We start from the raw sequence: 47,600 nt of genomic DNA on the forward strand, positions 1-47,600 counted from the left end.
AGCAGCGGCGGAAACAGGGGCGGAAACAGGGGCGGTGGACGTGGCACACCAGGCCAGCACGAGCAGGGTCGAAACAGCGACGGCCGCGGGTGCGGTGAGGTTGCGACGGATCCGGACGTTCATGGCTTCCCCCTGTCTCAGGTGACTGGTGTTGTATGCAACTATAACACCGGCACGCCTACGTGCAACCCCTTGCCGTCCCCAACTGATGGCAGGGGTGGTCAGATTGCTGAAACATCCCTTTAGTCGATTGATTTAAAAGGGAAATGAATCTTCTGCAGGGGGCTTTTCGGGGTGGCCTTCCATTCAGTGATGTCCATGCTATGTCATCACTGCGCCTTCGATGGCACCCGGGCAGCACATTCGCCACGCCGCGCAAAGCCCGGGGGGACCTGTGCCATCAGGGGCTCCAGAGCCCGGTGCTATAGTTCGGCCGATTCCCGGCCAGCACTGGCCGGGCCTTGTGAATGGCTACCGCGGACCGCCTCTGATGCCCCTGCCGACCGTTTCCCCGTGCCGCCTGCGCGGCCTGTCCCTGCTGGCCCTGATGGTGGCCGGCGCCGCCGGTTCCGCCAGTGCGCTGGCGGCCGACCTGCTCGATCTGGAATACCGGCCGTTGGCCAGCAAGCAGCAGGTGAATCTGCAGCAGCGCTATCACGGGCAGGTGCTGCTGGTGGTCAACACCGCCAGCAAGTGTGGCTACACGCCGCAGTACGAAGGGCTGGAGGCGCTGCAGAAGCGCTATGCAGGCCGCGGTTTTGCGGTGCTGGGCTTTCCTTCCAATGACTTCAAGGGCCAGGAACCGGGTGACGAGAAGCAGATCCAGGACTTCTGCACCCTGACCTACGGCGTCAAGTTCCCGATGTTCGAGAAGGTGCATGTGGTCGGCACGCAGGCCACGCCGCTGTACCAGCGGTTGACCGCAGCGACCGGCGTTGCGCCGGCCTGGAACTTCCACAAGTACCTCGTGGGCCGCGATGGCAAGGTCATTGCCCAGTTCGCCAGCAAGGTGACGCCGGACGATCCGCAGCTGACCGCGGCCATCGACAAGGCGCTGGCGGCAGCCGCCACGCATTGATATCCAGCACGCATGCCTCGACATCGACGGCATGCGTGCGACAATGTTTCTTTTCGCGCCGACGTCGGCGCCCAGACACTTCCAGGAATGCAGCGAATGAAGATGGGAATGCGCGGCGCCGCGGCGTCGGTTCTGATTCTGGCGATGGGCACTTCAGGTGTCGCTCTGTCGCAACAACCGGCTGCCCCCGCAGCCGCCAAGGAGACCGCAACCTTGAATTCCCCCAAGCAGAAGCTCGGCTACGCCATCGGCCTTGATGTCGCCAAGTCGTTCACCCCGATCGCCGATGAGATCGATGTGGCCGCCCTGCGCACCGCCGTTGAGCGTTCGTTCGAGGGCCTGCAGCCGCAGATCACCCAGGAACAGGCCAAGGCCACCGATGCCGCCCTGCGCCAGGTCGTGATGGCCCGCAGCGGCCAGCAGGTGCCGGGCGTGGCACCGGGCTCGCAGCCGCCGAAGGTCGACCGCGTCAAGGTGTCGCAGATGATCGGCTCCTACTCGGTGGGTCCGTCGCTGGCGCAGCTGAAGGACGATATCGATGTCGCCTCGTTGTTTGACGCAATCAGCACCGGCCTGACCAAGGGCCAGCCGAAGATGACGGAAGCTGACGCGACCGCCACCATCCAGGCCTTCATGGGTGCCAAGCAGGCTGAAATGCAGGCCAAGGCCGCCCAGGCTGCGCAGACCAACCGCACGGAAGGCAACGCATTCCTGGCCAAGAACAAGACCCAGCCGGGCGTGGTGACCACCTCGTCGGGCCTGCAGTACCAGGTGATCCGCCCGGGTAGCGGCGAGCGCCCGCTGCCGAGCAGCAAGGTGCGCGTGAACTACGAAGGCAAGCTGCTCAACGGCACCGTGTTCGACAGTTCCTACGGCCGCCAGCCGGCCGAGTTCGGTCTGGACCAGGTGATCAAGGGCTGGACCGAAGGCGTCGCGCTGATGCCGGTCGGTTCGAAGTACCGCTTCTGGATCCCGGGCGAACTCGCCTACGGTGAGAACGGCACCCCGGGCGGCCCGATCGGCCCGAACGCGACTCTGACGTTCGACGTCGAGCTGCTGGGCGTTCTGCCGTAAGTCATTCAGGAGCGAATACGGATATGCGCGTTGCGATTTTTGGTACCGGCTACGTTGGACTGGTGACCGGTACCTGCCTGGCCGATGTTGGTCATCAGGTGGTCTGTGTCGATATCGACCAGGCCAAGGTGGATGGCCTCAACCAGGGCATCATCCCGATCTATGAACCCGGCCTGGAGCCGATGGTGAAGGCCAACCATGCCGCAGCGCGGCTGGCGTTCACCACGGATGCCGCGGCCGCCATCGATCACGGCCAGGTGGTGTTCATCGCCGTTGGTACGCCACCGGACGAGGATGGCAGTGCCGATCTTCAATACGTGCTTGCCGTAGCCCGGACCATTGGTCGGCACATGAGTGTGCCGACCGTGGTGGTGAACAAGTCGACGGTGCCGGTCGGCACCGCCGACAAGGTGCGTGCCGCCATTGCCGAAGAGCTGGCCGCGCGTGGCGCGGACATCGCCTTCGACGTGGTGTCCAACCCGGAATTCCTGAAGGAAGGCGATGCGGTTGCGGACTGCATGCGCCCGGACCGCATCATCATCGGTGCGGCGAACGAAGAGTCGGTGGCGGTGATGCGTCGCCTGTACGCGCCGTTCAACCGCAACCACGACCGCGTGGTGGAAATGGACGTGCGTTCGGCCGAACTGACCAAGTACGCCGCCAATGCGATGCTGGCGACCAAGATTTCGTTCATGAATGAAATCGCCAACATTGCTGAACGCGTCGGTGCCGATGTCGAGCAGGTCCGCCAGGGCATTGGTTCGGATCCACGCATCGGCTGGCACTTCATCTATCCGGGTGCCGGTTACGGCGGCTCGTGCTTCCCCAAGGACGTGCAGGCATTGGCCCGTACCGCCCAGCAGTATGGCCTTGAGCCGAAGCTGCTCAATGCGGTTGAAGCGGTCAACGATGCGCAGAAGGGTCATCTGTTTGCCCTCATCCAGCGTCATTACGACAAGGGCGAGGACGAGGGCGTGCGTGGAAAGACCTTCGCCGTATGGGGTCTGGCCTTCAAGCCGAACACCGACGACATGCGTGAGGCCTCCAGCCGTCGACTGCTGGCGCAGCTGTGGGAAGGCGGTGCGACGGTGCGTGCCTACGATCCGGAGGCGATGCACGAGTCGCAGCGCATCTTCGGCGAACGCGATGACCTGGTGTTCTGCAACAGTGCCGATGAAGCGCTGCAGGGTGCCGACGCGCTGGTGGTGGTCACCGAGTGGAAGCAGTTCCGCAGCCCCGACTTCCAAAAGCTGCGCGAGCAGCTGAAGGATGCGGCGGTGTTCGACGGCCGCAACCTGTATGAGCCGGGCGAAGTGGAAGCCGCAGGTCTTGCGTACTACGGCATTGGCCGGGGGCGCTCGTTGCATGTCTGATCTGCCCACTGAACGCGAGCAGGCGCTGGAAGCGCGCCTGGTCGAGCTGGAAATGCGCGTGTCCTTCCAGGAGCAGGCGCTGGCCGAACTGAGCGATGCGCTGGCGGACGCCCGCATGCAGGGCATGCGCAACGCCGATGTGCTGCGCGTGCTGCTGGAAGACCTGGGCAAGGTCCGCAACGCACTCAATTCTTCCGATCCGGCGAGCGAACCGCCGCCGCCGCACTACTGATCCGAATCCTATGAGCGATACCCTCCGCGACCAGCTGATGGGCCTGGGCTTCAAGCCGGCGCCCAAGCCCGAGCGCAAGAATGATGGCCCCCGCCGCGATGGCCGCCCGCAGGGCAAGGGTGGCAATGGCAATGGAAAGCCGCAGGGCGCCGGCAAGGGCGAGCACAAGCCCGGCGAGCGCCGTGGGCAGGGCCATGGCGCGGGCAAGCCCGGCGGGCATGCGCGCGGTGGCCAGAGCCAGCAGGGCCCGCGCAAGCCGCGCAGCACCGAAGAGATGGATCTGGCCAAGGCCTATGCCATCCGGGCGCAGCGGGAGAAGGAAGAGCGCATCGAGACCGAGCGCCTGAAGCAGGAAGAAGCACGCGTGCGCCGCGAGGCGAAGGCCAAGCTGGAAGAACTGCTGAAGGACAAGAGCCTCAACGCCGAGGCAGCGGACATCGCCCGCCACTTCCCGTATGGCGGCAAGATCAAGCGCATCTATGTGACCGCCGAACAGCTGACCGCGCTCAATGCCGGTGAGCTGGGTGTGGTCCAGCTCAATGGCCGCTACCTGCTGGTAACGGCCGACGTGCTGGCACAGTCCGAGGCGGTGTTCGCCGCCTCGGTGGCGCTGAAGGTCGATCCGAATGCGCCGGCCGAGGAAGATCCGTACGCGGACCCGCAGTACCAGGTGCCGGACGACCTGGTCTGGTAAAGGCGCAACCACCGCGGACGGCACTGCCCCCGCGGTTGGGGGGAAGGGATGACCGCTGATCCAAGCCGTGGCTACGTGCCGCACATTGACGGCCTGCGCGCGATTGCCGTGCTGGCCGTCATCGTGTTCCACCTGGACCCGGCCTGGTTGCCGGGCGGGTTCACCGGCGTAGACGTGTTCTTCGTCATTTCCGGGTTCGTGGTCAGCGCGTCGGTGCACCGGCTGCCGCCGTTGTCGCTGTGGCAGTCGATGCTGCGCTTCTATTCGCGACGCATCCGCCGCATCGCACCTGCGCTGATCAGCTGCCTGCTGTTGACCGCCGTCGGCAGCGTGCTGTTCATTCCCGAGTCCTGGCTCAGCGAGGCCAGTGACAAGACCGGGCTGATGGCATTCTTCGGCTTCAGCAACTGGGTGCTGGCGCTGATCGGCAACGACTATTTCGCGCCCAAGGCCGAATTCAATCCCTATACCCATACCTGGTCGCTGGGCGTGGAGGAACAGTTCTACCTGCTGTTCCCGCTGCTGTTCCTGGCCTGGGCGCGCGGCGCGCGCGGGCGCTGGATCAGCCTTGGCCTGTTTGCCGTGGTCAGCGCGGCGTCGCTGCTGCATGCGGCGGTGCTGGGCCTGCGCGAGGCGCCGCCATCGTGGGCGTTCTACGCCACCACTACGCGGCTGTGGCAGCTGGGTGTTGGCGTACTGCTGTTCCAGTTGCTGCATGTTCGCCAGCCAGTGGATGCGGTGACGACGATTGCACTGAAGCGCGCTGCGCCCGTGTTCTCGCTGCTCGCGATGGTGGCGCTGGCCTTGCTGTGCTGGGCATTGTGGACCGCACGGGCCGGACGTTCGCCGTGGCCTGATGGCCTGCTGCCGACCTTTGCTGCGGCAGGCCTGCTGTGGGCGCTGCATCATCATCCCCGGTCCTGGGTGGCACGCCTGTTGGCCAGCAGGCCGATGCGCTCCATCGGCCTGCTGTCGTACTCGCTGTATCTGTGGCACTGGCCGGTATTCGTGCTGATGCGCTGGACCGTGGGCCTGCAGACACCCCTGCAGATGAGCGCTGCGATGGCGCTGGTGCTGCTGCTGTCGTGGTTGTCGTGGCGCTGGGTGGAGCAACCGTTCCGGGGCCCCTTGGCGCAGCGTCTGCGCCCGGGTCGCTGGGTGCTGGCAGGTTCGGTTGTGCTGCTGGTCGCGGCCGGCACCCAGACGCTGCTGTACCTGCAGGCACCGCGGATATCACTGAGCACGGTCAGTCGGCATCCCGGCGACTGGTATCCCAACGGCAAGAGCGTGGCAGGCGACTATCCCGACTGCAACCTGGTGACCACCAAGCGACGCTTCGAAGGTGGCAGCATGCGGACCTATGCGCGTGGTGACTGCGATCGGCCGGTGCCTGCCGGTGCGCCGAAGCAGGTGTTCGTTGCTGGCGATTCGCATGCAATGGCCTACATCGAGCTGCTGCAGCGGCTGGCGCTTGAGAGTGGCTCGGAGGTGATTCTCTACGGTCGTGGTGGATGCCCGCAGGTGAGCCTGCAGAAGTGGCGCGGCGCGGGTGCCGGTTGCAGTGATTTCGACGCAGCGATGCTCGCCGATGTCACGCAGCGTGCGCAGCCAGGTGATGCCGTGGTGCTGGTGTCGCTGCGGATACCGCGCTTGTCCGATCAGTTCGTATTGTTCGATGCGCAGGCGCAGCTGGCGGGCGAGGTGACCCCGGAAGCCACTGCAGGGCGCGAGGCCGAAGTGGCCGAGGCGATCACCCAGTGGAAACCGTTGGCCGAGCGCGGTGTGCGAATTGTGCTGGAGGCGCCCAAACCGGTGCTGCCGGCGCCGCCGTATCGCTGCTCTGACCGCTTCAATTCACGCAACGAGGTCTGCCGCAACGGCCTGGACAGCACGCGTGAGGCGATGGAAACGCTGCGTGCGCCGATGCTGGGCAGCCTGCAGCAGGTGGTCGATGGCCTGCCAGGAGGTGTGCTGTGGGATCCGATGCCGGTGCTGTGTGATGACGTGCTGTGCCCGGCGCAGCGCGATGGCCGGCCGTTGTTCTTCGATGGCGATCACCTCAGCGCGCATGGCAACCGTGTGCTGCTGCCGTCGCTGCAGCAGGTACTGCTGCAGCAGTAGGACCGCGCCGGCGTCAGGCCTTGAAGCGGCTCCGGCGTGCGCGGATCAGTGGCAGGCTCGGTGCGAAGAAGCACAGCAGTGCGCCGACCAGGGCAAACGACACCGGACGAGAAACCGTCAAAGCCCAGCGCAATGATGAAGCGAAAAGGGGACGGAGGGGATTAAGTCGTTTTTGGCACAAACGACTTAATCCCCTCCGTCCCCTTTTTGTGTCATTCGGGGTCGTAGTCGAGGTTGGAGGCCAGCCAGCGCTCGGCCTGGGCGCGGTCCACGCCCTTGCGGCGGGCGTAGTCGCTGACCTGCTCGCGGCTGAGGCGGCCGACCACGAAGTACTGGCTCTGCGGATGGCTGAAGTAATAGCCCGAAACGGCCGCCGTAGGCAGCATCGCGAAGCTCTCGGTTAGTTCCATGCTGGCGTTGGCTTCGGCCTGCAGCAGGTCGAACAGGCGTCGCTTTTCGCTGTGCTCCGGGCAGGCGGGGTAACCCGGTGCCGGGCGGATGCCGCTGTACTGCTCGTCGATCAGCGCCTCGTTGTCCAGTGTCTCGGCATGGTCGTAGCCCCAGAAATCGACGCGCACGCGCTGGTGCAGGCGCTCGGCCAGCGCTTCGGCGAAGCGATCGGCGAGGGCCTTCAGCAGAATCGCGTTGTAGTCATCGTGGTCGGCTTCGAAGCGCGCTACGTGCGCGTCGATGCCGATGCCGGCAGTGACGGCGAAGGCCCCGATCCAATCCTGCTTGCCGCTGTCGGCCGGGGCGATGAAATCGGCCAGGCAGAAATCCGGGCGCTCGGCCGGCTTGTCCACCTGCTGGCGCAGGAAGTGCAGGGTGGTCTCGCCCTGCGGGTGCTGCACGCGCACGTCGTCGCCGATGCTGTTCGCCGGCCACAGGCCGAACACGGCCTTGGCGGTCAGCCATTTCTCATTGACGATGCGCTCAAGCATCGCGCGGGCGTCCCTGTACAGATCGCTGGCCTGGGTGCCGACGATTTCGTCGGTGAGGATGGCCGGGAACTTGCCGGCCAGCTCCCAGGCCTGGAAGAACGGCGTCCAGTCGATGTAGTCGACCAGTTCGGCCAGCGGGTAGTCGTCAAATACGTGCAGGCCGGGCTGGTTCGGTGCCGGCGGCGTGTAGGTGTCCCAGCCGCCCTGGAATTTCTGCCCACGCGCGTGTTCCAGCGAAACCAGGCGCTTGGCATCGCCACGGTTGCGATGGCGCGCGCGGATCTCGGCATAGTCGGCCTCGTTGGCGGCTACGAAGGCCTCGCGCAGGTCACGCGAGATCAGCGACTGGGCCACGCCGACCGCGCGCGAGGCGTCCTTCACCCACACCGTGGGCGCCTTGTAATGTGGGTCGATCTTCAGCGCGGTGTGCGCGCGCGAGGTGGTCGCTCCACCGATCAGCAGCGGCAGGTCGAAGCCCTGGCGCTGCATCTCCCGGGCCACGTGGCTCATCTCTTCCAGTGATGGAGTGATCAGGCCGGACAGGCCGATCAGGTCGGCGTTGTGCTCGCGCGCGGCATCGAGGATCTTCTGCGCCGGCACCATCACGCCAAGGTCGACCACCTCGAAGTTGTTGCAGGCCAGGACTACGCCGACGATGTTCTTGCCGATGTCATGCACATCCCCCTTCACCGTGGCCATGATGATCTTGCCGTTGCTCTTGGCGGTGTCGCCACTGCGCGCCTTCTCGGCCTCGATGTAGGGCAGCAGGTAGGCCACGGCCTTCTTCATCACGCGCGCGGATTTCACCACCTGCGGCAGGAACATCTTGCCGGCGCCGAACAGGTCGCCGACCACGTTCATGCCATCCATCAACGGACCTTCGATCACGTCCAGCGGGCGGCTGGACGCCTGCCGGGCCAGTTCGGTGTCTTCTTCCACGAAGGCATCCAGGCCGTGCACCAGCGCGTGCGCCAGGCGCTGCGCCACCGGCTTCTCGCGCCAGGCGAGGTCTTCGGTCTTCGCCGCGCCCTTCTTGCCCTTGTAGCGCTCGGCGATTTCCAGCAGGCGCTCGGTGGCATCGCTGCGGCGGTTGAGGATCACATCCTCCACGCGCTCGCGCAGTTCCGGTTCCAGTTCGTCGTAGATCGGCATGGCGCCGGCGTTGACGATGCCCATGTCCATGCCGGCGGCAATGGCGTGGTACAGGAACACCGAGTGGATGGCCTGGCGCACCGTTTCGTTGCCGCGGAACGAGAACGAGACGTTGGAAACACCGCCGGACACATGGCAGTGCGGCAGCGTCTGCTTGATGATGCGGGTGGCTTCGATGAAGTCCACCGCATAGTTGTCGTGCTCTTCGATGCCGGTAGCGACGGCGAAGATGTTCGGGTCGAAGATGATGTCCTGCGGTGGGAATCCGATCTCGTCGACCAGGATGCGGTAGGCGCGGGTGCAGATCTCGACCTTGCGTGCGCAGGTGTCAGCCTGGCCGCTTTCGTCGAATGCCATCACCACCGCGGCAGCGCCATAGCGCAGGACCTTGCGTGCGTGCTCGCGGAACAGCGCCTCGCCTTCCTTCAGCGAGATCGAATTGACCACGCTCTTGCCCTGCAGGCACTTCAGGCCGGCCTCGATCACGCTCCACTTGGAGGAGTCGACCATCACCGGAATACGGGCGATGTCCGGCTCGGACATGATCAGGTTGAGGTAGCGGGTCATCGCCGCTTCCGAATCGATCAGGCCCTCGTCCATGTTGACGTCGAGGATCTGCGCACCGCTGGCCACCTGCTGGCGGGCCACGTCCACCGCTTCTTCGTAGCGGCCTTCCTTGACCAGCTTGCGGAACTGCGCGCTGCCGGTGACGTTGGTGCGTTCGCCGACGTTGATGAACAGCAGGTCCGGAGTGATGACCAGAGGTTCCAGGCCGGACAGGCGGGTAGGGCGGACAGGCGTCATGGCAGGCGTCAGCTCAACAGCAATAGGGCGGGAAGTGCGGAACGGTGGCGGCGACATTCATGCGGCCTGCTCCTGGACACCGGGCAGGGCGCGCGGTGGCAGCCCGACCACGGCCTCGGCGATTGCGCGGATGTGGTCAGGGGTGGAGCCACAGCAGCCACCGACCAGGTTCAACAGGCCATCCTCGGCGAAACCGCGCAGGGTGCTGGCCATGTCCTCGGGCGTCTCGTCGTACTCGCCGAAGGCATTGGGCAGGCCTGCGTTGGGGTGCGCGCTGACGTAGCAGTCGGCGACCTGCGAAAGGGTTTCCACGTGCGGGCGCATCGCATCGGCACCCAGTGCGCAGTTCAGGCCGATCGACAATGGGCGCGCATGCGCGAGCGACGCGTGGAAGGCCTCGGCGGTCTGCCCGGACAGCGTGCGTCCCGAGGCATCAGTGATGGTGCCGGAGATCATCACGGGCAACCTTGCGCCGCGTGCATCGAAGGCCTCCTCCAGTGCATACAGCGCGGCCTTGGCATTGAGCGTGTCGAAGATGGTCTCGACCATGATGGTGTCGGCGCCGCCGTCGATCAGGCCGTCAATGGCTTCGCGGTACGTGTCGCGAAGCTCGTCGAAGCTGGTGTTGCGAAAGCCCGGATCGTTGACATCGGGACTGATCGAGGCAGTGCGGCTGGTCGGGCCGATCACCCCGATCACGAAGCGTGGCTTGCCTGGTGTGGTTGCGGCTACCGTATCGCAGCAGGCGCGTGCCACCGCTGCGCCAGCCTTGTTCAACTCGTACACCAGGTGTTCGAGGTGGTAGTCGGCCTGGCTGACCGACGTGGCGTTGAAGGTGTTGGTCTCGACCAGATCCGCGCCCGCTTCCAGGTAGGCGGTATGGATGTCGGCGACGATCTGCGGCCGGGTCAGCAGCAGCAGATCGTTGTTGCCCTTCAGGTCATGCCCTTCCTGCACGGCGTGGTCGCAAGCGGGGCCATGCACATGATCGTAGCCACCGGCGAAGCGCTCGCCGCGGTAGTCGTCTTCCTGCAGGCCATGGCGCTGGATCATGGTGCCCATCGCGCCGTCGATGATCAGGATCCGCTCGCGCAGGGCGTCGAGCAGGGCGTTGGCACGATCAGGATGCAACCAGGGCAGGGCAGGCATGGCGATCTCGGGCTCAGGGCTTGTTGGCGATCAGTGAAATCACTTCGAAGTGCGGCGGACGCTTTTCGCGGGTGACCGTCTCCAGGCTGGATACCTGCAGGCCGGCCTTGTCGACGAACCTGCGCAGCTCCTTGTCGCTGAAGCCGAGGTTGACGTGGCCGTAGGCCTCCACCGCCGCCTTGTGCTCGTGGCGGGCCAGGCTGCACAGCAGCAGGCGGCCGCCGGAGCGCAGCACGCGCGCGGCTTCGGTCACCGCCTGCGCCGGTTTGCTGGCGTAGGTCAGCGCATGCATCAGCACCACCAGGTCGAAGCTGCCGTCCTTGAACGGCAGCGCATGCATGTCGCCCTCGCGCACTTCCACATTGGGCAGGCGGCGCAGGCGCTCGCTGGCAGCGGCAACCACGCGCGCGCTGGTATCGATGCAGATGTAGCGCTTGGCATGCGGGGCGACGAGTTCGGCCAGCACGCCGTCACCGGAGGCGATGTCCAGCACGTCGCCGGTCTCCAGCAGCGGCAACGCGGTACGCGCGAGGGCTTCCCAGGTGCGGCCGGGAGAATAGTGGCGCTCCATGTCGCCGGCCACGCTGTCGGCCCAGTTCTGGTCGGAGGCACGGTGGGCCAGCACGGCGGCGACACGTTCAGCGTCCTGCCGCAGCAACGGGTCGTCGCTTCCATTGCTCAAGGCATGCCACAATGCACGCTGCGCCGGGTCCAGCTGGACCTCGTCGAAGCGGTAATAGGCCGACACGCCCGCACGGCGGTCGCGGACCAGGCCGGCTTCCTTCAGGCGCGCCAGGTGGGTGGACACCCGCGGCTGTGCCAGCCGGGTGATCGCCGACAGTTCGGCCACGGTCAGTTCCTCCTGCTCCAGCAGCGCCAGCAAGCGCACGCGGGTGGCATCGGCGAACACCTTGAGGCGGGTCGACCAGTCTTCCAGATCCATAAATATCTACCTATCGCGATATATAGATATATTCGCTGAGAACGCCTGCCGCGGTCAAGTCGCTGGCGTACGGAAACTGGCGGGCCCCGGTACAATCGAGGCACCTGGGCGCGCGGTGCGCGGCCCATAACTTCATGTACCCGGGAGGGTGTTGTGGATTTCAGCTTTACTGAAGAGCAGTTGATGCTGCAGGACGTGGCGCGGCGCATCGCGCAGGAAAAGATCGCCCCCAGCGCGGAGCACCATGACCGCACCGGCGAGTTCCCGCTGGACAACATCCGCCTGCTGGGTGAAAACGGCCTGATGGGCATCGAAGTGCCGACCGAATACGGTGGCGCGGGCATGGACCCGGTGGCGTACGTGTTGGCGATGGTGGAGGTCGCCGCCGCCGACGCAGCCCATTCGACCATCATGTCGGTCAACAACTCGCTGTTCTGCAACGGCATCCTCACCCACGGTACCGAGGAACAGAAGCAGAAGTATGTGCGTGCCATCGCCGAAGGCGAGGCCATCGGCGCGTTCGCGCTGACCGAGCCGCAGTCCGGTTCGGACGCCACGGCCATGCGCTGCCGCGCGGTGAAGCAGGCCGATGGCACCTTCGTCATCAACGGCAAGAAGAGCTGGATCACCTCCGGCCCGGTGGCCAAGTACATCGTGCTGTTCGCAATGAGCGAGCCGGACAAGGGCGCGCGCGGCATCACCGCCTTCATCATCGATACCGACAAGGCGGGCTTCGGTCGTGGCAAGACCGAGCCCAAGCTCGGCATCCGTGCCTCGGCCACCTGCGAGATCGAGTTCAACGATTACGTGGCACAGGCCGAAGACGTGCTGGGCCAGGAAGGCGAGGGCTTCAAGATCGCGATGAGCGTGCTCGATGCCGGCCGCATCGGTATCGCCTCGCAGGCCATCGGCATCGCCCGTGCCGCCTATGAAGCGACCCTGGAGTACGTGAAGGAGCGCAAGGCGTTCGGCGCGGCCATTGGTACCTTCCAGATGACCCAGGCCAAGATCGCCGACATGAAGTGCAAGCTGGACGCAGCGCTGCTGCTGACCCTGCGCGCGGCGTGGGTGAAGGGCCAGGGCAAGCGCTTCAGCACCGAAGCGGCGGTGGCCAAGCTGACGGCCTCGGAAGCGGCGATGTGGATCACCCATCAGGCCGTGCAGATTCATGGCGGCATGGGATATTCGAAGGAAATGCCGCTGGAGCGCTACTTCCGTGATGCCAAGATCACCGAGATCTACGAGGGCACCTCGGAAATCCAGCGCCTGGTGATCGCCCGCAACGAGACCGGGCTGCGCTGATGGACCCGACGGGGCGGCGATTGCCGCCCCGTTTCTTTTGTACGATCAACGTGGCAATCGGCAAACAATATCCTTTCCATTCCATTCACAGACGATCTGAAGTGATTCCTGTGGCATTCCCGGATGCATGGTCACGCCATAGAGCCGGGCCGAGTCCACCCACCGTTCGAGCTCGTCGTGATCGTCGAAGCGATAGCTGCCGATGAAGTTCCGGGCCAAATCCGGATCGGTTGCCGCACCATCCGGAATCTTGTTGCCCTTGGCGTCAAGGCTTTCACCTTGCACATAGCGGGCTCTATCAACCGCAGAAGGCGTGATGACCAGCGTGGTTTTTGAACCATCGCGCCATGTGATCCGATAGATGGCGCTGTCAATGCCGATGGTCTTGCTGACGAAGCTCAGTCCGATCGACGAAAGGAACGTCGCCATGCTGTTCCAGGCGGCCGACGAAGTCGTTGCGCCTGTGAACGCCTTGCCAATATCGCCTTCCAGTCTTGATCGCTCAGTGGCCATCTGAACGACATCGTAGGCGTTGAGGCTCTTGTGCTCTTCCGGAAAGCTTATGCCGTTGGCGAATTGCGGATCATCTGGATGCACCTCGTACTGGATTCCTCTTCCGGCCCACTGCCGCGGCGCGAACTGTACGGTTGGCACGTTGTTGTCGAGCATGCCCATGATTCGATTGAAGGATGCGTTGATTGGCCCGGGAATCTGCGCCCTTGTTGCGCGGTAGCGACGTAGCTCGCGATCGTATTCCACATCGAAACCATGAATCCGGCGCTGCTGGAAGTCGGCGACGATGGTGGGCCCCGTGCCCGAGGAAAGTGCCAATGCGCGCGGGTCACGACAGTTGTCGCAGACGAGGACGCCCTTGGCGCGGGCTTCCTGGATACTGCCGGCTGCAAACAACGTGCTGAGCAGCAGAGCGGTGCGGCTGAAGAATCGTAGAGCTTTTCCATCCATGATTTGTCTCCTGGGACGGCATCGGATCGATTGCCGTAGAAACATCTGGATAGCAACGATCAGGACGTATCGGACCTCTGCGCGGCCAGAAATCCAACGTTGGGGTTGTCTGCGAACCCGGGAGACGCCTTGAGCGCGAGTGTGGCGTGCGATCCCATACGGTGCAGCGGTCCGGTGTTCGCAATGTGGGCTGGATGCGACCTGCCTCCGGCGCCACCATAGGCACCGTGGTTGCACTGCTGCGCTGACACGTGGCACTGCAAAGCGCCAACCAAGGTTGGCGACTACCGGCTTCATGGCACGAATGAAAAAGCCCCGGATCGCTCCGGGGCCTTTTCGTTTCAACTCACCGCCGGATCAACGATCCGGGCGGTGCGCGGCTTCCGCGTCGCGCTGGCGCTCCATGAATTCCTTGGAGGACTCATCCAGCTTGTCACCCAGCATGCGGCGCACGACCACGAAGAACACCGGGATCATCAGCAGGCCGAGCAGGGTGGCGAACAGCATGCCGCCGATCACGCCGGTACCGATGGCGTGGCGGGAATTGGCGCCGGCGCCGGTGGAGATCGCCATCGGGATCACGCCCATGATGAACGCGAACGAGGTCATCAGGATCGGTCGGAAACGCAGGCGTGCCGCCTCGATGGTGGCATCGCGCAGGGTCTTGCCTGCTGCGCGCTGCTCCACCGCGAACTCGACGATCAGGATCGCGTTCTTGGCGGCCAGGCCGATCACGGTGATCAGGCCGATCTTGAAGAACAGATCGTTCGGCAGGCCACGCAGCATCGACAGGCCGAGGGCGCCAAGCACGCCCAGCGGCACCACCAACAGAACTGCCACCGGGATCGACCAGCTTTCATACAACGCGGCCAGGCACAGGAACACCACCACGATCGACAGCACCAGCAGCAGCGTCGCCGCGTTGCCGGCCAGGATTTCCTGGTAGGACATGCCCGACCAGTCGTAGCCGAAGCCAGCCGGCAGATCGTCGTTGACGATGCCTTCCATGGTCTGCATCGCCTCACCCGAGCTGGTGCCCGGTGCCTGCGAGCCGACGATGTTGATCGCCGAGTAGCCGTTGTAGCGGCTCAGCGACGGCGGTGCCGACACCCATTCGGACTTGACCACCGTATTGAGCGGGATCATCGAACTGGTGCCATCGGCGTTCTTGGTCAGGCTGGAGGGGCTGTAGAAGCTCTTCAGCGATTCCTGGCCGGTGCGGTACGGACCATCGGCCTGCATGGTCACGCGCTTGATGCGGCCTTCGTAGAAGAAGTCGTTCACGTACACCGGGGCCAGCATCAGCTGGATGGTGCTGTACACGTCCGACACCGACATGCCCATCGACTGCGCCTGCACGCGGTCGACATGCAGCTGCAGCTGCGGGGCGTTTTCCAGGCCGTTCGGGCGTACGCCCACCAGATGGTCGGGCTTCTGCGCAGCCTGGCCAAGCAGGATGTTGCGCGCCTGGGTCAGCTGCTCGTAGCCGGCACCGCTGCGGTCCTGCAGCCACATGTCGAAGCCGCCGAACTGGCCGAGGCCCTGCACGGTGGGCAGGTTGACCACGAAGATCTGCGCTTCCTTGATGCCGTAGAACGCGCCGTTCATGTTCTGGATGAACTCGGGCGCGGTGAACTTGCGTTCCTCCCATGGCTTCAGGCGGATGAAGCCCATGCCCACGTTCTCGCCGGAACCGACGAAGCTGAAACCGGCCACCTGCAGCATGCCTTCATAGCCATCCTGCTTTTCCAGGATGCCACGCATCTGCGCGAACACTTCGTTGGTCTGGCCCTTGGTCGAGCCCGGCGGCAACTGCACGATCGCCAGCGCATAGCCCTGGTCTTCTTCCGGCAGGAAGCTGCCCGGCATGCGGGTGAACAGGAAGCCGCACAGTGCGGTCAGCACCACGAACAGGATCATCCAGCGCGGTGCATGGCGCACCGCCGAAGTGATGTGCCCCACATAGGTATGGCTGATCTTGTCGTAGTACTTGTTGAAGGTGCGGTAGATGATGTTCGGGTTGTCGTTGTGCGTCGGCTTGAGGAAGGTCGCGCACAGCGCCGGGGTGAAGCCCAGAGCCAGGAACGCCGAGAACGCCATCGAGATGGCGATGGTCAGCGCGAACTGCTTGTAGATCTCACCGGCGGCGCCGCCCTGCAGGGCGGACGGGATGAACACCGCGGCCAGTACGACGGTGATCGCCACCACCGCGCCGGTGATCTGGGTCATCGCCTTCTGCGTGGCCGGCTTCGGCGCCAGGCCTTCCTCGGTCATGATGCGTTCGACGTTCTCGATCACCACGATCGCGTCATCGACCACGATGCCGATCGCCAGCACCATCGCGAACAGGGTCAGCTGGTTGATCGTGAAGCCGATCATCCACATGCCCAGGAAGGTGCCGAGCAGGGCCACCGGGATGACCAGGGTCGGGATCAGCGTGGCGCGGAAGTTCTGCAGGAAGATCAGCATCACCAGGAACACCAGGAACACTGCTTCAAACAGTGTCTTGACCACTTCCTGGATGGAGATCTTGACGAAGGTGGTGCTGTCGTACGGCGAGAACCAGGTCACCCCGGACGGGAAGCTGGGCTGCAGCTCGTCCATCTTGGCGCGCACCGCATCGGCCACGTTCAGGGCGTTGGCGCCCGGCAGCAGCTGGATGGCGAAGGCACCGGTCGGCTTGCCGTTGTACTGGGTGTCGAAACCGTAGTTGTTGGCACCGAAGGCAACGCGGGCGATGTCCTTCATCAGCACCCGCGAACCGTCCGGATTTGCCCGCAGGATGATGTTCTCGAACTCCTGCGGCGAACTGAAGCGGCCTTCAGCCGAGACCGTGGCGGTGAAGTGCTGGCCTTCCGGCGACGGGTCCGAACCCAGCGCACCGGCGGCGAACTGCACGTTCTGCGCGCGCACCGCCGCCAGCACCTGGCTGGCCGACAGGCCATAACCCTGCATCTTCTCCGGGTTGAGCCAGATGTTCATGGCGTACTCGGAACCGAACTGCTGGGTGCTGCCGACGCCGGGAATACGCGAGACCTGGTCGAGCACGCGCGAGCCGACGATGTCGTTCAGGGCGTCACGGTTGATGGCCGGCGTATCGGACTGCAGCGCGATCACCATCAGGAAGCCAGCGTTGGCCTTGGCCACCACCACGCCCTGCTGGGTCACTTCCGAAGGCAGGCGTGGCGTGGCCAGCGAGACCTTGTTCTGCACCTGCACCTGGGCGATGTCCGGATCGGTACCGGTCTCGAAGGTCAGGGTGATCTGCGCACGGCCGTTGGAGGCGGACGATGAGCTGAAGTACAGCAGGTGATCGATACCGGTCAGCTGCTGCTCGATCACCTGGGTGACCGACTTCTCCGTGGTGTCCGCACTGGCACCCGGGTAGGTCGCCGAGACGGTGACCTGCGGCGGGGCGATGTTGGGATAGGACTCCACACCCAGGTTGAGGATCGCGATCACGCCGCTGAGCGAGATCAGGATCGCAACCACCCAGGCGAAGACTGGATGTTCGATGAAAAATTTAGGCATGACGGAAGGTTCCCGTTACTGCTTGTTCGAATCGGTGGCGGCCGGCTTGGCCGCATCGGCCTGCTCGGGCTTGGCCGCGTCGGCCGGTGCCTTGCCTGCGGCCGGTGCTGCGCCCGCCGGAGCGGCGCCGCCTGCGGCAGGCTTGCCGTTGGCGTCCTGCCCCGGGGTCCACGGCTTGGCCACCGCCGGCGCACCTTCCTTGACCTTCTGCACGCCGGCCACGATCACCTTGTCACCGGCGGCCAGGCCGTCGCTGACCAGCCAGTTGCCGTTCTGCGCGCCATCGGTCTTCACGTTCTTGCGCACCACCTTGCCGTCGGCACCGACCACCATCACGTAGCCGCCGGTGGTGTCGCGCAGCAGCGCCTGCTGCGGCACCAGGTAGGCGTTGTTGCGCTCGCCGAGGTTGGCCTGGAAGCTGACGAAGGCGCCGGGCAGCAGGATCTGCTGCGGGTTCGGCAGCAGCGCACGCAGCGACACCGCGCCGGTGGCCGGGTCGACCGTGGTCGAGGAGAAGTCCAGCGTGCCCGGTTCGCTGTAGGTACTGCCGTCTGCCAGCTTGACGTTGACCGTAGCCTTGCCGTCACCAGACAGCGCCAGCGCACCCTTGGCCTGCTGCGCGCGCAGCTGGGTCAACTCGTCCACGCTCAGCGAGAAGTTGACGTACAGCGGGTCGAGCTGGTCGACGGTGGTCAGCAGGGTCACATCGCCCTGGCCGACCAGCGCGCCTTCGGTGACCTGCTGCTTGTTGGCCACACCGCTGATCGGCGCGGTCACTTCGGTATAGCCCAGGCTGATGCGCGAAGAGGTCACCGCCGCTTCGGCCTGCTTGACCGCGGCCAGCGCGGTGCGCTCGGCCGATTCGGCGTTGTCCAGGTCGGACTTGGAGACGAACTGCTGCGGCGCCAGCGAACGCGCGCGGTCCGCGGCCACCTTGGCATTGGCGTAGGTGGCGCGGGCCGAGGCCAGCTGGGCCTCGGAGGCATTGAGCGAAGCACGCAGCGGCGCCGGGTCGATCAGGAACAGGGGCTGGCCCTGCTTGACCTGCGAGCCTTCCTGGTAGACGCGCTTGAGCAGTACGCCCGGCACGCGCGCACGCACGTCGGCGCTGCGGAACGGCGACAGGCGGCCGACCAGCTCACGCTGCAGCGGCAGGGTCTGCGGCTTGGCGTCGATCACGCCCACCTCCGGCGGCGGGGGCGTCTGCTGTTCCGGCTTCTTGCAGGCAGCCAGCGCGACAGCAACGGCGCACGTCAAGGCAAGGGTGCGGAGTGGGGCGGTCATCAGGAGGAACTCCGGGGTTGGTTTGAAGACGGGGCCGCCGACGGCTGAGGCGCGAACGCGCGCAGGAAGCTGTCGACGGAGAACTCTGCCCAGCGCCGACGCAGCTGCGCGTCATCACGATGGGGGGTATGGAAACGCTGTTTGTCGAAATCCTGACCGGCGATCATGCTCAGCAGCAGTTCGGCCATGAAGTGCGGGTCGTCATGCCGGAGCTGGCCACGCATGCAAACGGTTTCAATCCATTCAGCAAGATGAAGCGTCAGCGCGCCGGCGCCATGCCGGTACAGCGTACGCGCCTCTTCGGGAAACTGGGCCGCGTCGGCGGCGATCAGCCGACAGGCCTGCCCTACGTGCGGTTGGTTGAAATGCTCCAGGAAGTCGGTGGCGAACTGGAGCAGGCTGGCACGCAGGTCGTCAGTGCGGAGTGCACGAACCATGGCTCCGGTAGCGTGGCCGACATGGCGCTGCATCACCCGGCGCAGCAGTTCCTGCTTGTTGCCGTAGCGCGAGTACAGGGTCTGCTTGGAGCAGCCGGCATGCTGAGCCACCGCGTCCATGCTCATCTGCATGCCCTGCTGGGCCAACAGCTCGCGCACGGCATCGAACACGCGCTCATCGCGTGCGTCGAGGGCAACGGGGAGGTAGGCCGGGTTCACGCGGTGGACTATACCGTCCAGTTCAGGATTGTGGAATCGAATCGGCGTCGCCGCATGTGTCTTCCGGTAACACGCTTTGCCGATCCTGTCGGCAGTGCTGAAGCGGGCGCCCGCACCATACCGGTGCGAACTGAATAGGCGTCTAAACCGCAGCAAACCCGAATCTGGTTATTCCGTCCTGCAGCAAGGCCTTTTCGTGCGGTAGGGCTACAATTTCATTTTCCCAACTGAGCAAGCGCATCGCTCTGCCATGAAACCGCAAAAAACCGCAGCCAAGACCGTGAAAAACAAGACCAAACCAGCAGAGTCGGAGGTCGCAGTGACCGCTGGTTTCTCCCTGGAGCCGGTGTACACGGCATTGCGCAAGCGTTACCCCGCGGCCGCACAGGCCGAAGCGGTGGCCTTCGCCACTGACTTCTACAAGCGCATGGAGTCGGACGAGTTCCCGCACCACAGCGCTGAAGAGTGGGCCGCTCTCGCGGCTGAGACGCTGGAATTCGCCCGTGCCCGCAAGGCCGGCAAGGCCAACGTCCGCGTGTTCAATCCGACCGCGAAGGCCAACGGTTGGGAATCGCCGCACACCGTGCTGCAGATCGTCAACGACGACATGCCGTTCCTGGTCGACACCGTCACCATGTCGCTGGCCGAACAGGGCGTGGGCGTCCACGTGCTGGGCCACCCGGTGCTGCGCTTCACCCGCGACAAGGCCGGCAAGCTGGTCAAGGTCGGCGAGGGTGATGCCGAGTCGGTGATGCTGCTGGAGATCGACCGCCAGCCGGCCGAAGCCATGGCGGCCATCGAGCAGGCCATCAGCAAGGCGCTGGACGAAGTGCGTGCGATCGTGCGCGACTGGCAGCCGATGAAGGACAAGGCACTGGCGCTGGCCGACGACCTGGGCAGCCGCCAGCTGCCGGTCGACGACGCGTCGCGCAAGGAAGCACAGGAATTCCTGCGCTGGGCCGCCGACAACCACTTCACCTTCTTCGGCTACCGCGAGTACCGCGTCGAGAAGCAGGGCAAGGAAGAGGTGCTGGCGCCGCTGAACGACACCGGCCTGGGCCTGATGCGCGGCAAGGACAAGTCCGCCGCCCGTCCGGTCAAGACCCTGGCCGCGCAGGGCCTGAACGCCACGTCCGGGCTGAAGGACGCGCTGATCCTGACCAAGACCAATGCCCGTTCGCGCGTGCACCGCGCCGGCTACATGGACTACATCGGCGTGCTGGAATTCGACGCCAAGGGCAAGATCATCGGCGAGCAGCGCTTCCTCGGCCTGTTCACCTCCAGCGCCTACAACCGTCGCCCGTGGGAAATCCCGCTGGTGCGCCAGCGCCACGAGCACGTGATGAAGCAGTCGGGCCTGGCCTCGGCCAGCCACAGCGGCAAGGCCCTGCGCCACATCCTGGAAACCCTGCCGCGCGAAGAACTGTTCCAGTCCAGCGAGGACGAACTGTTCCGCACTGCCATGGGCGTGCTGGGCCTGCAGGAGCGCGTGCGCAGCCGCCTGTTCCTGCGCCGTGACAAGTACAGCCGTTTCATCTCCGCGCTGGTCTACCTGCCGCGTGAGCGCTTCAACACCGACGTGCGCCTGCGCATCGAAGCGATGCTGAAGGAAGCGCTGCACGGCGAGTACGTCGACAGCTCGGTGGTGCTGGGCGAATCGCCGCTGGCCCAGGTGCACCTGATCGTGCGCCCGAAGCCGGGCGAAATGCTGGACGTCGATACCGCCGAACTGGAGCAGAAGCTGGCCCAGGTGCTGCGCAACTGGCAGGACGACCTGCGCGAAGCGCTGGTGACCCGCCATGGCGAAACCGAAGGCCTGCGCATCGCTGCCCGTATCGGCAAGGCACTGCCGGCCGGCTACATTGAAGACAACAGCACCGCCGTTGCCGCCAACGATGTCAGCCAGCTCGATGCCCTGACCGGCCCGGACGACCTGCGCCTGAGCCTGCAGGCCGTGCCGCGCGAAAGCGGCGATGGCCTGCGCCTGAAGCTGTATCGCCAGCTGGACGACATTCCGCTGTCGGACGCGCTGCCGATGATGGAAAACATGGGCCTGCGCGTGATCGCCGAGCGTCCGTACCGCCTGTCGGTCGACAACGCGCCGGTGTACGTGCAGGACTTCGAGGTCGAGTCGACCGCCGGCGCGATCGATGCCGCCAGCGTCGATGAAGCCTTCGGCGAGACCTTCGCCCGCGTCTGGCACGGCGATGCCGAGAACGACGGCTTCAACCGCCTGGTGCTGGCCGCTGGCCTGCACTGGCGCCAGGTCGCCATGCTGCGTGGCTACTGCAAGTACCTGCTGCAGACCGGCGTGCCGTTCTCGCAGGCCTACGTGGAAGGCACCTTCGCGCGCTACCCGCTGCTGGCCCGCCTGCTGGTCGAGCTGTTCGAAGCCCGCTTCGATCCGGCTACCGGCCATGAGAGCAAGGACGATATCGCCGCCGGCCAGGCCCAGCTGAAGGCCCACTTCGATGTGCTGGCTGCTGGCGACGACGCCACCCTGAAGGTGCTCAAGACCGTGGTCGACGCCCGCAAGGGTGACCGCGACGCGCAGATGCAGGCCGCGCGCGATGCGCTGCTGAAGCTGATGGACCGCGTGTCCAGCCTGGACGAGGACCGCATCCTGCGCTCGTTCATGGGCGTGATCGACGCGACCCTGCGTACCAGCTACTACCAGACCGATGCCAACGGCCAGCACGGCCATGTCATCAGCTTCAAGTTCGATTCGGCGCTGGTGCCGGACCTGCCGAAGCCGCGCCCGTACCGCGAAATCTTCGTCTACGGCCCGCGCGTGGAAGGTACCCACCTGCGCTTCGGCGCGGTCGCCCGTGGTGGCCTGCGCTGGTCGGACCGTCGCGAAGACTTCCGTACCGAAGTGCTGGGCCTGGTCAAGGCGCAGATGGTCAAGAACACCGTCATCGTGCCGGTTGGCGCGAAGGGCGGCTTCTTCGCCAAGACCCCGCCGGTGAACGGCGACCGCGACGCGATCTTCGCCAACGGCGTGGCCTGCTACAAGCTGTTCATCCAGGGCCTGCTGGACATCACCGACAACATCGTCAACAACAAGATCGTGCCGCCGGTGGATGTCGTGCGCCACGACATGGACGATCCGTACCTGGTGGTGGCTGCCGACAAGGGCACCGCGACCTTCTCCGACATTGCCAACGGCCTGGCCATCGCGCACGGCTTCTGGATGGGCGATGCCTTCGCCTCCGGTGGTTCGGTCGGTTACGACCACAAGGGCATGGGCATCACCGCACGCGGTGCGTGGGAGTCGGTCAAGCGTCACTTCCGTGCGCTGGGCCGTGACAGCCAGAGCCAGGACTTCACCGCGGTCGGCGTCGGCGACATGTCCGGCGACGTGTTCGGCAACGGCATGCTGCTGTCGCGCCACATCCGCCTGGTCGCTGCGTTCGATCACCGCCACATCTTCCTGGACCCGAACCCGGATGCAGCCACCACGTTCGTCGAACGTGAGCGCCTGTTCACCGTGCCGCGTTCGAGCTGGGCGGACTACGATGCCAAGCTGATCAGCAAGGGCGGCGGCGTGTACCCGCGCAGCCTGAAGTCGATCGAGATCACCCCTCAGGTGCGTGAAGTGCTGGGCCTGGACGAGAACGTCAAGGCGCTGTCGCCGAACGACCTGATGAGCGCGATCCTGAAGGCACCGGTCGACCTGCTGTGGAACGGCGGCATTGGTACCTACGTCAAGGCCGCCAGCGAGCAGCACAGCGATGTCGGCGACCGCGCCAACAACGCGCTGCGCGTGAACGGTGGCGAGCTGCGCTGCAAGGTGGTGGGCGAGGGCGGCAACCTGGGCATGACCCAGCTGGGCCGCATCGAAGCCGCCCAGGCCGGCGTGCTGCTCAACACCGACTTCATCGACAACTCGGCCGGTGTCGACACCTCCGACCATGAAGTCAACATCAAGATCCTGCTCAACGATGTGGTGCGGGCCAAGAAGCTGACCGTCGAGCAGCGCAACAAGCTGCTGGCCTCGATGACCGATGAAGTCGCCGAGCTGGTTCTCAACGACAACTACCGCCAGAACCAGGCGCTGAGCCTGATGGAGCGGATGGCGGTCAAGCGCCTGGGTTCCAAGCAGCACTTCATCCGTACGCTTGAACAGCAGGGCCTGCTCGATCGCCAGATCGAATTCCTGCCGTCCGATGCCGAGCTGTCGCAGCGCAAGGCACGCGGCCAGGGCCTGACCCGTCCGGAGCTGTCGGTGCTGCTGTCCTACTCCAAGCTGGTGGCGTTCGCCCAGCTGCTGGATTCGGACATCCCGGAAGATCCGTACCTGTCCAAGGAGCTGCAGCGCTACTTCCCGACCCCGCTGCAGAAGAAGTACGCCGACGCGATGGAGCGTCACCGCCTGAAGCGCGAAATCATCGCCACGGCCGTGACCAACCAGACCATCAACCGCATGGGCGCCACCTTCCTGATGCGCATGCAGGAAGACACCGGCCGTTCCATCGCCGAGGTCGCCAAGGCCTACACCATCAGCCGTGAAACGCTGGATGCGCGCGCGCTGTGGGCACAGATCGATGCCCTCGACGGCAAGGTGCCGGAGTCGGTGCAGATCGATGCACTGGAAGTGATCTGGAAGCTGCAGCGCTCGTTCGTGCGCTGGCTGCTGTCGCGCCCGGGCGCGATGCCGGGCATCACCGAAGCGGTCAACCGCTACCAGGGTCCGTTCAACGACATCCGCGTTGCTTCGGGTGTGCTGCCGGATTCGCAGCGTCCGACCTACGAAGCCCTGGTGGCCGAGTGGAAGGAAAAGGGCCTGCCGTCCGCGCTGGCGCAGCAGCTGGCCGAACTGCACTTCCTGGAGCCGGCGTTCGACATCATCGAACTGGCCCGCACCCGCAAGCTGAAGCCGGTGGACGTGTCCAAGGTTCACTTCCGCCTGGGCGACGCCCTGCAGCTGCCGTGGCTGTTCGAGCAGGTCGACGCGCTGGAGGTCAATGGCCGTTGGCACGCCGTGGCACGTGGCGTGCTGCGTGACGAGCTGGCCGCCAACCACCGCAACCTGGCGGGCCAGGTGCTGGGCACCAAGGGCAGCAGTGCTGAAGCGAAGGTGGCGGCCTGGATGGGTCGCGACGACAACAGCCTGCGCTTCACCCTGGCGATGCTGGCCGAACTGGCCGAGCAGAAGACCCTGGACTACCCGACCGTCTCGGTCGCGGTACAGCGCCTGGGCCAGCTGGCTGCACATGGTGCGTAAGTGATGTACCGCCGGGTTATGCCCGGCGTGTGTTGAACAGAACGGCCCCGCGAAAGCGGGGCCGTCTTGTTTTGCGGCGCATGCCTGGGACGGGTAGTGCCGGCCAGCGGCCGGCACTACCGCTTGGATCAGTGCCGGGTATTGGAGTTACGGCCTGAGGCTGTCGCTGTATCGGGCAACGTCTGCGGCGACACCATTCATGTACAGCACCTCGTCGCGCTGCCCGTGGTTGATGGCACGGCTGCCGTCTTCCAGGATGCGGGTGCTGGTTGGATACATGGGCAGTGCGTTGCCCGAGCCGATGACCGGTACCGGTTGCTTGGCGTTGATCTTCATGCCCAGGGCCTTGCCAACTTCCTCGCGCAGGACGTCGGTTGAGCACAGCACATTGGTCGCGATCACGAAGCGCATGGCCTCTGCAGAATGATGGGAGCCACTGCAGCCGTCGGCGAAACCACCGTAGTACAGGCCATCTGAGCGGAGCAGGCCGACCACGTACTCGAAGTCGGGCTGCTGTGCCAGCCATTCCGGAATGGCCTGGGTGGGCATTCCGGCAGGTACCCTGTAATTCATTGCGACTGCTTCACGCAGGCGGAACGTTGCGCCGGAGTTCTGCAAGGCCTCGTTGGTCTTCCTGAGGTTCTCGCGCATCAATACAAGGATGTCTTCGTCCGGCCGGCCTGGACCCGGAGGGCCCACCAGAGTGACGTCGATGGTGTCGGTTTCGCGGACCCAGTCGAGCCGGCCGTTGACCCTCGTCAAGCGGAAAGACGCCTGCTCGCGGCGCTTGAGAGTGTCGACCCTGTTGCCCGTGACCTTGATGCTTGCATTGGGGTCGGTGTTTACCACTTCGATACGCGCATGCTCCGTCATCCAGGCTGAAACGTGGGGCAAGCTCACGTTCCTGCCCTTGCTCGTAATCCAGGTGAGCATCGTCTGGGCCTTGTCGAGGCGCCCACCCGGCAGCGTATCAGCATCGAAGTGCTGGATCGGATAGCGCAGCGGGTGCCATTGGCCGCTGCCCACGCCGCCATCATCGATATAGACCAGCTCCATCGACTGGCCAGGCGCAAGCATCCAGTAGGTGGTGGCGTGATCGAAGATGTTCCGGGCGATCAGTGCAATGGAACGATCGAGCGCCGGATGCACGGAGACGGTGCGACGATCCCGATCGCTGGCCACGTCAGGGAGACGCAGTGACCTGTGCGAATCTTCCGGTGTAACCTCAACTACCGTTCGGGGCGCATCGGGCTTGTCCATATGCCTGGCGATGCTGACCGGAACAAGGGTCGCGTAATCAAGCTTCCATTTGCGATGGTTCGGGTCGAACACGAAGTGATGCACATCACCGGTCCCCAGCTTCATCTGCGCATCGGGGAACAGCGTGTTGTTGCCCATTATCCGGGTAGGCCACGTCGCATGGTTGGTGACGGTAATCGTGTCATAGGGAAGATTGGGCTGGCTGGGCAACCCGATCTCGCCGGCCCACTGGCCGTCGTACAGCGAGACTTTGGTGATGAATTTGCGGCCCATGGCGGGCACCCACCAGCGCTCGGTATTGTGAGGAATCAACTCCCGTACGTCGCCGATGACTTCCCATCCCTGTTCGCGCTTGTCCAGGTCCACCCATTTCGAGGCAGGGATGATCATGCGGTTGGCATCCGGTGGCAGATGCGAGAACTTTCCGATGAGTTCGAAGTTCTGGTCTTTGCCAGCGGCGTTGGAGATCAAGAAGGACATTTCCCCTGGCTGGGACTGATGTGAAGGCAGCCGTGCCCGCTCCATCCAGTCCTTGGCGCTTACTGTGAAATCCACATGGGAGTACCTGTCAGGTAGTTGCTCCTGGTAGTTGATCCTGCTGGGTGTCAGGTGGGCGCTACCGGACTGCGCGAGGCTGTTGCCTGCTGGCAGCAACGCCGCCAGGGCGATTGCGAGGTGGTGGATTCTCATGGGCTCTCTCTTGGATAGACGGCCGATCCGCGACGTGCCCTGCGGGCCTGCGCCAACGCTGGGTGTGCCAGGCGAACCTGATCGGCACATCAATGGTCATGAGAGTGGTATGAGAAGCCTATCGGACGATATCGAGATGTCGTTGCTGTCGCCGGGAAGGGCTCGATCCTGCTGCACCGCTGAAACCTTCATTGAGTTGGATGAGGGTGCCCCATCCGGCCTGCGGTTGCGCTGTCCGGGGGGCGAGGTATGCTTTGCCCAGCCCTTCCGGATCTGCCGCGCTGATGAGCGACACCCCCCGCATCGCTTTCCTGGCCAGCACCACCGAGCCCGCGCAGATGGCCCGCGCCGCGATGGTCTCGCGCTATGGCGATCATGCGCCGGAGCAGGCCGACGTGCTGTGTCCGCTGGGGGGCGACGGCTTCATGCTGCAGACCCTGCATCGGCATGGTCACCTGGGCAAGCCGGTGTTCGGCATGAAGCTGGGCACCGTTGGTTTCCTGATGAACCAGTACCGTGGCGACGACGACGTGCAGGCGCGCATTGCCCGTGCCGAACCGGCCAACCTGCGCCCGCTGGAAATGGTGGCGCTGACCGAGTCGGGCACCAGTACCGGTTCGCTGGCCTACAACGATGTGTCGCTGCTGCGCCAGACCCGGCAGGCGGCGCATATCGGCATCGACCTCAACGGCCAGGAACGTGTGGCCGAACTGATCGGAGACGGCGTGCTGGTGGCCACCCCGGCAGGCAGTACCGCCTACAACTATTCCGCGCACGGACCGGTGCTGCCGCTGGGCTCGCATACCATCGCGCTGACGCCGCTGGCCCCTTACCGGCCGCGACGCTGGCGCGGGGCGATCCTCAAGGCCGACACCGAGGTGCGTTTCCGCGTGCTTGATCCGTACAAGCGCCCGGTCAGCGTTACAGCGGATTCGCACGAGACCCGCGACGTGGTCGAGGTGACCATCCGCGAGTCGAAGGACCGCCGCGTGACCCTGCTGTTCGACCCGGAGCACAACCTGGAAGACCGGATCCTGAGCGAACAGTTCGTTTTTTGACGACAATAGGCGGCCGGCCCCGCCGACCGCTTGAAGGACCCCCACCGATGGGCGACAACTCCCCCCGTTTGCTGACCGTCGCGGTGACCTCGCGCGCCCTGTTCGACCTCGAGGAAAGCCATGCGCTGTTCGAGAGCGATGGCGTGGCGGCCTATGCCGAATTCCAGCGCCAGCACGAGGACGATATCCTCGGGCCCGGCGTGGCCTTCCCGGTGGTGCGCAAGTTGCTGGCGCTGAATCAGGGCGCCAGCCCGGAGAACCCGCGGGTCGAGGTGATCCTGCTGTCGCGCAATTCGGCCGATACCGGCCTGCGCATCTTCAATTCGATCCAGCACTACGGCCTGGGCATCATCCGCGCAACGTTCACCGCCGGCGAGCCGACCTGGCCGTACGTGAAGCCATTCGGCACCGACCTGTTCCTGTCGGCCAACCCCGAATCGGTGCGCAGCGCGCTGCGCCATGGCATCGCGGCGGCGACCATCCTGCCCAAGCCGCCGGGCGAGACCGCCGCTGCGGCGGCCGACCAGATCGATACCGGTCGCCCGGCCGGCCAGCTGCGCATCGCCTTTGACGGTGACGCGGTGATCTTCGGCGACGAGAGTGAGCGCATTTCGCGCGAGCAGGGCGTGGAAGCCTTTGGCCGCCACGAACGCGAGCGCGCCCGAGAGCCGCTCAGCGGCGGGCCGTTCCGTGGCTTCCTGTCGGCGCTGCACACGCTGCAGGAAGTGTTCCCGGCCGGAGACAGTGCACCGATCCGCACCGCGCTGGTGACCGCGCGTTCGGCACCTGCGCACGAACGGGTGATCCGCACCCTGCGCGAGTGGGGCGTGCGCCTGGACGAGGCCCTGTTCCTCGGCGGCCGCCACAAGGGCCCGTTCCTGCAGGCGTTCGGTGCCGACATCTTCTTCGATGATTCGCAGCACAACATTGACAGTGCCCGCGAGCATGTGGCCGCCGGCCACGTGCCGCATGGCGTTGCCAACGAAGGATAGGGTCTGGTAGTTGCCAACCTTGGTTGGCGCCGTCCTGGATCCATGCCCACCAAGGTGGGCATCTACCAGAGCGCTGTACCCCGGTAGTCGCCAACCTTGGTTGGCATTACCGTCAGGCCACGGGTCCCGTCAAGGGCTGCCGGACATCCCCAGCTGCAGGTCCACCACTTTCCAGCGCAGGCCCTGCGGTTCCAGCACCACCTTCATCGGCGGCTGGCCGGGGCCGCGATCGACATCGATCACGAAGCGGTCCAGCGCTTCGAAATGATGTTCGGCATGCTTCAGCGGACGTGCGGGTTCGGTCGCGCCGAAGGCATCGCCGCCCTGCAGTTCATTGCGGCCGCGCTTCCACAGCACGTGGCCCTGCAGCATCGCGCCGATCCCGGTCGGGGTCACCATGGTGTCCACCGCGGCACCACCAAGCTGGTCGCCCAGCCCGTACAGCAGGGCACCGAACGGGCTGGCCGCCACATCCGGGCCGGCCTGGCGCACCAGATAGTCATTGAGCTGCGCGCGCAGGCTGCTGCGCACGCGCGGGAAATCGACGTAACGCTCCAGGCGCGCGGTGTCGCGTTGCTCAATGGCCTTGGACAGGCCATTGACGGTCATGTACGGGCCGCCGAACCACCAGGCGGCCAAGGCCAGGACCAGCAGCCCAACGAGTGCGGTGAGTTTCTTCATGCCGCCCAGACTGCCGCAACCGCAGCAGCATGGGGTGAAGACTCAATGACTGGGAGATCCGCGGCCATCACCGAAGGCGTCCACCAGCTGCTGGCGTTCGGCTGCGGTCAGTGCCTCAAGCCGCGTCGCCAGTACTTCGTCCAGGCTGGCGGTGCGGGTGGTACCCAGGATGCCACTGGCTACGCCGGGATGGCCCAGGGCGTAGGCAAACGCGGTCTGGGCGGGGCGCTGGCTGCGGATGGCGGCCAGCGCCTTCCGCATGTTGCGTGCGCTGCGCATCAGTGTGCGGCTGCTCGGTTTGAGCCAGGCCCTGGCCAGGTACCAGGCATCCGCCGGTCGTGGCAGGCGCGGGCGTGGTGGCAGCAGATGGCCCTGCGCCAGCACGGTGCCGGCCAGTACGCCGATGCCCACCGCGTGCAACTGGTCGATGAGGGGTTCACGGTCCTGCTGCAGGGCGTTGTAATCGAGCAGCACCACGTCGAACAGCGTGGGATGGTCGATCATCCAGCGCAGGGTCGATGCCGTGTGCGTATTGATGCCGGTGTGCCGGATCAGCCCGCGTTCGCGCAGGCGTTGCAGCGCGGCCAGCAGGTCATCGTTGATGTCGTGCTGGCTGGCACCGTGCAGCTGGTAGATATCCAGGTAATCCAGGCCGAGGTTGCGCAGCGAGGCCTCGCAGCTGGCAGTGATGGCTGCCGGCGAGAAATCGCGTTGCTCGGCGCCGCTGACGCCGGCCTGGCCGGTCAGTGTGCCGCCCTTGCTGGAAATCACCAGCGACTCGCGCGGGTATCGCTTCAGCAACGGGCGCAGGATGCGGCCCAGTCGCGGCTCGGCGTGGAAACCGGAATAGTTGTGGCCGGTGTCCAACAGGTTCACGCCCTGTGCCAGTGCATGCTCGACCACGTGCGCGGCCGACTGTTCAGGGAAGCGGCGATGCCCCCAGAAGCCGGAGCAGCCCAGGCCCACCGGCGAAATCGGCAGGCCGGTGCGGCCCAGCGTGCGGCGTTGCTGTGCCAACGGCATCAGAATTCCAGGTCCAGCGCCGCGCACAGGTAGTCGACGAACGGGCCGAGCGCGGCCAGGTCCTTGCCCAGCGTGGACAGCAGGCGTGGGCCGGTCATGGTGGCGTCGTCCAGCGAGCGCCACATCACCCAGTTGCGGTGCTTGAGGTCGTCGATGAATTCGAAGTCGGCCGGGAAGCCGCGCGGCGGACGCACCAGCTTCTCGCTCTCTTCGAAGTCGAAGCGCTTGCGCAGGGCCGGTGCATGCGCTGCGGCCTTCCAGCTGCCCGGGTTGTCGAGGATGAAGTGGCGCACGCGGCGCTGGGTCTCCGGTTCCGGATGCCACAGGCCGGCACCGACGAAGCTCTCGCCCGGCTGCAGGTGCACGTAGAACGAGGGCGCGGCCACCTCGCGGCGGCGCTCATGGAACAGGCGTGCACCCTGCCAGGTCTTGTACGGGGATTTGTCGTTGGAGAAGCGCGCGTCGCGATGGATGCGGAACAGCGAGCCGCCGACGCCGCGGGTATCGGCGCGGAAGTGGTCGCTGACCTCGGCCAGCGCCGGCTGCAGGTCACCCAGCAGGCGCAGGAATGGCTGCCGCACGTGGTCTTCATACTGCTGGCGGTGGTCGTTGAACCACGCCTTGTCGTTATGCCGCGCCAGGCTGCGCAGGAACTTGAAGCTGGCGTCCGAGAAATAGGTACTCACAAGGTCTCCTGCAGGTGCTGGCCCCAGTCGCGCAGCGATTGCAGCAGGGCCTGGCGCCGTGCATCGTCGGGCGCTTCAGCGGCCAGTGCATCGAGCTGCTGCTGGTACTGGGGCAGGTTGAGTTCGCCCAGCCCGCCGTCTCCGAGCAGGCGCTGGCGGCGGTAATCCTGCCAGCGCTGGCGTTCAGCCGGCGCGAGGCTGTCGGGATGATTGCGCGCGCGGTAGCGGAACAGCAGCTCCGGCAGGCGCGGGTCGCGGAAGCGGCCTTCCAGCGCGGCCAGCTGCTCCGGCGCGGTGGTGCGTGCCAGCGCAAGCAGCGGCTTGTCGCCATTGCCGAGGAAGCCGTCGTAGAGCGAGGCATCGACATCGGCCACGGTGGCGGCGCGGGGCTGGTTGTAGACCTGCCGGGCCTTCTCGGCCAGCTGCGGGGCGAACGCGCGCAGGCGTTCCACTTTGGCCTCGATCGCGGCCACGTCCAGGCCAAGGCGCGCGTGGTCATCGGCGCGCAGGTGGTTCCAGGCGATCAGCGCGGGCACCTTGTTCAGGTGCACTTCCTTCAGCGGCACCCGCGCCACGCCTTCGGGCAGCTCGCTGGCGCGCATGTACAGGCGCTGTGCGATCACCTCGGCCGGCAGTTCCAGCAGATCGTCGATCTCGCCTTCCAGGTCGAACACGATCACCCGGTTGTTGACGGTCGGGTGCGCGGCCAGCGGCAGCACCGGGGCCGCGCACAGGCGACTGGCCGGGTAGCGCATGGAAATGTGCAGTACCGGCTTCATCGCGGCCACGTCCAGCAGGCTGCCGACGAAGCGTTTGTCGCGCAGCTTCAGCGCGTACTCCCAAAGCCGTGGCTGCGACTGCTTGAACAGGCGTGCCATGCCGATGGTGGCGCGTACGTCGGACAGCGCTTCGTGCGCATCGCCTTCGCGCACGTTGTTGGCCTCGGCCAGGTGCTCGAGCTTGAACGAGGTGGCGCCATCCTCGCGCAGCGGCCACTGGATGCCGTCCGGGCGCATCGCGCGCATCAGCCGCAGCATGTCCAGCAGGTCCCAGCGCGAATTGCCGTTGCGCCACTCGCGTTCGTACGGGTCGTGGAAGTTGCGGAACAGGCCGTAGCGGACGAACTCATCGTCGAAGCGCAGCGTGTTGTAGCCCAGCGCACAGGTGCCGGGGCGCGACAGCTGCTCGTTGATGCGATCGAAGGCCTCGGCTTCGCTGATGCCCTCGGCCAGTGCCTGCTGCGGGGTGATGCCGGTGACCAGGGTGGCCATCGGCGAGGGCAGCAGGTCATCGGCCGGGCGCACGAAGAAACTGACCGGCGTGTCGATTTCGTTGAGATCGGCGTCGGTACGGATCGCGGCGTACTGCGAGATGCGCGTGCGCCGCGGGTCCTGGCCGAAGGTTTCCAGGTCGTAGAACAGGAAGCTGTCAGCCATCAGTGCGCGCCCTCCAGGACCGGTAGCTGGGCGTGGATCTGTGCTTCCAGTGCGGTCCAGTCGATGTTGTCCAGTGAATCGTGACCGGCGGTGGCGGCCACCAGCATGTCGCGCTGCAGTTCGGTGCGGCGCAGCGCCTCGGCGTACGGCGTGTGCAGGAAAGTGACCATCGTGTAGTGCGGTACGAAGCGGGTCGGCCAGCGCCGCTGCAGTTCCTGTTCCAGCTCGCGCTGCAGCAGGAAGGCGGGATCGGCCACGCGGTCGCGCATCTCCAGGTAGTTCTCCAGCGCCATCTGCTGGATTGCGCGCGCATTTGGCTTGCGCTCGGCTTCGAACGCGGCGAACGCGCCTTCCAGATCATCGGCCTCCATCAGGTGACGGGCCAGCGCAACGCAGTCCTCGAACGCGCAGTTCATACCCTGGCCATGGAACGGCACCATCGCATGCGCGGCGTCGCCGATCAGCACGGCGCGGCCCTGCTGGTGCCAGCGTTCCAGAGTGAGCGTGCCAAGCAGGCCCGGCGGATGCTGCTCCCAGTCCGCGCGCAGGTTCGGGATCAACGGCAGGGTGTCGGCGAACTCGCGCGCGAACAGCGCCTCGGCCTGTGCGCCGGTGTTGACCGTGGCGAAGCTGGGGTCGCCCTGGTTGGGCAGGAACAGCGTGACAGTGAAGGTGCCTTCATGGTTGGGCAGGGCGATGCACATGTAGTGGCCGCGCGGCCAGATGTGCAGTGCATTGCGCTCGATGCGGAAGCTCCCATCGGCAGCCGGCGGGATCTCCAGCTCCTTGTAGGAGTGGTCGAGGAAGGCGATGTCCTCACCCAGCGGCGCGCGCCGGTTCATCGCCGCACGCAGTGCCGAACCGGCACCGTCGGCACCGATCAGGGTGTCGAAACGGATGTCGTGCGGGCTGTCGTCACGGTCATCGATGAAGCGTGCGTAACCCGCATCGAAATCGACGGTGTGCAGGCGGCGATGGAAGTGCACGGTGGCGCCGGCCTGTTCGGCCAGCTCCAGCAGCGTGGTGTTCAGGTCGCTGCGGTGGATCGACCAGATCACTTCGCTGTCGTCGCGGCCATAGCGCTGCAGCTGCGGTTCGCCCTCGCGCGGGTGCACCATGCGCCCGCGCATCATCACCGCGCGCGCCATCACCTCGTCTTCCACGCCCGCCTGACGCAGTGCGTTGCGCCCACGCTCGGCCAACGCCAGGTTGATCGAGCGGCCGCTCTCGTAGTCGGCCACGCGTGGATCGCCGCGGCGTTCGTACAAGGTGATGCGCCAGCCCTGGCGTGACAGCAGGATGGCCAGCAGGGACCCGGCAAGGCCGGCACCGATAATGCTCAACGAGCGGGAAGCGTGTGCGATCAACGAACTGTCCAGCAGTAGGGGAGGGGCCGGCTTAGAGGCCGGCCCAGGCTTCCACTTCCTCGACGAAGTGGTGCACGTCCAGGTAGCGGTTGTAGAGCGGCGTGGGCGAGATGCGGATCACGTCGGGCTCGCGCCAGTCGCCGAGCACACCGATACCGCGCAGATGCTCGAACAGCGCACGGCCGCGCTCGCGGCCACCGATCACACGCAATGACAGCTGGCAGCCACGGCGCTGCGGCTCGGCCGGGGTGATGATGTCGAGCACGCCGGACAGGCGTGCGCGCACCAGTGCTTCGAGCATGCCGGTCAGTGTCAGCGACTTGCTGCGCAGCGCCTCCATGCCGGCGCGCTCGAACAGGTCCAGCGAGGCGCGCAGCGGCGCCAGGCCGAGGATTGGCGGATTGCTCAGCTGCCAGCCTTCGGCACCGATGGCCGGCGTGAACTGCGGCGCCATCTGGAAGCGGGTGGATTCCTCATGGCCCCACCAGCCGGCAAAGCGCGGCAGGCTGGTGTCGCGGTGATGGCGCTCGTGGACGAAGGCGCCGGCAACCGCGCCCGGGCCGCTGTTGAGGTACTTGTAGTGGCACCACACGGCGAAATCAGGGGCCACGTCATGCAGGCGCAGCGGCAGGTTGCCGACCGAGTGTGCCAGGTCGAAGCCGATACGCGCGCCCTGCAGGCGTGCGGCGCGGGTGATCGCATCGAGGTCGAAGGCCTGGCCGGTGCGGTACTGCACGCCAGGCCACAGCACCAGCGCCAGGCGTGAACCGTGCTCGGCGATGGCATGCTCGATCGCGGTCAGTGAAATCGTGCCGTTGGCCTCGTCCGGCTGCACTTCCACCAGGCACTCGGCCGGGTCGAAGCCATGGAAGCGGATCTGTGCTTCCACCGCGTGGCGATCGGTCGGGAATGCGCCGGCTTCCATCAGGATCACCGGGCGCTCGGCCGTGGGCCGGTAGAAGCTGACCATCATCAGGTGCAGGTTCACGCTCAGCGTGTTCATTGCAACCACCTCGCTGGGCAGCGCACCGACCACGCGGGCCAGCTGCGCGCTCACCAGGCGGTGGTAGGACAGCCACTGCGTCGGGCCGGTGAAGTGGCCTTCCACCGCCAGCTCACCCCACTGCTTCATCACTTCCTGCACGGCCGCCTGCGCGCCACGCGGCTGCAGGCCCAGCGAGTTGCCGACGAAGTAGGTCTGCTCGCCGCCGCCATGGCGCGGAATCAGGAATTCATTGCGCAGCGGGCGCAGCGGATCGGCGGCGTCCAGGGCAATGGCGTGGGTGCGGCTGAGCAGGTCGGACATGGTCGGGCAACAGGCTGCAACGGGACCGCCAGTGTAGCGCCTGGGCCAGGGCCCGGTAGCGGCCAACCCAACGCCGGTGCCGCATGGCCCGGTTGTCGCCAACCTTGGTTGGCGCACGTACAAGCAAGCGCCCACCAAGGTGGGCAACTACCAGAGCGGGGGCGAGCATGCGCCCACCGAGGTGGGGAACTACCGTTCGATGGCTCAGCCTGCCGCTGGCACCGGCAGCGGGTCCACGTGCCCGCACTGGCTGCAGGTACGCAGTTCCAGGCTGGCGTGATAGCGCGCGAACACTTTGGGCAGGTCGGTCTCGATGTTCTGCAGCGGGAAATACTCTTCGTGCAGCTTGTGGTTGCAGCGCTCGCAGTGCCAGATCACGCCGTCCATCTCGTGCGGCAGGCGCTTGCGCTCGACCACCAGACCGATACCACCGGGCGGGCGCCGCGGCGAGTGCGGAACCTTTGCCGGCAGCAGGAAGATCTCGCCGGCGCGGATCGGAATGTCGCGCACCGCGCCGTCTTCCTGCACCTTCAGCACCATCTCGCCTTCGAGCTGGTAGAACCACTCCGGGCCTTCGTCGTAGTGGAAGTCGGTACGCGAGTTCGGTCCGCCCACCACCATCACGATGAAGTCGCCGTTGTCGATCATCTTGTTGCCCACCGGCGGCTTCAGCAGGTGGCGGTTTTCTTCGATCCAGGCGTGCAGGTTGATCGGCGAAGCGAGCATGGTGGTCATCCGTAAGGGATCAGTCGCGCTTGCCCTTGCGCGGGACGTAGGACAGGGCCTTTTCATAGGCGGGCTGCAGCTCTTCCTGCGAACCGACGTCGATGCCCATCTCGCGCACGCGTCCGTCCTTCAGGCTGTAGACCCAGCCGTGCACCATCAGCTTCTGGCCGCGGGCCCAGGCGTCCTGCACGATGGTCGAGCGGCACAGGTTGGCCACCTGCTCGATCACGTTCAGTTCGCACAGGCGTGCGTGCTTGAGCTCGTCGGTCTCGATCGCATCGAGGATGCCGGTGTGCTTCTGCATCACGTCGCCAACGTGGCGCAGCCAGTTGTCGGCCAGGCCGACGCGGGTGTTGTGCAGGCAGGCATGCACGCCGCCGCAGCCGTAGTGGCCGACGATCAGGATGTGCTTCACCTTCAGCTGGTCCACCGCGTACTGCACCACGCTCAGGCAGTTCAGGTCGGTGTGGGCGACTACGTTGGCCACATTGCGGTGCACGAATACTTCGCCCGGCGCCATGCCGATGATCTGGTTGGCCGGAACGCGCGAGTCGGAACAGCCGATCCACAGGTATTCCGGGTGCTGCTGCTTGGCGAGCTGGTGGAAGAACTCGGGGTCTTCCTTCTCGATCCGGTCGGCCCAGTCGCGGTTGTTCTGCAGCAGTTTGTGGATGTCTTTCATGTATGGGTCCCTGGCGTCGGGTGGGGGCTCGCCGCAGCCGTCCGGCTGCGTCGTCGCGGGAATCTGGGGCGTTCAGTCGCTGCGGGCGGCCTGTTCGCGGTGCCAGCGCATCCACTGCGCCAACTCGGTGGAAGCGGGGGTGCCCAACTGTTCCAGTTCGGCGATCACCGCGCGCTGGTTGGCATCGGGATGGTTCTGGCTCAGCTTGAGCTTCAGCTGCACCTGTTCGACCTGGAAGCGGAAGCCGACGATGGCGCGCAGCTCCGGGCCATGTTCGGCACGCGTGGCATCGAACTGCCAGGCCTGGCCGACACTCGCTTCGAAGCGGTCGCTGATCGCGCCGACCAGTTCGGCCAGCGCCTCGGTATCGTCGAAGGTCTGCAGCTGGCCACGCAGCTCGGCGGCGGCGTAGTTCCAGGTGGGTACCCGCGCAGCGGGTTCCTTGTCCGGATACCAGCTGGCCGAGACGTAGCCATGCGGACCATCGATCAGTACCTTGGCCGCGCCGCGGTGGCGCGACTGCGGGTTGGCGCGCGCCCAGTGGCCGCGCAGTTCGATCTGGTCGCCGTCACGCCGGTACAGCACCGGCATCCGGGTCAGCTCCGGCAGGCCATCGCTGCCGGGCGTGAGCACGGTAACGAACGGGTCGCGCGCCAGCAGGCGGTCCAGCCAGAGCAGATCGGTCTCGGCGAAGGCGCGCGGGGTGAACATGCAGAGGTCAGGCGCGCCCGCCCAGCGACTGGATCATGCGGCCGCGCAGGCCCTCATCGCTGTCGGCCTGCGGCGGCTGCACTTCGTGCAGGCTGAAGCCGCGCACCAGCGCGTCTTCCTCGTCCAGACCGTCGTACTCGACGAATTCGGCGTCGAACAGCTGCGAACGCGCGGTGTCTTCGCTGTCATAGCTCAGCGTGTTGCCATCGCTGTCGAGCACTTCGGCGGTGCCGGCCGGGCGCACGCGCAGACGCGCCCAGATCAGGGTGTTGCCGAGGCTGGCCAGCCACCAGCTGTCGCGCGAGGCGGTGATGTCATTCATGGATGTGTTACCAGAGCGAGGCCAGCCAGAGCAGGGCGGCCATGCCCAGTCCGGCCAGCAGGGTCAGCAGCGATACCCAGGCCGGCGTCGCCAGCCCGGACAGCGAGCGGTCCGGCTGCTGGCGATAGTCACGGCGCAGCAGCCAGGCCAGGGCATCGGGCTTGAGGAAGGCACCGCTGCCGAAGCGCTCGGCGAGCGCCGGATGGCGATCGCGTACGTGCACCAGGGTCAGCGGCCAGAAGATCACGAAGGCACTGAACCCGGCCACTGCAACGCCGACGAAACAGAGGGCGAAGAACAGGGTCATGGGAGCGGTACCTCCGTGGTCGTGTGGGGCTTAGAAGTCCGCGCTGCCCGGGGCGCGCGGGTAGGGGATCGCATCGCGGATGTTGGACAGCCCGCAGACGTACACCACCAGGCGTTCGAAGCCCAGGCCGAAGCCGGCGTGCGGCACCGAACCATAGCGGCGGAAGTCGCGATACCAGCTGTAGTGCTCACGATCCAGGCCGAACTGGGCCATGCGCGCGTCCAGCACGTCCAGGCGCTCTTCGCGCTGGCTGCCGCCGATGATCTCGCCGATGCCCGGGGCCAGCACGTCCATCGCGGCAACGGTCTTGCCGTCGTCGTTCAGGCGCATGTAGAAGGCCTTGATGTGCTCCGGATAGTTGGTCACCACCACCGGGCGGCCGACGTGTTCTTCGGTCAGCCAGCGTTCGTGCTCGGTCTGCAGGTCCAGGCCCCATTCGACCGGGAAGTCGAACTTCTTGCCGGACTTCTGCAGCAGGCTGACCGCATCGGTGTAGTCGATGCGCTCGAACGGCGCATTGATGAAGTCTTCCAGCTTGGTGATCGCGTTCTTGTCCACGCGCTCGGCGATGAAGGCCAGGTCGTCGCCACGCTCGTTCAGCACCGCACGGAACAGGTACTTCAGGAACTCTTCGGCCAGGCGCGCGTCTTCGGCCAGGTCGGCGAAGGCGATTTCCGGCTCGATCATCCAGAACTCCGCCAGGTGGCGGGTGGTGTGGCTGTTCTCGGCGCGGAAGGTCGGGCCGAAGGTGTAGACCTTGCTCAGCGCCAGGCAGTAGGCCTCGACGTTCAGCTGGCCGGACACGGTCAGGAAGGTTTCCTTGCCGAAGAAGTCGCGGCTGAAATCGATCGCGCCCTTCTCGTCACGCGGCAGGTTCACCATGTCCAGGGTGGACACGCGGAACATCTGGCCGGCGCCCTCGGCGTCGGAGGTGGTGATGATCGGGGTGCTGATCCAGTTGAAGCCGTTCTCGTGGAAGAAACGGTGCACGGCCTGGGCCAGGCAGTTGCGGATGCGGGTGACCGCGCCGAACAGGTTGGTGCGCGGGCGCAGGTGCGCCACTTCGCGCAGGAACTCCGGCGACATCGGCTTGGGCTGGATCGGGTAGGTGAGCGGGTCTTCGACCCAGCCGACCACTTCCAGCGTGCTGGCCTGGATCTCGAACGACTGGCCCTTGCCCTGCGACTTCACCAGGGTGCCGGTGGCGATGACCGAGCAGCCGCTGGTCAGGCGCTTGATCTCGTCGAAGTTGGCCAGGCTGTCGCCGGCCACGACCTGGATCGGCGCGAAGCAGGAGCCGTCGCTCACATTCACGAAGGCCAGATTCGCTGAACCGCGCACCGTGCGCACCCATCCGCGTACCGTGACTTCGCCGCCTTCCGGGATCTTCCCGGCAAGCGCATGTTCAACGCTGACCACCGTCATGACTTGAATCCTCTGCTGATCGACTCGATCTGTGAACACGGGAGTTTACCGGTTGCAGCGTTCTGCTTGCGAGGCATTTTTCGTGGCAACGGCTCCTTATAATGTCCCCGTACCTATGGAGTAGCCCCATGGCCGTCAGCCTGACCCCCATTGCCTTCGAGCGCGTGCAGCGCTTTGTCGCCCAGACCCCCGGCGCGCTGGGCCTGCGTTTCGGCGTGACCAAGACCGGTTGCTCGGGCTGGGGTCACATCACCGACCTGGCCCGCGACGAGCGCGAGGGCGATACCGTTTTCGACCAGGACGGCGTGAAGATCTATGTCGATGCCAAGAGCCTGGCGCTGGTGGACGGCACCGTGATCGACTTCGGCAAGCACGGCCTGAGCGAAACGTTCACGTTCAGCAACCCGAACGCCACCGCCGAGTGCGGCTGCGGTGAAAGCTTCACCACCGACGCCGACAAGGCCTGAGGGCTGGTTCTGGCGTCCGCCGGGCATGGCCGGGCGGTGGTAGATGCCGACCTTGGTCGGCAGGGAAGGGATCCACGGATGGAACGACCGCTTTTCATTTATCACCCCAACGCCTACGCCCTCTCCTTCGAAGAGGTCGACGGGGTCTGCGACTGCTGTGGTCAGCCGCGCACACTGCGCTACCGGGGGCCGTTCTACTCCGTTCTGGGTCCCGATTACCTGTGCCCCTGGTGTATCGCCGATGGCAGGGCGGCGGCCAGTTACGAGGGTGAATTCACCGGCTGGAGCGATATCGAGGGGGTATCCCCGGATCCGGCCGATCCGCCGCCGACCATCGCCCGCGAGCTGCTGCTGGAGATCTGCGAGCGCACCCCGGGCTACTCGTCCTGGCAGCAGTCGGTCTGGCTCAGCCATTGTGAGCGGCCCTGCGCCTTCCTCGGTTACGCCGGTAGCGAGGACCTCCAGCCCATCCTCGACGAGGTCCGGCCCGACGTCGTTGAGGTCAACCCGCGCGACGCCGACTGGGTGCTGGAACACCTGAGCCGGGACGGGGAGATGATTGGCTGCCTGTTCCAGTGCCTGGAATGCGGCCAGCACCGCCTTCATGTGGATCTGGGGTAGCCCGGTTCAGGTTGCCCTGTGGCCCGCCGGTTGCCCGGCCACCCCATCTGCGCCATAATGCGCGGCTTCCTGCCTTCCTGGCGGGAATCCTTGCCCCACCGCGGTCTCAACGGCGGGGGGCTGTCCGGCCGCGAGGCCACATCCGAAAGGTAGAAAAAACATGAGTCGTCATTACGAAATCGTGTTCATGGTCCACCCGGACCAGAGCGAGCAGGTCCCGGCCATGATCGAGCGCTACAAGTCGCTGGTCGAGAACGGCAACGGCACCATCCACCGTCTGGAAGACTGGGGCCGCCGCCAGCTGGCGTACCCGATCCAGAACCTGGTGAAGGCCCACTACGTGCTGATGAACATCGAAGCCGACCAGGCCGTTCTGAACGAACTGACCGAAAGCTTCCGCTTCAACGACGCCGTGCTGCGCAACCTGGTCATCAAGCGTGACGAGGCTGACACCGAGCAGTCGCTGATCATGAAGAGCAAGGACGAGAAGGGTGACAAGCCGGAGCGCGGTGAGCGCCGTCGTCGTGACGACGAAGAAGGCGAGTCCACCACCACCGCTGACAACGAAGCCGGCGACGACGCCGCTTCCGCCGCCTAAGGAGCCTTCCCATGTCCAAGTTCTTCCGTCGCCGCAAGTTCTGCAAGTTCACGGCTGAAGGTGTGAAGGAGATCGACTACAAGGATCTCAACACCCTGCGCCAGTACCTGACCGAGAACGGCAAGATCGTGCCGAGCCGCGTCACCGGTACCAAGTCGAAGTACCAGCGTCAGCTGGCGACCGCCGTCAAGCGCGCTCGCTTCCTGGCCCTGATCCCGTACACCGACAACCACGACGTCTGATGCCCGGCGGGGCGGCCCGGTGCCGCCCCCGCTGTGCCAGCTATTCGGACAGCCTTTGTTGCGGGGCATCGCCTCGCTAACGAATAACTTATCTGGAGCAATACCATGCAGCTGATCCTCCTGCAGAAAGTCACCAACCTCGGCAACCTGGGCGACCTGGTCGACGTGAAGCCGGGCTACGGCCGTAACTTCCTCGTGCCGCAGGGCAAGGCCGTTCCGGCCACCGAGAGCAACAAGGCCGAGTTCGAAGCCAAGCGCGCCGAATACGAAGCCAAGGCCCAGGCCATCCACGCCGACGCTGACGCCCGCAAGGCCAAGCTGGAAGGCGCGAGCGTGACCATCCCGGCCAACGCTTCGACCGAAGGCAAGCTGTACGGCTCGGTCGGCGCCCGCGAAATCGCCGATGCCTTCACCGCTGCCGGCCTGCCGGTCAGCAAGAGCGAAGTCATCCTGGGCGAAGGCGCCTTCCGCAACATCGGCGAATACGACGTGCTGGTCCACCTGCACGCCGACGTCGAGACCACCGTCAAGGTCGTCGTCGTCGCCGAAGCCTGATCCCACGCCGCAAGGCCTGGAATCACCGCAGAACGGGCGCCCGCAAGGGTGCCCGTTTTGTTTTATGGCTCCGTTTCGTGGCGTCGGACCACGTCCGGCCGACGGGGTGGGGCTGGACAATGTTCCACGCCCATTCGTAGAACACGGCCACATCGGTATACTCAGGGCGTCACACCCGTTCCACGGGCATCGATCCCAGCAGGATCAATGACTTGGAGGGTAAACGCAGGCCGCTTGCCGGCCCCAGTCCGGAACCCCTATGCGTCTTTCCACGATCAAGCTGTCCGGCTTCAAGTCGTTCGTCGATCCGACCACCCTGCACCTGCCGACCAATATGACCGGCGTGGTGGGGCCCAATGGCTGCGGCAAGTCGAACATCATCGACGCCGTGCGCTGGGTCATGGGCGAGAGTTCGGCCAGCCGCCTGCGTGGCGACTCGCTAACTGACGTGATCTTCTCCGGCTCCAATGCCCGCAAGCCGGTGTCGCAGGCCACGGTTGAGCTGATCTTCGACAACTCCGACCACACGATCTCGGGCGAGTACGCCTCTTTCAACGAAATCTCGGTCAAGCGCACGGTCAGCCGCGACGGCACCAGCAACTATTACCTCAACGGCACCAAGTGCCGCCGCCGCGACATCACCGACCTGTTCCTCGGCACCGGCCTGGGCCCGCGCAGCTACTCGATCATCGAACAGGGCATGATCAGCCAGATCATCGAGGCGCGCCCGGAAGACCTGCGCGTGTACCTGGAGGAGGCGGCCGGCATCTCCAAGTACAAGGAGCGCCGCAAGGAGACCGAGACCCGCATCCGCCACACCCGCGAGAACCTGGACCGGCTGGGCGACCTGCGCGACGAGATCAGCAAGCAGCTCGAACACCTCAAGCGCCAGGCCAAGCAGGCCGAGCAGTACCAGGCGCTGCAGGAAGAGCGCCGGGTCAAGGATGCCGAGTGGAAGGCCCTGGAATTCCGCGGGTTGGACGGTCGCCTGTCCAAGCTGCGCGAAGGGCTGTCGCAGGAAGAGACCAAGCTGCAGCAGCTGATCGCCGATCAGCGTGATGCCGAGGCCCGCATCGAGACCTCGCGCGTTCGACGCGAAGAGGCCGCCGACGCGCTCAACACCGCGCAGGCTGCGGTCTATCAGGTCGGCAGCACGCTGGCGCGCCTGGAGCAGCAGATCCAGCACCAGCGCGAGCTGTCGCAGCGCCTGCACAAGGCGCGCGACGAGACCCGCCAGGCGTTGGCCGAACTGGGCCAGCACATCAGCGGCGACGAAGCCAAGCTGATGGTGCTGCGCGAGGCGGTGGAGGCCGCCACCCCGCAGTTGGAAGAACTGCAGGAAGAGAACGAGATCAAGCAGGAAAGCCTGCGCGAGGCCGAGGACCGGCTGGCCAGCTGGCAGCAGCGCTGGGAGCAGCACACCTCGCAGAGTTCGGAGGCGTCGCGCGCCGGCGATGTCGAGCGCACGCGCGTGGACTACCTGGACAAGCAGATCCTCGACGCTGACCGGCGTCGCGAGGCCCTGGCCGCCGAGCGCGCCGGGCTGGACGTGGACGCGCTGGAAGAAGCCTTCGAGCAGCTGCACCTGCAGCACGACACGCAGAAGACTGCGCTGGATGAATTGAGCGAAGACGTCGAGCTGCGCAAGCAGGGCGTGGCGGCCGTGCAGGAACAGCAGCGCAACGGACAGAACGAGCTGGCCGAGCTGCACAAGCAGGTCAACGGCCTGCGTGGCCGGCTGGCCTCGCTGGAGACCCTGCAGCAGGCCGCGCTTGGCCAGGAGCAGGGCGCCGCCGTGGCCTGGCTGAAGGCACGCGGGCTGGATTCGGCAGCGCGTGTCGGCGAACGCCTGGACGTGGATGCCGGCTGGGAAAACGCGGTGGAAAGCGCGCTCGGCCAATTGATCGAAGGCGTGCTGGTTGATGATCCGGCCAGCCTGGTCGATGCTCTTGGCGAATTGGGCGAGGGCCACATCGCGCTGGTTGCCAACGATGGCGCGGACCTGAAGGTCGCGCCAACCTCGCTGGCGGCCCGCGTGCGTGGCCCGGCCGCGATCCGTCGCCTGCTTGCGCACCTGCACGCAGCCAAGGACCTGTCCGAGGCGAAGGTGTTGCAGGGCAGTCTTCCGGAAGGCGATTCGATCATCACCCAGAGCGGCGAGCGCCTGGGCCAGGGCTGGCTGCGCGTGTCGCGCTCCGGTGCAGCCCAGCAGGGCGCGCTGCTGCGCGAACGCGAGATCAACGAGCTGCGCGAGCAGATCGAACAGCTGCAGGATCGCGAGGCCGAGCTGGAAGAACAGCTGAGTGGTTTCCGTGAGCAGTTGCAGGCCGCCGAGCAGCAGCGCGAAGACGCGCAGCGTGCGCTGTACCAGGCCCACCGTGCGGTCTCTGAACTGGCTGGCCAGCTGCAGGGCCAGCAGGGCAAGGTGGAGGCGGCGCGCACGCGCATCGACCGCATCGAAGGTGAACTGAAGCAGCTGCAGGAAACGCTGGAAGCCAACAACGAGCAGGCGCGTGAAGCGCGTTCGCGGTTGGAGAACGCGGTCAGCAGCATGGGCGACCTGGAATCGACCCGGCAGCGGCTGGAGGGCGAGCGCCGCCAGCTGACAGAGGCTCGCGACCTGGCGCGCGATGCTGCACGCGCGGTGCGTGAGCGCTCGCATTCGCTGGCGCTGACCCTGGAATCGCAGCGGGCGCAGCTGGCTTCACTGAGCCAGGCGCTGGAACGCATGGGTACCCAGCGCGGGCAGCTGGATTCGCGACTGGGCGAACTGCACTCGCAGCTGGATGAAGGTGATTCGCCTGTCGAATCGCTGCAGGCCGAGCACCAGAACGCACTGGAAGAACGCGTGCGGGCCGACCGCGTGCTGACCGAGGCGCGCACGCTGCTGGACGGCATCGACGCCGAGCTGCGCAACTATGAGCAGACTCGCCACCAGCGCGACGAGCAGGCGCTGGCCCAGCGCGAGCGTATCTCGCAGCGCAAGCTGGACCAGCAGGCGCTGGTGCTCAGCGCGGACACCCTGCAGGGCGCGGTGGAGAAGGCCGGGTTCGTACTGCAGGACGTGCTCAACGCATTGCCCGAGGACGCCCGCCTGGGTGACTGGGAGCAGGCCGTGCACCAGATCGATGGCCGCATGCGCCGGCTGGAGCCGGTCAACCTGGCCGCCATCCACGAGTACGGCGAGGCTTCGCAGCGCTCGGATTACCTGGATTCGCAGCACACCGACCTGACCACGGCGCTGGAAACCCTGGAAGATGCGATCCGCAAGATCGACCGCGAGACCCGCGGTCGTTTCAAGGACACCTTCGATCGTGTCAACGCTGGCGTGCAGGCGCTGTACCCGCGCCTGTTCGGTGGCGGCCACGCCTACCTGGAACTGACCGGTGAAGACCTGCTCGACACCGGTGTGACCATCATGGCGCGTCCGCCGGGCAAGCGCGTGTCCAGCATCTCGCTGCTGTCCGGCGGCGAGAAGGCGATGACCGCGGTGGCGCTGGTGTTCGCCATCTTCCAGCTGAACCCCGCACCGTTCTGCCTGCTGGACGAGGTGGACGCGCCGCTGGACGAGGCCAACGTCGGCCGCCTGGCCAACATGGTCAAGGAAATGAGCGAAAAGGTGCAGTTCCTGTTCGTCAGCCACAACAAGGCGACGATGGAGGCCGCGCATCAGCTGTCGGGCGTGACCATGCGCGAGCCGGGCGTCAGCCGCCTGGTCAGCGTGGACCTGGAAGAAGCCGCGCGATTGGCGGGCGCGGCCTGACGTGCCATCCTAGTTACCTGAATGAACTAGCCGGAGAACCTATCGAATGTCCGACACGGCACTGTTGCGCATCGGCATCCTGGCCGCCGGCCTGCTGTTGATCGCCGCGATCTTCCTGTTTGGCCGTCCGAAAAAGAAGCCCCAGGGGCGCCGCGTGGAAGGCGCGGAACCGACCAGCGGCGAGCGCCGCGAGCCGGTACTGGGCGAAGACGGCGTCGCCGTGGCCGATGGCCGCGTCGAACCGGGCATGGGCACGGAAGGCGAGCAGGCCGAACTTGGTCTGGGCGAAACCGACCCGGGCGCCAGTGATCTCGGCAAGCGCGCCACCCAGGATTTCGACAAGATCGTCTCCTTGTTCGTGGCTGCCCGGGCCGGCGAGCAGCTGCGTGGTGAGGACATCGTGGTGGCGGCCGAGAAGACCGGCCTGGTGTTCGGCCACATGAACGTGTTCCACCGCCTGGTGGAAGGCCACCCCGAGCGCGGCCCGATTTTCTCGATGGCCAGCATCATGAAGCCGGGCAGCTTCGACATGGCCAACATCCGCGCCATGGAAACCCCGGCCATCGCCTTCTTCCTGACCTTGCCGGCGCCGCTGACCGCGCTGGACGCCTGGGAGAAGATGCTGCCGACCGTGCAGCGCATGGCTGAACTGCTGGATGGCGTGGTGCTGGATGACAGCCGCAATGCCCTGGGCCGCCAGCGCATCGCACACATCCGTGACGAGCTGCGCGCCTACGACCGCCAGCACCAGGCCCCGCCGCTGACCAAGACCCCGCGCTGGTAAGCGCCATGGCGTGCCGACCAACGGTCGGCACCCACCCCGACCAACGGTCGGCACCCACAACAGTAGATCCACGCCATGCGTGGATGGGGCGAACCAAGGTTCGCCCCCACCAACAGGATCAGGCCGGCACGCCGGCCACCTTTGCGAACGCGCGGCGGAACGCCGCCATTTCCTCTTCGGTGCCGACGGTCACGCGCACGCGCTGTGGCCAGATCGGCCAGCTGCGTCCGATCACCACGCCGTTGTCCGCCATCGCCTTGGCGAACGCGCTGCCATCGCGTTGCACGTCGACCACGAAGCAGTTCGCTTCCGACGGCACGCAGCTGAAACCACGCTTGCCCAGCCATGCGATGGTGGCCTGGCGCACCTTGGCATTCTGCAGGCGGCGCTGTGGAATCAACTGCGGATCGCGCAGGCTGGTCAGTGCCGCCGCCAGCGCCGGCACCGGCAGCGGGTTGTCGCCCAGGCTGGCCAGTTCGCGCAGGCGGTCGGGATGTGCGGTCGCCACGCCCAGGCGCAGGCCGGCCATACCATATAGCTTGGAGAATGTGCGCAACACGATCAGGTCATCGCGCTGCGCCACCTGCGCGATCAGGCTCGGCTGTTCGCTGTACTGCAGATACGCCTCGTCCAACAGCACGCGGGTGGAAGCGGGCTTGTGGGCCAGCAGCCAGGCGAGCTCATCCGGTGGGCTGATCGAGCCGGTCGGGTTGTTGGGGTTGCACACATACAGCAGCCCGGTCGGGCGTGCGTGTGCGGCGGCGACCATCGCACGCAGGTCGTGTGCACCGTCCTCGCGCAGCGGCACTTTCTGCACGTGTGCACCGTGTGCGGCGGCGACCTCGCCGAGCGTCTCGAAGGTCGGGTCGGCCACCACCAGCCCCGCCTGCGGGCCGGTCCATAGCACGGCGGCGCGGTTCAGCGGCTCGCTGGAACCCGGATACAGCCGCACGTGATCAGCTGGGATGCGCGCCTGTTCGATGAAGGCATCGCGAACCTGTTCCGCCAGAGCGAAGCGGTAGCGGCCGCAGCTGGCGATGCTGTCGCGCGCCGCCTGCTGGGCGGCGGGCGAGGGGCCGTACGGGCATTCGTTGAAGTTCAGTAGTACGGCGCCTTCGGCAGGGGCTGGGGCGGCGGCTGTCGCGGGTTGGGCATGGCCGAGCTGCGGTAGGCCGGTGCCGGCGACGGCGAGGCCAGCACCAGCCAGTTGCAGGAAGCGTCGACGGGAAGCGGGCAGGGTCACGGGCGGGATTCCGAAGGGAAGACCGTCGCACGCTAGCGCCGGTGGGCGTGTGCGGCAAGCTGCTCTTCGGCGGGGTCGTCCCATGTTCGACTGTAAATGTGCCAACCAAGGTTGGCACCTACCAGAGCGGG

At 65.8% G+C, this 47,600-nt stretch carries 38 protein-coding genes; 17 read left to right on the forward strand and 21 right to left on the reverse strand.

The window, feature by feature from the left end; all coding sequences use genetic code 11:
* Window positions 1–490 precede the first annotated feature (490 nt).
* From QRO95_RS11965 to QRO95_RS11990, 6 genes are all read left to right on the forward strand, one after another.
* A complete protein-coding gene (locus QRO95_RS11965) occupies window positions 491–1,078 on the forward strand; it encodes a glutathione peroxidase (protein WP_019337359.1) in 588 nt (195 codons plus the stop codon).
* A 96-nt stretch (window positions 1,079–1,174) separates the two neighbouring features.
* Window positions 1,175–2,152: an FKBP-type peptidyl-prolyl cis-trans isomerase gene (locus QRO95_RS11970; RefSeq protein WP_019337358.1), complete on the forward strand. Its 978-nt coding sequence runs from the start codon at window positions 1,175–1,177 to the stop codon at window positions 2,150–2,152.
* A 23-nt stretch (window positions 2,153–2,175) separates the two neighbouring features.
* Complete coding sequence (locus tag QRO95_RS11975) at window positions 2,176–3,525, forward strand: UDP-glucose/GDP-mannose dehydrogenase family protein (RefSeq protein ID WP_032127659.1); 1,350 nt, start codon at window positions 2,176–2,178, stop codon at window positions 3,523–3,525.
* Complete coding sequence (locus QRO95_RS11980; RefSeq protein WP_019660397.1) at window positions 3,518–3,757, forward strand: SlyX family protein; 240 nt, start codon at window positions 3,518–3,520, stop codon at window positions 3,755–3,757. The genes QRO95_RS11975 and QRO95_RS11980 overlap by 8 nt, the downstream gene beginning before the upstream one ends.
* 10 nt (window positions 3,758–3,767) lie before the next feature.
* Entirely contained in the window at window positions 3,768–4,451 is a 684-nt protein-coding gene (locus tag QRO95_RS11985) for a DUF2058 domain-containing protein (protein ID WP_285302640.1), read from the forward strand.
* Window positions 4,452–4,499: 48 nt separating this feature from the next.
* Window positions 4,500–6,572, forward strand: coding sequence for an acyltransferase family protein (locus QRO95_RS11990; protein ID WP_285302641.1), 2,073 nt, complete (start codon window positions 4,500–4,502; stop codon window positions 6,570–6,572).
* A gap of 212 nt (window positions 6,573–6,784) precedes the next feature.
* Here the strand turns inward: QRO95_RS11990 and metH are convergent, their stop codons facing one another.
* The 3 genes from metH to QRO95_RS12005 are packed head-to-tail and all read right to left on the reverse strand — an operon-like array spanning window position 6,785 to window position 11,561.
* On the reverse strand, window positions 6,785–9,469 hold the full coding sequence (gene metH / locus QRO95_RS11995; RefSeq protein WP_285302642.1) for a methionine synthase: 2,685 nt from the start codon (window positions 9,467–9,469) through the stop codon (window positions 6,785–6,787).
* 57 nt (window positions 9,470–9,526) lie between these two features.
* The gene (locus QRO95_RS12000; RefSeq protein ID WP_285302643.1) at window positions 9,527–10,618 is read right to left on the reverse strand and encodes a homocysteine S-methyltransferase family protein; all 1,092 of its coding nucleotides are present in this window, start codon (window positions 10,616–10,618) and stop codon (window positions 9,527–9,529) included.
* A gap of 13 nt (window positions 10,619–10,631) precedes the next feature.
* Window positions 10,632–11,561: a metalloregulator ArsR/SmtB family transcription factor gene (locus QRO95_RS12005; protein WP_285302644.1), complete on the reverse strand. Its 930-nt coding sequence runs from the start codon at window positions 11,559–11,561 to the stop codon at window positions 10,632–10,634.
* A gap of 153 nt (window positions 11,562–11,714) precedes the next feature.
* Between QRO95_RS12005 and QRO95_RS12010 the strand changes: the two genes are divergently transcribed.
* Window positions 11,715–12,863: an acyl-CoA dehydrogenase family protein gene (locus QRO95_RS12010; protein WP_180845359.1), complete on the forward strand. Its 1,149-nt coding sequence runs from the start codon at window positions 11,715–11,717 to the stop codon at window positions 12,861–12,863.
* A 45-nt stretch (window positions 12,864–12,908) separates the two neighbouring features.
* On the opposite strand, the gene QRO95_RS12015 is transcribed toward QRO95_RS12010, so the two are convergent.
* The 4 genes from QRO95_RS12015 to QRO95_RS12030 all read right to left on the reverse strand — a co-directional run bounded on the left by QRO95_RS12015 (window position 12,909) and on the right by QRO95_RS12030 (window position 19,297).
* A complete protein-coding gene (locus QRO95_RS12015; protein WP_285302645.1) occupies window positions 12,909–13,826 on the reverse strand; it encodes a hypothetical protein in 918 nt (305 codons plus the stop codon).
* Between the two features lie 357 nt (window positions 13,827–14,183).
* A complete protein-coding gene (locus QRO95_RS12020; RefSeq protein WP_107433071.1) occupies window positions 14,184–17,357 on the reverse strand; it encodes a multidrug efflux RND transporter permease subunit in 3,174 nt (1,057 codons plus the stop codon).
* Between the two features lie 15 nt (window positions 17,358–17,372).
* Entirely contained in the window at window positions 17,373–18,641 is a 1,269-nt protein-coding gene (locus QRO95_RS12025; RefSeq protein ID WP_049422071.1) for an efflux RND transporter periplasmic adaptor subunit, read from the reverse strand.
* Window positions 18,641–19,297, reverse strand: coding sequence for a TetR/AcrR family transcriptional regulator (locus QRO95_RS12030; protein WP_032127669.1), 657 nt, complete (start codon window positions 19,295–19,297; stop codon window positions 18,641–18,643). Before QRO95_RS12030 ends, QRO95_RS12025 begins: the two co-directional genes overlap by 1 nt.
* A 250-nt stretch (window positions 19,298–19,547) precedes the next feature.
* Here QRO95_RS12030 and QRO95_RS12035 point away from each other — a divergent pair, with 250 nt between their 5' ends.
* The gene (locus tag QRO95_RS12035) at window positions 19,548–24,524 is read left to right on the forward strand and encodes an NAD-glutamate dehydrogenase domain-containing protein (RefSeq protein ID WP_285302646.1); all 4,977 of its coding nucleotides are present in this window, start codon (window positions 19,548–19,550) and stop codon (window positions 24,522–24,524) included.
* Window positions 24,525–24,671: 147 nt separating this feature from the next.
* Here QRO95_RS12035 and QRO95_RS12040 read toward each other — a convergent pair whose 3' ends face one another.
* Window positions 24,672–26,474: a hypothetical protein gene (locus tag QRO95_RS12040; protein WP_285302647.1), complete on the reverse strand. Its 1,803-nt coding sequence runs from the start codon at window positions 26,472–26,474 to the stop codon at window positions 24,672–24,674.
* Window positions 26,475–26,758: 284 nt separating this feature from the next.
* Here QRO95_RS12040 and QRO95_RS12045 point away from each other — a divergent pair, with 284 nt between their 5' ends.
* On the forward strand, window positions 26,759–27,532 hold the full coding sequence (locus tag QRO95_RS12045) for an NAD kinase (protein WP_006376667.1): 774 nt from the start codon (window positions 26,759–26,761) through the stop codon (window positions 27,530–27,532).
* A 47-nt stretch (window positions 27,533–27,579) separates the two neighbouring features.
* Window positions 27,580–28,524, forward strand: a complete 945-nt coding sequence (locus QRO95_RS12050) for a 5'-nucleotidase (protein ID WP_005417414.1) — start codon at window positions 27,580–27,582, stop codon at window positions 28,522–28,524.
* 129 nt (window positions 28,525–28,653) lie between these two features.
* On the opposite strand, the gene QRO95_RS12055 is transcribed toward QRO95_RS12050, so the two are convergent.
* From QRO95_RS12055 to asnS, 12 genes are all read right to left on the reverse strand, one after another.
* Window positions 28,654–29,205 (reverse strand): DUF2939 domain-containing protein, encoded by a 552-nt coding sequence (locus QRO95_RS12055; RefSeq protein ID WP_071227460.1) that lies wholly within the window; start codon window positions 29,203–29,205, stop codon window positions 28,654–28,656.
* A gap of 42 nt (window positions 29,206–29,247) precedes the next feature.
* A complete protein-coding gene (locus tag QRO95_RS12060) occupies window positions 29,248–30,228 on the reverse strand; it encodes an aldo/keto reductase (protein WP_285302648.1) in 981 nt (326 codons plus the stop codon).
* The gene (locus tag QRO95_RS12065) at window positions 30,228–30,914 is read right to left on the reverse strand and encodes a DUF2461 domain-containing protein (protein WP_032127674.1); all 687 of its coding nucleotides are present in this window, start codon (window positions 30,912–30,914) and stop codon (window positions 30,228–30,230) included. The genes QRO95_RS12060 and QRO95_RS12065 overlap by 1 nt, the downstream gene beginning before the upstream one ends.
* Complete coding sequence (gene sbcB, locus QRO95_RS12070) at window positions 30,911–32,350, reverse strand: exodeoxyribonuclease I (RefSeq protein WP_197615073.1); 1,440 nt, start codon at window positions 32,348–32,350, stop codon at window positions 30,911–30,913. Before sbcB ends, QRO95_RS12065 begins: the two co-directional genes overlap by 4 nt.
* Entirely contained in the window at window positions 32,350–33,717 is a 1,368-nt protein-coding gene (locus tag QRO95_RS12075) for an NAD(P)/FAD-dependent oxidoreductase (RefSeq protein ID WP_032127676.1), read from the reverse strand. Before QRO95_RS12075 ends, sbcB begins: the two co-directional genes overlap by 1 nt.
* Window positions 33,718–33,748: 31 nt before the next feature.
* Window positions 33,749–35,023 (reverse strand): kynureninase, encoded by a 1,275-nt coding sequence (gene kynU / locus QRO95_RS12080; protein WP_285302649.1) that lies wholly within the window; start codon window positions 35,021–35,023, stop codon window positions 33,749–33,751.
* A 204-nt stretch (window positions 35,024–35,227) separates the two neighbouring features.
* Window positions 35,228–35,749, reverse strand: coding sequence for a 3-hydroxyanthranilate 3,4-dioxygenase (locus QRO95_RS12085; protein WP_182266388.1), 522 nt, complete (start codon window positions 35,747–35,749; stop codon window positions 35,228–35,230).
* A gap of 19 nt (window positions 35,750–35,768) precedes the next feature.
* The gene (can, locus tag QRO95_RS12090) at window positions 35,769–36,431 is read right to left on the reverse strand and encodes a carbonate dehydratase (protein ID WP_014037740.1); all 663 of its coding nucleotides are present in this window, start codon (window positions 36,429–36,431) and stop codon (window positions 35,769–35,771) included.
* 72 nt (window positions 36,432–36,503) lie between these two features.
* Window positions 36,504–37,142, reverse strand: a complete 639-nt coding sequence (locus QRO95_RS12095) for an FMN-binding negative transcriptional regulator (protein ID WP_049400205.1) — start codon at window positions 37,140–37,142, stop codon at window positions 36,504–36,506.
* Between the two features lie 7 nt (window positions 37,143–37,149).
* Complete coding sequence (locus QRO95_RS12100; RefSeq protein WP_006453002.1) at window positions 37,150–37,464, reverse strand: hypothetical protein; 315 nt, start codon at window positions 37,462–37,464, stop codon at window positions 37,150–37,152.
* A 7-nt stretch (window positions 37,465–37,471) separates the two neighbouring features.
* Window positions 37,472–37,771, reverse strand: a complete 300-nt coding sequence (locus QRO95_RS12105) for a hypothetical protein (RefSeq protein WP_005417403.1) — start codon at window positions 37,769–37,771, stop codon at window positions 37,472–37,474.
* A 30-nt stretch (window positions 37,772–37,801) separates the two neighbouring features.
* Window positions 37,802–39,196 carry an asparagine--tRNA ligase gene (asnS, locus tag QRO95_RS12110; RefSeq protein ID WP_049400203.1) on the reverse strand — a complete coding sequence of 465 codons (1,395 nt, stop codon included), beginning with the start codon at window positions 39,194–39,196 and terminating at the stop codon, window positions 37,802–37,804.
* 128 nt (window positions 39,197–39,324) lie between these two features.
* On the opposite strand from asnS, the gene QRO95_RS12115 reads away from it, so the two are divergent.
* The 7 genes from QRO95_RS12115 to zipA all read left to right on the forward strand — a co-directional run bounded on the left by QRO95_RS12115 (window position 39,325) and on the right by zipA (window position 46,226).
* A complete protein-coding gene (locus tag QRO95_RS12115; protein WP_006376495.1) occupies window positions 39,325–39,663 on the forward strand; it encodes an iron-sulfur cluster assembly accessory protein in 339 nt (112 codons plus the stop codon).
* Window positions 39,664–39,741: 78 nt separating this feature from the next.
* Window positions 39,742–40,284: a CbrC family protein gene (locus QRO95_RS12120; protein WP_049400202.1), complete on the forward strand. Its 543-nt coding sequence runs from the start codon at window positions 39,742–39,744 to the stop codon at window positions 40,282–40,284.
* 160 nt (window positions 40,285–40,444) lie between these two features.
* On the forward strand, window positions 40,445–40,882 hold the full coding sequence (gene rpsF, locus QRO95_RS12125; protein ID WP_006452997.1) for a 30S ribosomal protein S6: 438 nt from the start codon (window positions 40,445–40,447) through the stop codon (window positions 40,880–40,882).
* Between the two features lie 11 nt (window positions 40,883–40,893).
* Complete coding sequence (rpsR, locus tag QRO95_RS12130; protein ID WP_002804494.1) at window positions 40,894–41,124, forward strand: 30S ribosomal protein S18; 231 nt, start codon at window positions 40,894–40,896, stop codon at window positions 41,122–41,124.
* Window positions 41,125–41,229: 105 nt separating this feature from the next.
* On the forward strand, window positions 41,230–41,679 hold the full coding sequence (gene rplI, locus QRO95_RS12135) for a 50S ribosomal protein L9 (RefSeq protein ID WP_014037734.1): 450 nt from the start codon (window positions 41,230–41,232) through the stop codon (window positions 41,677–41,679).
* 259 nt (window positions 41,680–41,938) lie between these two features.
* Window positions 41,939–45,442, forward strand: coding sequence for a chromosome segregation protein SMC (gene smc, locus QRO95_RS12140; RefSeq protein ID WP_285302650.1), 3,504 nt, complete (start codon window positions 41,939–41,941; stop codon window positions 45,440–45,442).
* Between the two features lie 46 nt (window positions 45,443–45,488).
* The gene (gene zipA, locus QRO95_RS12145) at window positions 45,489–46,226 is read left to right on the forward strand and encodes a cell division protein ZipA (protein ID WP_006376490.1); all 738 of its coding nucleotides are present in this window, start codon (window positions 45,489–45,491) and stop codon (window positions 46,224–46,226) included.
* A gap of 118 nt (window positions 46,227–46,344) precedes the next feature.
* Here the strand turns inward: zipA and QRO95_RS12150 are convergent, their stop codons facing one another.
* The gene (locus QRO95_RS12150; RefSeq protein ID WP_285302651.1) at window positions 46,345–47,469 is read right to left on the reverse strand and encodes a pyridoxal phosphate-dependent aminotransferase; all 1,125 of its coding nucleotides are present in this window, start codon (window positions 47,467–47,469) and stop codon (window positions 46,345–46,347) included.
* Between the last annotated feature and the right edge of the window lie 131 nt (window positions 47,470–47,600).

Source organism: Stenotrophomonas maltophilia group sp. Smal13, assembly GCF_030236855.1.
Classification (GTDB): Bacteria; Pseudomonadota; Gammaproteobacteria; order Xanthomonadales; family Xanthomonadaceae; genus Stenotrophomonas; species Stenotrophomonas maltophilia_A.

Coding starts and splice junctions, on each gene's coding strand:
- QRO95_RS11965 (WP_019337359.1), top strand. CDS start 491: ATGCCCCTGCCGACCGTTTCCCCGTGCCGCCTGCGCGGCCTGTCCCTG.
- QRO95_RS11970 (WP_019337358.1), top strand. CDS start 1,175: ATGAAGATGGGAATGCGCGGCGCCGCGGCGTCGGTTCTGATTCTGGCG.
- QRO95_RS11975 (WP_032127659.1), top strand. CDS start 2,176: ATGCGCGTTGCGATTTTTGGTACCGGCTACGTTGGACTGGTGACCGGT.
- QRO95_RS11980 (WP_019660397.1), top strand. CDS start 3,518: ATGTCTGATCTGCCCACTGAACGCGAGCAGGCGCTGGAAGCGCGCCTG.
- QRO95_RS11985 (WP_285302640.1), top strand. CDS start 3,768: ATGAGCGATACCCTCCGCGACCAGCTGATGGGCCTGGGCTTCAAGCCG.
- QRO95_RS11990 (WP_285302641.1), top strand. CDS start 4,500: ATGACCGCTGATCCAAGCCGTGGCTACGTGCCGCACATTGACGGCCTG.
- metH (WP_285302642.1), bottom strand. CDS start 9,469: ATGACGCCTGTCCGCCCTACCCGCCTGTCCGGCCTGGAACCTCTGGTC.
- QRO95_RS12000 (WP_285302643.1), bottom strand. CDS start 10,618: ATGCCTGCCCTGCCCTGGTTGCATCCTGATCGTGCCAACGCCCTGCTC.
- QRO95_RS12005 (WP_285302644.1), bottom strand. CDS start 11,561: ATGGATCTGGAAGACTGGTCGACCCGCCTCAAGGTGTTCGCCGATGCC.
- QRO95_RS12015 (WP_285302645.1), bottom strand. CDS start 13,826: ATGGATGGAAAAGCTCTACGATTCTTCAGCCGCACCGCTCTGCTGCTC.
- QRO95_RS12020 (WP_107433071.1), bottom strand. CDS start 17,357: ATGCCTAAATTTTTCATCGAACATCCAGTCTTCGCCTGGGTGGTTGCG.
- QRO95_RS12025 (WP_049422071.1), bottom strand. CDS start 18,641: ATGACCGCCCCACTCCGCACCCTTGCCTTGACGTGCGCCGTTGCTGTC.
- QRO95_RS12035 (WP_285302646.1), top strand. CDS start 19,548: ATGAAACCGCAAAAAACCGCAGCCAAGACCGTGAAAAACAAGACCAAA.
- QRO95_RS12040 (WP_285302647.1), bottom strand. CDS start 26,474: ATGAGAATCCACCACCTCGCAATCGCCCTGGCGGCGTTGCTGCCAGCA.
- QRO95_RS12045 (WP_006376667.1), top strand. CDS start 26,759: ATGAGCGACACCCCCCGCATCGCTTTCCTGGCCAGCACCACCGAGCCC.
- QRO95_RS12050 (WP_005417414.1), top strand. CDS start 27,580: ATGGGCGACAACTCCCCCCGTTTGCTGACCGTCGCGGTGACCTCGCGC.
- QRO95_RS12055 (WP_071227460.1), bottom strand. CDS start 29,205: ATGAAGAAACTCACCGCACTCGTTGGGCTGCTGGTCCTGGCCTTGGCC.
- QRO95_RS12060 (WP_285302648.1), bottom strand. CDS start 30,228: ATGCCGTTGGCACAGCAACGCCGCACGCTGGGCCGCACCGGCCTGCCG.
- sbcB (WP_197615073.1), bottom strand. CDS start 32,350: ATGGCTGACAGCTTCCTGTTCTACGACCTGGAAACCTTCGGCCAGGAC.
- kynU (WP_285302649.1), bottom strand. CDS start 35,023: ATGTCCGACCTGCTCAGCCGCACCCACGCCATTGCCCTGGACGCCGCC.
- QRO95_RS12085 (WP_182266388.1), bottom strand. CDS start 35,749: ATGCTCGCTTCGCCGATCAACCTGCACGCCTGGATCGAAGAAAACCGC.
- can (WP_014037740.1), bottom strand. CDS start 36,431: ATGAAAGACATCCACAAACTGCTGCAGAACAACCGCGACTGGGCCGAC.
- QRO95_RS12095 (WP_049400205.1), bottom strand. CDS start 37,142: ATGTTCACCCCGCGCGCCTTCGCCGAGACCGATCTGCTCTGGCTGGAC.
- QRO95_RS12100 (WP_006453002.1), bottom strand. CDS start 37,464: ATGAATGACATCACCGCCTCGCGCGACAGCTGGTGGCTGGCCAGCCTC.
- QRO95_RS12105 (WP_005417403.1), bottom strand. CDS start 37,771: ATGACCCTGTTCTTCGCCCTCTGTTTCGTCGGCGTTGCAGTGGCCGGG.
- asnS (WP_049400203.1), bottom strand. CDS start 39,196: ATGACGGTGGTCAGCGTTGAACATGCGCTTGCCGGGAAGATCCCGGAA.
- QRO95_RS12115 (WP_006376495.1), top strand. CDS start 39,325: ATGGCCGTCAGCCTGACCCCCATTGCCTTCGAGCGCGTGCAGCGCTTT.
- QRO95_RS12120 (WP_049400202.1), top strand. CDS start 39,742: ATGGAACGACCGCTTTTCATTTATCACCCCAACGCCTACGCCCTCTCC.
- rpsF (WP_006452997.1), top strand. CDS start 40,445: ATGAGTCGTCATTACGAAATCGTGTTCATGGTCCACCCGGACCAGAGC.
- rpsR (WP_002804494.1), top strand. CDS start 40,894: ATGTCCAAGTTCTTCCGTCGCCGCAAGTTCTGCAAGTTCACGGCTGAA.
- rplI (WP_014037734.1), top strand. CDS start 41,230: ATGCAGCTGATCCTCCTGCAGAAAGTCACCAACCTCGGCAACCTGGGC.
- smc (WP_285302650.1), top strand. CDS start 41,939: ATGCGTCTTTCCACGATCAAGCTGTCCGGCTTCAAGTCGTTCGTCGAT.
- zipA (WP_006376490.1), top strand. CDS start 45,489: ATGTCCGACACGGCACTGTTGCGCATCGGCATCCTGGCCGCCGGCCTG.